This window comes from Nocardia sp. NPDC050175, from assembly GCF_044459885.1.
GTDB lineage: Bacteria > Actinomycetota > Actinomycetes > Mycobacteriales > Mycobacteriaceae > Nocardia.
This window is the reverse complement of sequence record NZ_JBITJI010000021.1, coordinates 1-56333: the sequence shown is the minus strand read 5'-3', so window position 1 is coordinate 56333 and position 56333 is coordinate 1. Positions and strand designations below refer to the sequence as shown.

57 protein-coding genes (1 of these 57 running past the window's edge) are annotated in these 56333 nt (G+C 65.9%); 27 read left to right on the top strand and 30 right to left on the bottom strand.

Features of this window, described 5'->3' with window-relative positions; all coding sequences use genetic code 11:
- On the bottom strand, positions 1-12 hold the 5' portion of the coding sequence (locus tag ACIBK2_RS43375; RefSeq protein WP_396976685.1) for an alpha/beta fold hydrolase. The gene continues 792 nt to the left of window position 1, outside the view; 12 of the gene's 804 nt are visible here — the first part of the coding sequence; its start codon is at positions 10-12; its stop codon lies off the left edge, out of view.
- Positions 13-125: 113 nt separating this feature from the next.
- Complete coding sequence (locus ACIBK2_RS43370) at positions 126-482, bottom strand: winged helix-turn-helix transcriptional regulator (protein WP_396976683.1); 357 nt, start codon at positions 480-482, stop codon at positions 126-128.
- A gap of 142 nt (positions 483-624) precedes the next feature.
- Here ACIBK2_RS43370 and ACIBK2_RS43365 point away from each other — a divergent pair, with 142 nt between their 5' ends.
- Complete coding sequence (locus ACIBK2_RS43365) at positions 625-1032, top strand: RidA family protein (RefSeq protein ID WP_396976681.1); 408 nt, start codon at positions 625-627, stop codon at positions 1030-1032.
- A 62-nt stretch (positions 1033-1094) separates the two neighbouring features.
- Here ACIBK2_RS43365 and ACIBK2_RS43360 read toward each other — a convergent pair whose 3' ends face one another.
- The 4 genes from ACIBK2_RS43360 to ACIBK2_RS43345 form a co-directional block, all read right to left on the bottom strand.
- Positions 1095-1892 (bottom strand): fumarylacetoacetate hydrolase family protein, encoded by a 798-nt coding sequence (locus ACIBK2_RS43360; RefSeq protein ID WP_396976679.1) that lies wholly within the window; start codon positions 1890-1892, stop codon positions 1095-1097.
- Positions 1893-1901: 9 nt separating this feature from the next.
- Entirely contained in the window at positions 1902-4841 is a 2940-nt protein-coding gene (locus ACIBK2_RS43355; RefSeq protein ID WP_396976677.1) for an FAD-binding and (Fe-S)-binding domain-containing protein, read from the bottom strand.
- Positions 4842-4918: 77 nt separating this feature from the next.
- Entirely contained in the window at positions 4919-6289 is a 1371-nt protein-coding gene (locus ACIBK2_RS43350) for an MFS transporter (RefSeq protein ID WP_396976675.1), read from the bottom strand.
- Between the two features lie 251 nt (positions 6290-6540).
- On the bottom strand, positions 6541-7707 hold the full coding sequence (locus ACIBK2_RS43345) for a pyridoxal-phosphate-dependent aminotransferase family protein (RefSeq protein ID WP_396976673.1): 1167 nt from the start codon (positions 7705-7707) through the stop codon (positions 6541-6543).
- 67 nt (positions 7708-7774) lie between these two features.
- Between ACIBK2_RS43345 and ACIBK2_RS43340 the strand changes: the two genes are divergently transcribed.
- Positions 7775-8536: an IclR family transcriptional regulator gene (locus tag ACIBK2_RS43340; protein WP_396976671.1), complete on the top strand. Its 762-nt coding sequence runs from the start codon at positions 7775-7777 to the stop codon at positions 8534-8536.
- Positions 8537-8787: 251 nt separating this feature from the next.
- Here the strand turns inward: ACIBK2_RS43340 and ACIBK2_RS43335 are convergent, their stop codons facing one another.
- From ACIBK2_RS43335 to ACIBK2_RS43320, 4 genes are read right to left on the bottom strand one after another with little or no spacing between them, the layout of a single operon-like run.
- Positions 8788-9960 (bottom strand): glycerate kinase, encoded by a 1173-nt coding sequence (locus tag ACIBK2_RS43335; protein ID WP_396976835.1) that lies wholly within the window; start codon positions 9958-9960, stop codon positions 8788-8790.
- A 7-nt stretch (positions 9961-9967) separates the two neighbouring features.
- Entirely contained in the window at positions 9968-11743 is a 1776-nt protein-coding gene (gene gcl / locus ACIBK2_RS43330; protein ID WP_396976669.1) for a glyoxylate carboligase, read from the bottom strand.
- 2 nt (positions 11744-11745) lie between these two features.
- The gene (locus tag ACIBK2_RS43325) at positions 11746-12636 is read right to left on the bottom strand and encodes a 2-hydroxy-3-oxopropionate reductase (protein ID WP_396976667.1); all 891 of its coding nucleotides are present in this window, start codon (positions 12634-12636) and stop codon (positions 11746-11748) included.
- A gap of 33 nt (positions 12637-12669) precedes the next feature.
- Positions 12670-13491, bottom strand: a complete 822-nt coding sequence (locus ACIBK2_RS43320; protein WP_396976665.1) for a hydroxypyruvate isomerase family protein — start codon at positions 13489-13491, stop codon at positions 12670-12672.
- A gap of 167 nt (positions 13492-13658) precedes the next feature.
- Here ACIBK2_RS43320 and ACIBK2_RS43315 point away from each other — a divergent pair, with 167 nt between their 5' ends.
- Positions 13659-14423, top strand: coding sequence for an IclR family transcriptional regulator (locus ACIBK2_RS43315; RefSeq protein WP_396976662.1), 765 nt, complete (start codon positions 13659-13661; stop codon positions 14421-14423).
- Positions 14424-14489: 66 nt separating this feature from the next.
- Here the strand turns inward: ACIBK2_RS43315 and ACIBK2_RS43310 are convergent, their stop codons facing one another.
- On the bottom strand, positions 14490-15068 hold the full coding sequence (locus tag ACIBK2_RS43310) for a dihydrofolate reductase family protein (protein ID WP_396976660.1): 579 nt from the start codon (positions 15066-15068) through the stop codon (positions 14490-14492).
- 118 nt (positions 15069-15186) lie between these two features.
- Here ACIBK2_RS43310 and ACIBK2_RS43305 point away from each other — a divergent pair, with 118 nt between their 5' ends.
- The gene (locus tag ACIBK2_RS43305; RefSeq protein ID WP_396976658.1) at positions 15187-16182 is read left to right on the top strand and encodes a sigma-70 family RNA polymerase sigma factor; all 996 of its coding nucleotides are present in this window, start codon (positions 15187-15189) and stop codon (positions 16180-16182) included.
- 250 nt (positions 16183-16432) lie between these two features.
- Positions 16433-16927 (top strand): hypothetical protein, encoded by a 495-nt coding sequence (locus ACIBK2_RS43300; protein WP_396976656.1) that lies wholly within the window; start codon positions 16433-16435, stop codon positions 16925-16927.
- A 107-nt stretch (positions 16928-17034) separates the two neighbouring features.
- On the opposite strand, the gene ACIBK2_RS43295 is transcribed toward ACIBK2_RS43300, so the two are convergent.
- The 3 genes from ACIBK2_RS43295 to ACIBK2_RS43285 form a co-directional block, all read right to left on the bottom strand.
- Positions 17035-17568 carry a DUF3145 domain-containing protein gene (locus ACIBK2_RS43295; RefSeq protein WP_396976654.1) on the bottom strand — a complete coding sequence of 178 codons (534 nt, stop codon included), beginning with the start codon at positions 17566-17568 and terminating at the stop codon, positions 17035-17037.
- A 95-nt stretch (positions 17569-17663) separates the two neighbouring features.
- The gene (locus tag ACIBK2_RS43290; protein ID WP_396976652.1) at positions 17664-18497 is read right to left on the bottom strand and encodes a serine hydrolase domain-containing protein; all 834 of its coding nucleotides are present in this window, start codon (positions 18495-18497) and stop codon (positions 17664-17666) included.
- 60 nt (positions 18498-18557) lie between these two features.
- The gene (locus ACIBK2_RS43285) at positions 18558-19184 is read right to left on the bottom strand and encodes a winged helix-turn-helix transcriptional regulator (RefSeq protein ID WP_396976650.1); all 627 of its coding nucleotides are present in this window, start codon (positions 19182-19184) and stop codon (positions 18558-18560) included.
- A 185-nt stretch (positions 19185-19369) separates the two neighbouring features.
- Between ACIBK2_RS43285 and ACIBK2_RS43280 the strand changes: the two genes are divergently transcribed.
- The 4 genes from ACIBK2_RS43280 (at position 19370) to ACIBK2_RS43265 (ending at position 23108) form a co-directional block, all read left to right on the top strand.
- Positions 19370-20794, top strand: a complete 1425-nt coding sequence (locus tag ACIBK2_RS43280) for an MFS transporter (protein WP_396976648.1) — start codon at positions 19370-19372, stop codon at positions 20792-20794.
- Between the two features lie 70 nt (positions 20795-20864).
- On the top strand, positions 20865-22055 hold the full coding sequence (locus ACIBK2_RS43275; RefSeq protein WP_396976646.1) for a serine hydrolase domain-containing protein: 1191 nt from the start codon (positions 20865-20867) through the stop codon (positions 22053-22055).
- Positions 22056-22160: 105 nt separating this feature from the next.
- Positions 22161-22661 carry a GNAT family N-acetyltransferase gene (locus tag ACIBK2_RS43270; protein WP_396976644.1) on the top strand — a complete coding sequence of 167 codons (501 nt, stop codon included), beginning with the start codon at positions 22161-22163 and terminating at the stop codon, positions 22659-22661.
- Positions 22662-22748: 87 nt separating this feature from the next.
- The gene (locus ACIBK2_RS43265; protein WP_396976642.1) at positions 22749-23108 is read left to right on the top strand and encodes an iron chaperone; all 360 of its coding nucleotides are present in this window, start codon (positions 22749-22751) and stop codon (positions 23106-23108) included.
- A gap of 47 nt (positions 23109-23155) precedes the next feature.
- Here the strand turns inward: ACIBK2_RS43265 and ACIBK2_RS43260 are convergent, their stop codons facing one another.
- The 3 genes from ACIBK2_RS43260 to ACIBK2_RS43250 form a co-directional block, all read right to left on the bottom strand.
- Positions 23156-24286, bottom strand: coding sequence for an NDMA-dependent alcohol dehydrogenase (locus ACIBK2_RS43260; protein WP_396976640.1), 1131 nt, complete (start codon positions 24284-24286; stop codon positions 23156-23158).
- Between the two features lie 145 nt (positions 24287-24431).
- A complete protein-coding gene (locus tag ACIBK2_RS43255; protein ID WP_396976638.1) occupies positions 24432-24962 on the bottom strand; it encodes a DinB family protein in 531 nt (176 codons plus the stop codon).
- A gap of 71 nt (positions 24963-25033) precedes the next feature.
- Positions 25034-26098: a phosphotransferase family protein gene (locus tag ACIBK2_RS43250; RefSeq protein ID WP_396976636.1), complete on the bottom strand. Its 1065-nt coding sequence runs from the start codon at positions 26096-26098 to the stop codon at positions 25034-25036.
- 80 nt (positions 26099-26178) lie between these two features.
- Between ACIBK2_RS43250 and pabB the strand changes: the two genes are divergently transcribed.
- Entirely contained in the window at positions 26179-28452 is a 2274-nt protein-coding gene (pabB, locus tag ACIBK2_RS43245; RefSeq protein ID WP_396976634.1) for an aminodeoxychorismate synthase component I, read from the top strand.
- A 113-nt stretch (positions 28453-28565) separates the two neighbouring features.
- On the top strand, positions 28566-30359 hold the full coding sequence (locus ACIBK2_RS43240; RefSeq protein ID WP_396976632.1) for a TerD family protein: 1794 nt from the start codon (positions 28566-28568) through the stop codon (positions 30357-30359).
- Between the two features lies 1 nt (position 30360).
- Here the strand turns inward: ACIBK2_RS43240 and ACIBK2_RS43235 are convergent, their stop codons facing one another.
- From ACIBK2_RS43235 to ACIBK2_RS43220, 4 genes are all read right to left on the bottom strand, one after another.
- Positions 30361-31089 carry a TetR/AcrR family transcriptional regulator gene (locus ACIBK2_RS43235; RefSeq protein WP_396976630.1) on the bottom strand — a complete coding sequence of 243 codons (729 nt, stop codon included), beginning with the start codon at positions 31087-31089 and terminating at the stop codon, positions 30361-30363.
- 8 nt (positions 31090-31097) lie between these two features.
- On the bottom strand, positions 31098-32327 hold the full coding sequence (locus tag ACIBK2_RS43230) for a cytochrome P450 (RefSeq protein WP_396976833.1): 1230 nt from the start codon (positions 32325-32327) through the stop codon (positions 31098-31100).
- Positions 32328-32714: 387 nt separating this feature from the next.
- A complete protein-coding gene (locus tag ACIBK2_RS43225) occupies positions 32715-34127 on the bottom strand; it encodes a DUF1254 domain-containing protein (RefSeq protein ID WP_396976628.1) in 1413 nt (470 codons plus the stop codon).
- Positions 34128-34209: 82 nt separating this feature from the next.
- Positions 34210-34503, bottom strand: a complete 294-nt coding sequence (locus ACIBK2_RS43220) for a hypothetical protein (protein WP_357382603.1) — start codon at positions 34501-34503, stop codon at positions 34210-34212.
- 432 nt (positions 34504-34935) lie between these two features.
- Between ACIBK2_RS43220 and ACIBK2_RS43215 the strand changes: the two genes are divergently transcribed.
- A complete protein-coding gene (locus tag ACIBK2_RS43215) occupies positions 34936-35214 on the top strand; it encodes a hypothetical protein (protein WP_040733125.1) in 279 nt (92 codons plus the stop codon).
- 110 nt (positions 35215-35324) lie between these two features.
- Here the strand turns inward: ACIBK2_RS43215 and ACIBK2_RS43210 are convergent, their stop codons facing one another.
- Positions 35325-36629 (bottom strand): carotenoid oxygenase family protein, encoded by a 1305-nt coding sequence (locus tag ACIBK2_RS43210; RefSeq protein ID WP_396976625.1) that lies wholly within the window; start codon positions 36627-36629, stop codon positions 35325-35327.
- Between the two features lie 26 nt (positions 36630-36655).
- Positions 36656-37252 carry a hypothetical protein gene (locus tag ACIBK2_RS43205; protein ID WP_396976623.1) on the bottom strand — a complete coding sequence of 199 codons (597 nt, stop codon included), beginning with the start codon at positions 37250-37252 and terminating at the stop codon, positions 36656-36658.
- 57 nt (positions 37253-37309) lie between these two features.
- Here ACIBK2_RS43205 and ACIBK2_RS43200 point away from each other — a divergent pair, with 57 nt between their 5' ends.
- Positions 37310-37828 (top strand): PadR family transcriptional regulator, encoded by a 519-nt coding sequence (locus ACIBK2_RS43200; RefSeq protein WP_396976621.1) that lies wholly within the window; start codon positions 37310-37312, stop codon positions 37826-37828.
- Between the two features lie 2 nt (positions 37829-37830).
- On the opposite strand, the gene ACIBK2_RS43195 is transcribed toward ACIBK2_RS43200, so the two are convergent.
- Complete coding sequence (locus ACIBK2_RS43195) at positions 37831-39081, bottom strand: VWA domain-containing protein (RefSeq protein ID WP_396976619.1); 1251 nt, start codon at positions 39079-39081, stop codon at positions 37831-37833.
- 139 nt (positions 39082-39220) lie between these two features.
- Here ACIBK2_RS43195 and ACIBK2_RS43190 point away from each other — a divergent pair, with 139 nt between their 5' ends.
- Positions 39221-40597: an MFS transporter gene (locus tag ACIBK2_RS43190; RefSeq protein WP_396976617.1), complete on the top strand. Its 1377-nt coding sequence runs from the start codon at positions 39221-39223 to the stop codon at positions 40595-40597.
- A complete protein-coding gene (locus tag ACIBK2_RS43185; protein WP_396976615.1) occupies positions 40587-41006 on the top strand; it encodes a MarR family winged helix-turn-helix transcriptional regulator in 420 nt (139 codons plus the stop codon). The genes ACIBK2_RS43190 and ACIBK2_RS43185 overlap by 11 nt, the downstream gene beginning before the upstream one ends.
- Before the next feature lie 12 nt (positions 41007-41018).
- Here the strand turns inward: ACIBK2_RS43185 and ACIBK2_RS43180 are convergent, their stop codons facing one another.
- Entirely contained in the window at positions 41019-41702 is a 684-nt protein-coding gene (locus ACIBK2_RS43180; protein ID WP_396976613.1) for a hypothetical protein, read from the bottom strand.
- Positions 41703-41867: 165 nt separating this feature from the next.
- Positions 41868-42041 (bottom strand): CsbD family protein, encoded by a 174-nt coding sequence (locus ACIBK2_RS43175; RefSeq protein WP_396976611.1) that lies wholly within the window; start codon positions 42039-42041, stop codon positions 41868-41870.
- 224 nt (positions 42042-42265) lie between these two features.
- Here ACIBK2_RS43175 and ACIBK2_RS43170 point away from each other — a divergent pair, with 224 nt between their 5' ends.
- The 6 genes from ACIBK2_RS43170 to ACIBK2_RS43145 all read left to right on the top strand — a co-directional run bounded on the left by ACIBK2_RS43170 (position 42266) and on the right by ACIBK2_RS43145 (position 47777).
- Positions 42266-42589 (top strand): hypothetical protein, encoded by a 324-nt coding sequence (locus tag ACIBK2_RS43170; RefSeq protein WP_396976609.1) that lies wholly within the window; start codon positions 42266-42268, stop codon positions 42587-42589.
- 99 nt (positions 42590-42688) lie between these two features.
- Positions 42689-43276, top strand: a complete 588-nt coding sequence (locus tag ACIBK2_RS43165) for a chemotaxis protein CheB (RefSeq protein WP_396976607.1) — start codon at positions 42689-42691, stop codon at positions 43274-43276.
- Complete coding sequence (locus tag ACIBK2_RS43160) at positions 43273-45183, top strand: CheR family methyltransferase (RefSeq protein WP_396976605.1); 1911 nt, start codon at positions 43273-43275, stop codon at positions 45181-45183. Before ACIBK2_RS43165 ends, ACIBK2_RS43160 begins: the two co-directional genes overlap by 4 nt.
- Positions 45184-45218: 35 nt before the next feature.
- Positions 45219-46106, top strand: coding sequence for a GAF domain-containing protein (locus ACIBK2_RS43155; protein ID WP_396976603.1), 888 nt, complete (start codon positions 45219-45221; stop codon positions 46104-46106).
- Between the two features lie 15 nt (positions 46107-46121).
- A complete protein-coding gene (locus ACIBK2_RS43150; protein ID WP_396976601.1) occupies positions 46122-46877 on the top strand; it encodes a GAF and ANTAR domain-containing protein in 756 nt (251 codons plus the stop codon).
- A gap of 150 nt (positions 46878-47027) precedes the next feature.
- The gene (locus tag ACIBK2_RS43145) at positions 47028-47777 is read left to right on the top strand and encodes a phosphoribosyltransferase (protein WP_396976599.1); all 750 of its coding nucleotides are present in this window, start codon (positions 47028-47030) and stop codon (positions 47775-47777) included.
- A 3-nt stretch (positions 47778-47780) separates the two neighbouring features.
- Here ACIBK2_RS43145 and ACIBK2_RS43140 read toward each other — a convergent pair whose 3' ends face one another.
- Positions 47781-48455 (bottom strand): ANTAR domain-containing protein, encoded by a 675-nt coding sequence (locus ACIBK2_RS43140; RefSeq protein WP_396976830.1) that lies wholly within the window; start codon positions 48453-48455, stop codon positions 47781-47783.
- Positions 48456-48657: 202 nt separating this feature from the next.
- Between ACIBK2_RS43140 and ACIBK2_RS43135 the strand changes: the two genes are divergently transcribed.
- On the top strand, positions 48658-49140 hold the full coding sequence (locus ACIBK2_RS43135) for an anti-sigma factor (RefSeq protein ID WP_396976597.1): 483 nt from the start codon (positions 48658-48660) through the stop codon (positions 49138-49140).
- Positions 49130-49966 (top strand): RNA polymerase sigma factor SigF, encoded by an 837-nt coding sequence (locus ACIBK2_RS43130; RefSeq protein ID WP_396976595.1) that lies wholly within the window; start codon positions 49130-49132, stop codon positions 49964-49966. The genes ACIBK2_RS43135 and ACIBK2_RS43130 overlap by 11 nt, the downstream gene beginning before the upstream one ends.
- A 4-nt stretch (positions 49967-49970) precedes the next feature.
- Here the strand turns inward: ACIBK2_RS43130 and ACIBK2_RS43125 are convergent, their stop codons facing one another.
- Together ACIBK2_RS43125 and ACIBK2_RS43120 are read right to left on the bottom strand one after the other, a co-directional pair.
- The gene (locus tag ACIBK2_RS43125; protein ID WP_396976828.1) at positions 49971-50477 is read right to left on the bottom strand and encodes a flavin reductase family protein; all 507 of its coding nucleotides are present in this window, start codon (positions 50475-50477) and stop codon (positions 49971-49973) included.
- Positions 50478-50594: 117 nt separating this feature from the next.
- Positions 50595-50957 carry a MerR family transcriptional regulator gene (locus ACIBK2_RS43120; protein WP_396976593.1) on the bottom strand — a complete coding sequence of 121 codons (363 nt, stop codon included), beginning with the start codon at positions 50955-50957 and terminating at the stop codon, positions 50595-50597.
- Between the two features lie 51 nt (positions 50958-51008).
- Between ACIBK2_RS43120 and ACIBK2_RS43115 the strand changes: the two genes are divergently transcribed.
- Complete coding sequence (locus tag ACIBK2_RS43115) at positions 51009-51656, top strand: NAD(P)H-dependent oxidoreductase (protein ID WP_396976591.1); 648 nt, start codon at positions 51009-51011, stop codon at positions 51654-51656.
- A gap of 30 nt (positions 51657-51686) precedes the next feature.
- On the opposite strand, the gene ACIBK2_RS43110 is transcribed toward ACIBK2_RS43115, so the two are convergent.
- Entirely contained in the window at positions 51687-52046 is a 360-nt protein-coding gene (locus ACIBK2_RS43110; RefSeq protein ID WP_396976589.1) for a YdeI family protein, read from the bottom strand.
- A gap of 124 nt (positions 52047-52170) precedes the next feature.
- On the opposite strand from ACIBK2_RS43110, the gene ACIBK2_RS43105 reads away from it, so the two are divergent.
- The 3 genes from ACIBK2_RS43105 to ACIBK2_RS43095 form a co-directional block, all read left to right on the top strand.
- On the top strand, positions 52171-52659 hold the full coding sequence (locus tag ACIBK2_RS43105) for a hypothetical protein (RefSeq protein WP_396976587.1): 489 nt from the start codon (positions 52171-52173) through the stop codon (positions 52657-52659).
- Between the two features lie 60 nt (positions 52660-52719).
- Positions 52720-55689: a tetratricopeptide repeat protein gene (locus ACIBK2_RS43100; protein WP_396976585.1), complete on the top strand. Its 2970-nt coding sequence runs from the start codon at positions 52720-52722 to the stop codon at positions 55687-55689.
- A 254-nt stretch (positions 55690-55943) separates the two neighbouring features.
- Positions 55944-56333 (top strand): hypothetical protein (locus ACIBK2_RS43095; RefSeq protein ID WP_396976583.1); only part of this gene is annotated, 390 nt, incomplete at its 3' end.

Genomic DNA, 56333 nt, shown 5'->3' with positions numbered 1-56333 from the left:
GTTTTTCGTCATGGGAACGACTATCAGCGGGTGCGCTGACAGCACCCTGACGCAGGGCTGACACGGCGTCTTCGACTGTTCAGCTCGCTGGCTGTGTTCGGACCGAGGACACCAGTCGCGTTACCTCAGGCGTCGAAGCGGTGCCGTGCGGTCTCGATGTGACCGAGGTACCGCTGGGTCCAGCCACACATCCGATCGACCGTCTCGCGGAGGGCTTGCCCCGGCTCGAGAAGCGTGTACTCGACCCGCGGCGGCACGGTCGGGTGCACGTTCCGCTCGACCAGACCATTGCGCTCCAGCATGCGCAGATTCTGCGTGAGCATCTTGTGACTGATGCCCTCGACCTCATCCCGCAACTCCCCGAACCGCAAGGTCCGCTCACCCAGCGTCTCGATAATCAACAGCGCCCACTTGTTGGCAACATCCGAGAAAATCTCCCGCGCCAGCGAATCCGCGCGCGACAAGTCCGCCTCGTTGCCCAACCCACTGACCTGCTTAGTCACCATCAGGTTCCCCAGTCACTAAAAAGTGCGTTCTTCCACGTCAGCGGCCACTCTCCTACAGTTCTCCAGTAACCACAAGAGACCACGAGAGCAGCGACTCTCCCCACTTGGAGGCAACAACATGACCGTCACCCTGCTAAACCCCACCGGCCTACCGAAAGTCGGTGCCTACCACCAGGTCTCGATCGCAACCGGCTCAAAACTGATCTTCCTCGCCGGCCAAGTCTCCTGGGACGCCAACGGATCCACCATCGGCAAAGACGACCTCGCCACCCAGGTCGAACACTGCTACCTCAACATCGCCACCGCCCTCGAAGAAGTCGGCGCCACCTTCGCCAACGTCGCGAAACTAACTGTCTACGTGGTCGATTGGACCCCCGACAAAATGCCCCTGTTCATGGAAGGAGTAACCCGCGCAGCCACAAAACTCGGCATCACTCCGGTGGCCCCGGGCACCCTGATCGGCGTTGCCGCCCTGGACATCCCCGACCACCTGGTCGAGGTCGAAGCCACCGCCATCCTCGACTGACCACGCGTCACCCCGAGCGCGTCCAGCTGACATCGAACCAGTTCGTGCACAAGGACATTCGCTCAGCGAAGATAATGACCATCCACTGCACCAGAGGCTCGGGCGAACCGGGTCGCTCCACCGTCGATAACGGTGTTGCGGAGGGTGCCGATGCCGGAGATTTCGACCTCGACGACGTCGCCGGGCTTCATCGGGCCGACTCCGGCGGGGCTGCCGGTCAGTAGGACGTCGCCGGGTTCGAGGGTGATCCAGCGGGTGACGAATGCTAGTAGTTCTCCTACTCCGAAGACCATTTCCGAGGTGGGGGCTGATTGGACGACTTGGCCGGCTAGGCGGGTGGTGATCTGGAGGGCTGAGGGGTCGGAGATGTCGGTTTCGATCCAGGGGCCCAGGGGGCAGAAGGTGTCGGCGCTCTTTGCGCGGGCCCACTGGCCGTCGGCTCGCCAGTCGTCGGCGGTGACGTCGTTGGCGCAGGTGTAGCCGAGGATGAAGTCGGCGGCGCGGGTGGCGGGGACGTTGCGGGCGGTGCGGCCGATGACGACGGCGAGTTCGCCCTCGTATTCCAGGCGTTGCACCTCGGCGGGATGACGTATCGATGCGTCGAGGCCCGTAATTGCGTTGGGGGACTTGAGGAATAGCGACGGTTGTTGGGGCCAGGGTCTGCCCTTCTCGATGATCTGGCCCGCGTAGTTGCTGCCTGCGCAGACGATGGTGCTGGGGTCGCACGGTGCGAGCAATGTCAGTTCCGACAACCGCCCGACCACCGCGCCGAGCTCTACTTCGAGCAGGTCGTGCACCACATCTCCGACCAGGGCGCCGACCCCGGTCCGTCCGTCGAGTGAGTAGCGGACGATACGCATGGGTGTCTCCTATTCGGGTCCGGCCAGTGCTTCGCGCACCAGCTCGACGGGATGCCACGCGGTGCGACCCGCGCCGTGGAAGATCTGCTGTCGGCAGGACACACCGGTCGCGGCGACGATCGTGTCTGCCGACTCGGCCGCGAGGGCTGGGAAAAGCCGGTCCCCGCCGACGGTCATGGACGTTTCGTAGTGCTCGGACTCGAAGCCGAACGAGCCTGCCATCCCGCAGCACCCCGAATCGATCTCCATGACCTCCACACCGGGAATCCGGCGCAACAGTGCCATGGTGGCCGCCGTGCCGACCTCGGCTTTCTGGTGGCAATGACCGTGGAAGACGATCCGTCGACCGGCGAGCGGAGAATCCGCGCGAAGAGTCAGCCGACCCGCATCGATCGCCTCGACGAGCAGCTCCTCCACCTGCCTGACCCGCTCCGCGACCGCACGCACCGACGTCGAATCAGGCAGCAGCGCAACATGTTCGTCGCGCAACATGAACAGACACGACGGCTCGCAGCCGACAATCGGCGAGCCGGGTTCGGTGTCCTCGGCCAGCGAACGGACGAGCCCGGTGGCCTTCTTCTTCGCGTCGTCGAGCAGCCCCTTGGACATGCTCGACCGCCCGCAACAGCCGCCACTCGCCAGCTCGACCCGCCAGCCCGAACGCTCCAGCAATTCGATCGCCGCCGCACCGATATGCGGCTCGGTGAACGTGGTGAACGAGTCGGCAAGCCAATTGACAGTCCCCAGCCGCGTCTGGTCGACCGTCACGGCCCGACGACGGAACCAACGAAGCAGATTGACCCGCTGGAAAACCGGCAGCGGACGAGCGGCCGTGATACCGAGCGTGCGGTCCATCATCCGACGCGCGAATCTGTTGCGCCCCGGCAAATTCGACAATGGAGCGGTGGCCGACCCGATCCGATTGAGCAACCTGATCGATCCGAAAGCCCTTGAACGCACTGGTGTTCCGTGAATCTCATGATGATGCGCGAGCGTCTCCGCCTTGAGCGACGCCATGTCCACACTCATCGGGCATTCACTCTTGCACGCCTTGCACATCAGGCACAGATCGAGGATCTCGTGTAGCCGCTCACCGCCGAGCGCGGCATGCGGATCCGGCTCGGACAGCGCCTTCACCAGCGCGTTGGCCCGCCCGCGGGTGGAGTGCTCCTCGTTCTTGGTCGCGATATAGGACGGGCACATCACCCCCGAGGTGGACTTGCGGCACAGCCCGATATTCATGCACCGATCCGCCGCACCACGCATACCGCCGACCACCTCGAACTGCAGCGCCGTAGTCAACAGCGGCGCGGGCGGCAGCGCGTCGCGGTCCCGCAGGTTGTCCGTCATCGGCGGCGCGTCGACGATCTTGCCCGGGTTCATGACGTTCCCAGGATCGAAGAGCCGCTTGACCTTTCGCATCGCCTCATACAGTTCGTCACCGAAGATCTCCCGGTTGAACTCACTGCGCGCGAGCCCGTCACCGTGCTCGCTGGAGTTCACCCCGCCGTACTCGGCGACGAGATCCTTCACCGCCTCGGCGACCGTGCGCATCGTGATCACCTGCGCCGGATCGGTCAGGTCGACGAACGGCCGGATGTGCAAGCAGCCGACCGAGCAGTGACCGTAGAAGCCCGCCTCCATGTGGTGCTCGTCGAGAATCTCCTTGAACCGCTTGGTGTATTCGGCCAGGTGCGCCGGATCGACTGCGGTGTCCTCGACGAAGGCGAGCGGGCGGCGGGTGCCCTCGCCCGCGGCCATCAACAGGCCGAGGCTGGACTTGCGGACCTTCAGCAATGCGGTCTGATCGGCGGCGGTGATGGCCCGCAGCGTGTGGTAACCGTGCCCGTTCTGCTGCCATAGTCGGTCGAGCCGGTCCAGATCGGCGATCAGCGGCCCCTCATCGTCACCGCTGAACGAGACGAAAAGCAGTGCGCCAGGGTCACCGACGAGAATGTTCCCGAGTTCGGCGTACTCGATCTTCTGCCGGGACAACTCCAGGATCGTGCGGTCCATCAGCTCGACCTGATGCGGCTCGCAGCTCAACGCGTCCGTGGTGGCCGCGATGGCGCTCACGGTGTCGGTGAAATGCCCTACGGCATAAACTGTTCGGGCAGGCTTGGGCACCAGATCCACCAGCGCGTGGGTGGCGACCACCAGCGTGCCCTCCGCACCCACAACAAACTTGGCCAGATCGAACGGCTTGTCCTCCCCGAAATCCACCAGCCGGTCGAGCCGGTAACCGCAGGCGCGTCGCCAGAAGGTCGGCATCCCGGCCTTGATGGCCGCCTCCTCGGCGATGACCAGTTCCGGAAGCTCTTGGTAGATACGGCCTTCCAGCGTTTGCGCCGTAGCGCGCCGCTTACGTTCGACCTCGTCGACCGGTTCCAACCGCGCGCGTGAACCGTCGGAGAGCACCACATCCAGTGCTCGCACGTGATCGATCGTCATGCCGTAGGTCCTGGAACCGCTTCCCGCGGAATTGTTTCCGATCATTCCGCCGATGGTGGCCCGGTTGCTCGTCGAGGTGTCCGGGCCGAACATCAAGCCGTGCACGCCTGCGGCCTGATTGAGCTGGTCCTGCACCACCCCGACCTCGACCAGCGCGGTGCGTGCGATCGGATCGATCTCCAGGATCCGGTTCATGTACCGGGACAGGTCGAGTACCAGGCCCGGACCTACGGTCTGCCCGGCCAAACTCGTTCCAGCACCACGGGCCACGATCGGCACCCCGAGCTCACTTGCGGCCCGCACCGCCGCCGCGACGTCGTCGGCGTGCCGTGGAAATGCCACGCCCAGTGGAGTTATCGAGTACATGCTCGCGTCGCGGGAGAAGATGTGGCGGCTGTAGTCGTCGAAGGCGACCTCGCCGTCCATCGTCGTGCGGAGCGCGTCCTCGAGCCGTGTGGCGACGGCCGATCGATCGGCCGTAGCGGTAGGTAGGTTCATGAGAGTCCTTCTGATCCTTGGCAATTCACAACAGGGACCATGCGGCGGCCGACCCGGGGACCGGCCGCCGCCGCGGTTCAGACGAGCGGTGCTTCCGTCGCCGGTTGCGCCTTCTTCGAGATGATCACCGGTTGTGGCTCCGGCAGAACGGGTTTCGGCTCCGCCTGGGCCGCTTGCGTCGCCTCGCGCATCTTCTTACGCAACGTCAGGACGAGTAGCCCGGCGACCGCGAAGACCCCACCGAAGAACGCCTGCGTGAGCGCGTATCCACCACCGCTGAGATCGCTGAGCCAGCCACCGATATAGGGCCCGAAGAAGCTGCCGAGATTGCCGACACCATTGATCAGCCCCAATCCCGCCCCGGCGGCGGCGACCGGAACAAGCTTGGTGACCGTCGCCCAGAACGGCCCGTACCAGGCGATCGACGCCGCCGTACCCAAGATCATCGCGCCGAGCACCAACCATTTCTGATCCGGCGATATCAGACTCGCGCCGCCGAGAATGATTGCCGCGGAACCGAGAACCAATGCCATGTGCGCGATGTGCCCGCCGCGTTTGTCCGCCGATCTGCCGATGAGAATGATGGCGAAGCCCGCGGCGATCTGCGGCAGTATCGCGACGAAACCGACCTTCAAATCGGTGTGGAACGCCTTCTTCAATACGCTCGGCAGCCACAAGGTGAGGCCGAGCAAGCCCATCTGCGTCAAGGTGTAGATGAGGGCGAAGTGCCACACGATCTTGCTGGTGAAGGCCGCTTTGAAGGTGCCGCGATGCTGCAGCGGCTCCCCCTCGGCGACTCGGGAACGCTCGATGTAGTCGCGTTCGGCCGTCGACAGCCAACCGGCCTTGGCGGGCGTATCGCGCACTACCGCAAGCCAAGCCGCGAGCCCGACGACCAGCGGTGCCCCGCCCTGGATGATGAACATCCAGCGCCAGTCCGTATAGGTCAGCAGGATGCCGGAGAACGGCGCGGCCACGATCGCCGCGATCGGCGTGTACAGCTTGAAAATTGCGTAGGCCCTACCTCTTTCGGCGAAGGGGAACCACGACCGGATGGTGGCCATCAGCGCCGGTTGCACGCCGCCCTCGGCCACGCCGAGCAGGAAGCGGGCGATCAGTAGTTGGCCGACGGAATTGGTGAAGCCCTGCGCCATCGCGGCGATGCTCCACAGCACCATCAGGATGGCGATCCACTGTCTGGCACTCCACCTTTCGGCCATATACCCGCCGGGAATCTGCAACAGCAGATAGCCCCAGAAGAAGATGCCGCTCGCCAGGCCCTGCTCGGCCTTGCTGAGCCCCATGTCGGCCTCGAGGTGCGGCAGCGCGAAACTGATGTTGGTTCGGTCGACATAACAGATGACGTAGATGAAGACGACGATCGGCAGAATATAAGTCCACCGCTTCATCTCGGAAAGACGCCGGACAGGCGCAGTTCGCTCGGACAACGACCTACCTCCTCGTAGGTGGCCGACGCGAAAAGCGTCGGCGTATAGCGGATCCCGGCTCGTGGCGGAGCAGCGGGAGAGTCACTCGTGGCGGAGCATCGAGGGTCGAGATCAGGAGGTCGGTATCGCGGTGAAGCGCCGATCTTGCTTACGACTTGCCCAGCGGGGAGCGATTGAATTCAGTTGGGATGGGCTGTTTCCGGTGTGTTCGCGGCCTTCCCTCGTTGGAAAGCGCAGCGCCGGAGCAGAGTTCAGTCGGCTCGTAATACCGCAAGCGCGGCTTGCAGACCGGCCGGATCGACTGCGACGCCGGCCAATTCGAGACCCATCTGGACACCGGAGAGGGTTCCGGCGAGCGTCAGGTCGTTGAGGTCACCGAGGTGCCCGATCCGGAACACCCGCCCGGAGAGCTTGCCGAGACCGGTGCCCAGTGACATATCGAAGCGGTCCAAGATGATTCGGCGCACCTTGTCCGCGTCGTATTCCGCGCCGAGTAGCACGGCGGTCAGCGAACTGGAGTACTCGCGCTCGTTGACACACAGCACCTCCAGGCCCCAACCCTGGACGGCCGCCCTGGTCGCCGCGGCGTGCCGGTTGTGCCGGGCGAACACGTTGCGCAAGCCCTCTTCTTCGAGCATCAACAGCGCTTCCCGCAGGCCGTAGAGCAGGTTGGTGGCCGGGGTGTACGGGTAGAAGCCGTGCTCGTTGGCGTCGAGGATGGGGGTCCAGTCCCAGTAGGACTTCGGCAGTCGCGCCGTCGGTGCCGCCGCGAGCGCTTTGTCGCTGATCGCGTTGAAGCCGAGGCCCGGTGGCAGCATCAAGCCCTTCTGCGAGCAGCTCACCGTCACGTCGACACCCCAGTCGTCGTGCCGATAGTCGATCGATCCCAGCGAGGAGATGGTGTCGACCAGCAGCAGTGCGGGGTGATCCGCCTCGTCGATGGCGGCCCGGATCTCCGGTATCCGGCTGGCGACGCCGGTCGAGGTCTCGTTGTGCACGACCATCACCGCGGCAATGCCGTGTGCGGTGTCGTCGGCCAGCCGCTCGGCGACGGCCGCGGCATCGACGCCGCGCCGCCAGTCGCCGGGCACGAAGTCGACTACTAAGCCGAGGCGTTCCGCCATGTCCCGCCACAGGCTGGCGAAATGTCCGGTTTCGAAGGCGAGCACGCGGTCGCCGGGAGAGAGTGTGTTGACCAGCGCCGCCTCCCACGCGCCGGTGCCCGAGGAGGGATAGATGACGACGGGGCCGCCGGTGCCGAAGACGGGTTTCACTCGTTCCCGGAGGTCGAGGGCGAGTTCGGCGAAGTCGGGTCCGCGGTGGTCGATGGTCGGTTGCGCGATGGCGCGCAGCACCCGGTCCGGGACGTTCGTCGGTCCGGGGATCTGCAGAAAATGCCGTCCACTATGAGCGGTCATCACATCGGTTCCATTCCGTGCCGTGATATGGCACACTGTGCCGTGAAAAGGTGCAGCAAGGGTAGGGATGCGTGATGAAGGAGTCAATACCTTGCGAAATGTCCTGAATACGCTACGAGTGCTGGAAGAGGTCGCGGCTCGGCAGCCGATCGGCGTCGGCGAGTTGGCGCGGGTACTGGAGATGCCGAAGAGCTCAGTCCAGCGAGCATTGGTCACGCTGGACGAGGCCGGATGGATCCGTCCCGCATCGGGTGAGGTGACCCGCTGGGTATTGACCACCAAGGCACTCGCAGTCGGCAGCCGCGCAGGCGGGGACCTCGGCCTACGCGGCGTCGCCCTGCCGATCATGGAGAACCTACGGCGACAAACCGAGGAGACCATCCACCTGACCGTCCCCGAAGACACCAGAATGGTGCTGATCGAGCGCCTGGAAACCGACAAACCCGTACGCACAAATATGGCCCTCGGCCACTCACTCCCCATGCACGCATCCGCCAACGGCAAAGCAGTTCTCGCCCACAGCAATCCAGAATTCGTCCGCCAGCTGCTCATCGACGAACTACCGCGCTACACCGACACAACCGTCACCGACCCGGCGGAACTACGCGCCGAACTGGAGGTGATCCGGGCACGCGGGTACGCCGTCAACCGCGGCGAGTGGCGCTCCGACGTAGGCGCAGTCGCTGCAGTTGTACTGGGAGACAACGGAAACCCAGTAGCCAGCCTCAGCGTAAACGTCCCCTTCAGTCGCCTCACAGAGGAAACCGAGCCCATATTCGGAGCAGCAGTAAGCACAGCCGCAAGCAGCCTCACCGCCCGCCTCGGCTAGCCCGGCACCTCCCCCGCCCCATCACCACCACCCGCCCGCCTTCCAACACACGCACGCGTGCCAGACCGGCAAGTCGGCGTACCGCGCACGAAACTGCGTGCCGCGCACGAAATGTTCAGCAAACTTGTGCGCGGTCAGCGAAGTCGTGCGCAGCCCGGAAGCCGGCCGGGCCGCGCACGAGCTGACGCTCCGCGCACGAATCTGCGTGCTGCGCATGAGATCGTCAGCGAAGTCGTGCGCGGGGCGCGAACTCATGCGCGGGGGTGGGTTGCTTCAGTAGGATGCCGGTGCTCGGGGCGCCTTCGCGTCAGGTGTTGCTCGGCGATGTGTGCGCCGAGGCGTTTCAGTAGTTGCTCTCCCTCGGTGAAGCAGCGGTGGAGGTCGGGCTCGATTGCGACTAGTGAGTACGCTGCTGTTATGCCTGCGGCGTGTAATCGGTTAGTGGGCAGGGTGTTTCGGCCGCAGACTGCGACCACTGGGATGCCGGCTGCGTGGGCTGCGGCGGCGACGCCTGCGGGGGCTTTCCCGTGCAAGGTTTGGTCGTCGAGGGTGCCCTCGCCGGTTATGACCAAGTCGGTTCCGGGGAGGTGGTCGGTGAAATCAGCTAGGTCCAAGACCAATTCGATGCCTGGGGCCAAAATGGCGTCGAGTAATGCTACTGCGGCGAAGCCCACTCCGCCTGCGGCGCCCGCTCCGGGGATGTCTCGGCGATCGGAGCCGGTGGTCGCGGCGACCGTATCGGCCCAGTGGGTGAGGGCGGCGTCGAGGGCGGTCACCTGGCGATCGTCCGCGCCCTTCTGTGGGCCGTAGACCGCTGCCGCGCCGCGTGGGCCGGTGAGCGGGTTGTCCACGTCGCAGGCGACGGTGAACTCGATTCCGGCTGTTCGTTCGCGTAGCGCGGTCAGGTCTATCGTCGCCACTTTCGCCAAAGCCGCACCGCCGTCGCCGATTTCGGCGCCCTCGGCATCGAACAACCGGGCACCGAGGGCGCGCAGCATGCCCGCGCCACCGTCGGTGCCAGCGCTGCCGCCGACGCCGAGCACCACCCGGCGGCACCCCGCGTCGACGGCCGCGGCGATCACCTCACCGGTCCCCCGGCTGGTTGCCGACATCGGGGCGAACTTCCCGTCGGGTAGCCGGAGTAGCCCGGATACGTCCGCCAGTTCTACGACGGCGAGATCGTCGCGTCGGGCATAGGTAGTGACGACCGGTGCTCCGGTCGGTCCGGTGGCGATCAGCTGGATCGCCGCGAAACCGGCCGCCACGGCGGCTGCGACGGTTCCGTCGCCACCGTCGGCGACGGGCACGACCGTTATCGATGCGTCCGGCAGCACCTGTCGGATACCGGCCGCGACTGCGGCGCCGACCTGTGCGGCGGTCAGCGAACCCTTGAACTTGTCGGGCGCGATGAGGACCCGGGGCATCACGTCCTCAGTCCAGCAGTGCGGCGGCGGTGGGCGCGTCCGCAGCGGTCTCGGCCAGTTCCTCGAATTCGACGATGTTGTCGATCTCCAAACCCATGGACACGTTGGTGACGCGCTCGAGGATGCACTCGACGACCACCGGCACCCGGTGCTCGGCGATCATCTTCTTCGCCTCCTCCAGGGCGGGGCCGATACCGTCGGGCTCGAAGACTCGAATTGCCTTGCAGCCCAAGCCTTCGACCACCTTGACGTGGTCGACGCCGTAGCCTGCGACCTCGGGGCTGTTGATGTTGTCGAAGTCGAGTTGGACGTAATAGTCCATGCTGAAAGCACGTTGGGCTTGCCGGATCAGGCCCAGATACGAGTTGTTGACCAGCACATGGATATACGGGATGCCGAACTGTGCACCGACGGCCAATTCTTCGATGAGGAACTGGAAGTCGTAATCACCGGACAGCGCGACCACCGTGGAGTCCGGATCGGCCGTTGCGACGCCGAGTGCGGCGGGCAAGGTCCAGCCGAGCGGTCCGGCCTGGCCCGCATTGATCCAGTGGCGCGGACGGTAGACGTGCAGCATCTGTGCTGCCTGGATCTGGGACAGCCCGATCGTGCTGACGTAGCGGGTGTCCGGGCCGAACGCCCTGTTCAGCTCCTCGTAGACCCGCTGAGGTTTGATCGGCACGTTGCCGAAGTGAGTCTTGCGCTGGCCCAGTTGCTTTCGGGCACGCACCTGCCCCGCCCAATCCGATCGATCGCGCAGCTCACCCCTCGCCGCGAGCTCACGGGCGACCTCGACGAACACCTTCAACGCGGCACCCGCGTCGGAGGTGATACCGAAATCAGGGGCGAAGACACGGCCGATCTGAGTCGGCTCGATATCGACGTGCACGAAAGTGCGGTCCTTGGTGTAGATTTCGACACCGCCGGTGTGGCGGTTGGCCCAACGGTTACCGATACCCAGGACGAAATCGGACTCCAACATGGTGGCGTTGCCGTATGGGTGCGAGGTTTGCAGGCCAACCATGCCCGCATACAGCGGGTGATCGTCGGGGATCGTGCCCCAGCCCATCAAGGTCGGCACCACGGGAACGCCCGTCAGTTCAGCGAACTCGACGAGCAGCCCTGCGGCGTCAGCGTTGACGATGCCGCCGCCTGCCACGATGAGCGGGCGCTCGGCCGCGTTCAGCATGGCAATGGCCTTCTCGGCCTGGGCGCGAGTCGCGGCCGGGCGATGCACCTGCAGCGGCTCGTAAGTGTCGATATCGAACTCGATTTCGGCCAGCTGCACATCGATCGGCAGATCGATCAACACCGGACCCGGCCTACCCTCGCGCATCAACCGGAACGCCTTCTGGAATGTGCCCGGCACCTGCGCGGGCTCCAGCACAGTCACCGCCCACTTCGCCACCGGCCCAGCGATCGAGGAGATATCGACAGCCTGAAAATCCTCCTTGTGCAACTTGGCCACCGGCGCTTGACCGGTGATGCACAGGATCGGAATGGAATCCGCACTCGCCGAATACAACCCGGTGATCATGTCGGTGCCCGCCGGACCCGACGTGCCGATGCAGACACCAATGTTGCCTGCGGTGGCCCGGGTGTAACCCTCAGCCATATGCGAGGCCGCCTCGACGTGGCGGGCCAGCACATGCTTGATCCCGCCATGCGCGCGCATCGCGCTGTAGAACGGGTTGATCGCCGCACCCGGCAAACCGAACGCCTGTGTCGCGCCTTCTTTTTCGAGAATCAGGACCGCGGCATCCGCGGTACGCATCCGTGCCATCGTCAGTTCTCCTTGTCCGCACGCCCACTCAGGCGCTCCACCCCGCGCAGCAGGGCACTGTGGTCGAGTCCGCCGTCACCGATCGCCTTGGCGGAGGCCATCAACTGCTCGACCAGCGAACCGATCGGCACCACTACTCCCGCTTCGCGGGCCGCTGCCGTCACGATGCCCATGTCCTTGTGGTGCAGGTCGATTCGGAATCCGGGCGTGAAGGATCGGGACAGCATGTTGCCCTGTTTCTGATCGAGCACCTTCGAACCGGCCAGTCCACCGCCGAGCACGCGCAGGGCGGCTTCGGTGTCGACGCCGTACGCCTCGAGGAAGATCACGGCCTCGGCGAGGGCCTGGATGTTGGCGGCGACGATCAGCTGGTTGGCCGCCTTGACGGTCTGGCCTGAGCCACTGGGGCCAACGTGCACAACGGTTTTACCGACCACGTCGAAGATCGGCTTCGCCTCCTCGAAGTCCGCGACGGCACCACCGACCATGATGGACAACGCGGCATCGATCGCCCCCTTCTCACCGCCGGAGACCGGGGCGTCCAGCAGCCGGAAGCCGTGCACGGCAGCCTGTTTCGCAAGCTCGACGGTGACATCGGGTCGGATACTGGAGAAGTCGATGATCAGCGCGCCGCGCTCGGCGCTGTCGAACACGCCCTTCTCGCCGGCCAACACGTCCTTGACGTCGGGCGAATCGGGCACCATCACGCAGATCACGTCGGCGCCTCGCACCGCGTCGGCGATCGAGCCTGCGGCGTGGCCACCCGCCGCGACGAGCGGCGCCGCCTTGTTCGGGGAGCGGTTGTAGGCGGTCACGGTGTGGCCTGCGGTGGCCAGGTGGACGGCCATCGGGCTGCCCATGATGCCCAGTCCGAGGAAAGCGATATTGGTCATCTGTAGTCCCTGAAGTCGTTGCTCGACAATGGTTTACGCGGTGGCACGGCGCTCACGTGGCAGCCACTCGAAGCTGTCGGCGGAGCCTGCGGACGGCTTGTATTCGAGTCCGACCCAGCCGCCGTAGCCGCGGGTCTCGAGTTCTTCGAGTTGCCGCTGCAATGGAAGTTCACCAGTGCCAGGCTGATTCCGGCCCGGGCTGTCGGCGATCTGCACGTGGGCGATCCGGGCAGTGTGCGCTGCGATGGCCTTGTCGACATCGTCACCGTTGACCGCCAGGTGGTATAGGTCCGCCAGCAGTCCGAGATTCGCTGCGCCCGTGGATGTTTGCACCCGATCGATCGCCGCGAGTGCGTCGGCGGCGGTCCGCAGCGGGTAGCGATCCGCGCCACTCACCGGCTCGACCAGCACGGTGCCGCCGATGCGGGCGGCGGCCACCGCGGCGAGAGCGAGGTTTTCGGTCGCCAGTTCATCCTGCTCCGCGACGGAGGCCTCGTCGGTCCGATTGCCGTAGAGCGCGTTGAACGCTCGGCAGCCGAGTCGCTCGCCGATCCCGATGGTGACGTCGATGTTGTCGCGGAACTCCGCGGACCTGGCGGGCCAGGACAACAGCCCACGGTCGCCGTTCGGCATGTCACCCGCGGCAAAGTTCAAGCCCACCAACGACACTCCGGCGTCCTCGATCGCGGCGACGAAAGCGTCGACCTCCTTGTCACCGGGAACCGCGCGGTCGAACGGCCACCAGAACTCAACCGCGTCGAATCCAGCCTGCCGCACCGCTTCCGGCCGTTCGAGCAGCGGCAGTTCGGTGAACAGGATCGAGCAGTTGACCTCGTATCGAAGCGAGTGACTCATGGATCCCTCCAGATCAAATTCCACAATGCGGAAATATTATTCTGATATACGGAATAGCTTAGGAGCAGGTCTTGACGTGGTCAAGGAACGTCGAGGGTGCTGGCCATCGCCCGACGGCCGAGATGCCGCCGGTAGGCTTCCACCATCCGGAAACATGGAGGTAGCCAGTGACCGCAACGAGCGAAGCCAAGGGACGCACCGGCGGCGTCCAGTCGATCGAGCGCGCCTTCGGCCTGCTCGAGACCATGGCCGACGAGGGCGGCATGATGGGCCTCTCGCAGCTCGCCACCGCCTCCGGCCTGCCGCTCCCCACCATCCACCGGCTGGTGCGCACCCTCGTCGACCTCGGCTACCTGCGCCAGGAGCCATCCCGCCAATACGTCCTCGGCCCGAAGCTGATCAAGCTCGGCGAATCCTCCGCGCACATGCTCAGCCTGCGCGCCCGCCCGCACCTGGCCCGCCTCGTCGACGAACTCGGCGAATCCGCCAACATGGCGATGCTCGACGGCGACCAGATCGTCTATGTCGCCCAGGTCCCGTCCCGCCACTCGATGCGCATGTTCACCGAAGTCGGCCGCCGCGTCCTCCCGCACTGCACCGCCGTAGGCAAAGCCCTACTCGCAGGCATGCCCCCCGAACGCACCCGAGACCTACTGCAGCGCAACGGAATGCCCCGCTACACCGAACACACCATCACCGACCCCGAAGAATTCACCCGCCAACTGGCCACCGCGGCAACCAACGGCTACGCCATAGACGACGGCGAACAAGAACTAGGCGTCCGCTGCGTAGCCGTAGCCGTCCCCCAAGCCCCCGCCCACCTGGCCATCTCCATCTCCGGCCCCGCAACCCGAATGACCGAACACCTAGTAGCCCAAGCCATCCCCCTCCTAACCGAAGTAAGCCAAGCCCTCTCCACCGACCTCCACTGACCCCACCTCTCCCCGAGCCATTCCGCCGCGGTGGGGCCACCGATCGGGCGTTCGATCGACTTCGGACTATCCGGTTCTGACGGTCTTGTAGGTGAGGAGGGCTAAGCTGTCGCCGATGGTTCGGGCGTTGGTGCGGCGCAAAGGTTTACGGTTGTCGATTTCGTCGAAGAGACGGTTGCCGGTGCCGACGATGGTCGGGTAGACGATCAGGCGGAGTTCGTCGATCAGGTCGTGGTTCATCAGCGTGCGTACGAGCTGTTGGCTGGCGTAGACGACGATTTCGCCGGACAGGTTTTGTTTCAGCTTCGAGATCTCCTCTGCTACTTCTCCTTTCAGGATTGTCGCGTTGGTCCAGTTGGGTGCTGCCAGGGTGGTCGAGACGATGTACTTCGGGAGGCTGTTCAATCGGTCCGCCCATTCGCCGGTGCGGGTCGTCCATCTGGTGGCGAACCATTCGTCACTGCGTCGGCCGAGCAGTAGAGCTTCGGCGCTCAGCGCTTCGGCGAGCAGAGTCTCGGCCCACTCTCGGCGGTCGTTGTCGCTGATCTGATCGGCCCAGCCGCCGTACTCGAGGCCGTCTTCGCCGGTCGGATCCTGGACGACTCCGTCGAGTGAGATGTTCTCGGTCACGATGATCTTTCCCATTTCGGTGCTCCTTTGTCGGTGTTGACTGAGGTAGACACCGTGGCAACGGGAAAGTGGGCGCCGCCCAGTTCGGTCCTCGGCCGGTGTCTATACGAGGTAGTCGACAGAGAGGATGGTGATGATCGGCGACCTGATATCGCGGGCCCGGGCCGGGGACGGCGGTGCGTTCCGCGAGCTGACCGAGCCATACCGGCGAGAGCTGCAGGTGCATTGCTATCGGATGCTCGGATCGTTCCAGGATGCCGAGGATGCGCTCCAGGACACGCTGCTGACCGCTTGGCAAGGACTGCCGGGATTCGAGGGACGTTCCTCGATCCGCACCTGGCTGTACCGGATCGCCACCAACCGGTGCCTCAACGCACGTCGTTCGACCAGCCGACGCCAGGCAAAGGAGTGGGATGTGCCCAACGTCGAACCGCCGGAGCCGACCCGGCTCGGCGAAATCGTCTGGCTCCAGCCATTTCCCGATGCCTTGCTCGAACAGACGAGCACCATGCCGCTCGGACCGGAGGCCAAATACGAACTGACCGAATCGATCTCGCTGGCCTTCGTGACCGCCCTGCAGACGCTGCCACCACGCCAGCTCGCCGTCCTCGTCCTCCGTGACGCCCTCGGATTCCACGCGAACGAAGTGGCCGAAATGCTGGACGCGTCACTCGATTCGGTCAACAGCGCCCTCAAACGGGCGCGCGCCACCCTGCAGCGCAAACGATCGTCGGGCGAGCCACCCGGCTCCGGCTCACCCACTGAGAACGCGATCGTGGCAAAGTTCGTCCGCGCGTGGGAATCGGCCGACCTCGACGCGGTAGTGGCCCTGCTGACCGACGACGTCTTCATGTCGATGCCACCGATCCCCTTCGAGTACGAGGGCCGAGCAGCCGTGACCCGCTTCTGCGCCAACCTGTTCCGCGCAGGCCGAAGATTCGACCTCGTGCCGACCCGCGCCAACGGTCAACCAGCATTCGGCGCCTACCTGCGCACCCCAACCGGCATCCGCCACGGAACCGGCCTCTACGTCCTCACTCTCACCGACAACCAGATCTCCGCCATGACCCGCTTCGACAACACCGTCCTCCCCTGGTTCGGCCTCCCACGATCACTCCCGAGCCGGTGAATAGGCGGCGAAAGAGATTGACAGCGACGGTTCGGGTGCCGATGACGCGGCGGGGTTGACACCACTTATAGGGGGAATTCGGATCTCACTATTGCTCCGAAGATATTGGTGCAGAAGAATTTTGATGACACCATGACTCGATGGTGGTGGGTTGCGGCGGAATCCGGCGCGGCCAAAATACGGAGGGGATCTCGATGAGGTTCGACGCACTAGCACCGCGAGCTGTGGCACCACGATTCGGTTCGGAATCGTGGTGGCGGCGCTGGGGTTGGCCGCCGGGTGCGGAGCCGAGACACACTCCGATTCCGCACCCCCCGCACCGGCGACGAGCGCATCGGTCGCGCCCGCCCATGCCGAATCGAAGACCGAGACGACGGCGGACCCCGCCGACTACCAGAGCGGTTACGGCACCACCTTCAAGTCCCCGAGCGGACAGTTTCGGTGCAGCATCGTCGACGGTCACGCGGGCTGCAACGGACAATTCCCGCCGAATGTCCCGCTGGTCCGCGATTGCGCGGGCCGGCTGAGCGAGCCCAACACGATCTCCGTGTCGCGTGGCAATGAGGGCGGTTTCGTCCAGTCCTGTTCGCCAACGGCCGCTGCCGATTCGAAGATCTTGCCCTACAACGTCGTCCTGCGTATTGCCCAGACACAGTGCGTGATTCATGAACAAACCGGCGTCAGCTGCGAGACCGGCGATGGGCACGGATTCACCGTGTCCGATAACGCTTACACGCTGAAGTAGGGACCGCGGCGTGCCGCTGAACGCGCTCGAATAGCGCGAGGTCGCCCGGGAGCAGGCCGGAAAGGATTGCAGTGCAGCAAACCTCGGCTAACCGGAGTGTCGTGGGACTAACCCACGTCCCGTCGAAGCCAGGTGACCTCGGCGCCGGATTCGGTTCCGTAGCGGTAGATCTCCAAATCTTCGTCCCAGGGGGTGCCGAGGGCGCGGTCTATTTCGGCGGCCAGGTCGTAGGTGTTGTATTTGCCGAGTTCGCCTGCGGCTTGGAGCATTGCGCGTATGCGCATTTCGCCGAGGGTGACGTCGCCGTTGGCACTGGTCGATCCGTGCCAAAGCCCCAGTCCGGGGACGAAACAATAGCGTTCGCCGTCGACTCCTTCGCTGGGGTCTTCGGTGACCTCGAAACGCAGGACGGGCCAAGAGCGCAGGGATTGGGCGATGCGGGCGGCGGTGCCTACCGGGCCGAGCCATTCGCTGGTTGCCCGGAGTTGGCCGTCGGCGGGTTGGGCGGTCCAGCGCAGCTTCGCGGGCGAGCCGAGCGCGGAGGTGAGCGCCCATTCGACGTGCGGGCACACCGCAGCGGGCGACGAGTGGATGTACACCACACCCGCCGTCACGTCCGCGAACTGACTCGATGCGCGCACTACTAACACCTCCAGCGTCGACGGGGGACGTCTTCCCCAACGAGCCCGTCTGCTGGTGTTGCCTGAGTGTACTGGAGTGCCCGATGTTACGTGTGTTACTTCACCGCCGTGTTGCGTGGGAGTGTCGCCTCCGCAATAACGGCATCACTGAGGGGCGGCCAGGCTGCTCTCGCCCAGTCGCCGAAATTCTGGTCGGTCAATACGAGACACGCCAACGACGACGCGGGGTCCACCCACAGAAAAGTCCCGGACTGCCCGAAATGACCATAGGTTCCCCCCGAATTGGTGCTCCCTGTCCAATGCGGAGTCTTCCCGTCACGAATCTCGAACCCCAGACCCCAGTCATTGGGGCGCTGCGAACCGTAACCGGGTAGCACGCCATTGAGCCCAGGGAATTGGACCGAGGTCGCCGCGGCGTGCGTCTGCGCGGAGATCAGCTGCGGGTTCAGCAATTCCGCCGCGAAACGCGCCAGATCGGCGGCGGTCGACCGCCCCGCGTGCCCGGCGGGCCCGGCCAGCACCGAATCTTTCATGCCGAGTGGCTCGAATACGGCGTCGTGCAGGTATTCGTCGAACGCGATCCCGGTCTGCTCGGTGACGAATCGCGCGAGCACCTCGAATCCGACGCTCGAGTAGATACGGCGAGTGCCGGGCGCGGCCTGGATATCGGTGGTGTCGAAGGCGAGCCCCGAGGTGTGCGCGAGCAGATGCCGCACGGTCGAACCGGTCGGCCCCGCAGGCTGATCGAGTTCGATCGCCCCCTCCTCCACCGCGACGAGCACCGCATACGCCACCAGTGGCTTGGTCACCGACGCGAGCGCGAACACCCGGTCTATTTCGCCCTCGCGCACCGTCTCTCCGTCGCGGGTGACGATCGCGCCCGCCGCATGCCGGACCGGCCAATCCCTGATCTGCTCGAGTGAACCCACTCAGCGAGCGTACGAGAAGAACACCGTCGCCAGCCACCGAGCACCGAACGGAGCCGCCCGTCAGGCGGCGAAGACGGTGCGGACGACGGACTCGTCGCCGTCGACCTCGACCAGTCCGAGGGCGCGGGCGTCGCTGAGGGTGATCGCGCCTGCGGCGAGGCCGAGAATGTAGGCGGGATCGGCGCGCACGGTGGCGTCGAGTTCGCGGCCGTCCTGCGGGCCGACCTCGAAGCCGGAGCGCGTTGCACGGAGTTGGAAGGGCGGGTCGCCGATCTCGAGACCGACCGTCGCCGAAGTGCGGACCTTGACCCGGGTATCGAGCAGCGCGGGTACGGCGAGGGCGAGCCACTCGGGACGGAAGGAGTCGCCCTCGGGGCCGCGCAACATCAGGGGGACGGACCAGCGGAGCAGACTCTCGATCGGCTGGCGTAACTCGGCACCCCATGGGGTGAGGGCGTATTCGACCACGCTGCCCGTGCCGGCTAGTCGCCGCTCGACCACGCCCGCGGCCTCGAGGTCGCGGAGTCGGTCGGCGAGCAGGTTGGTCGCGATGCCGGGGAGTCCGTCGATCAGGTCCCGATAGCGGGCGGGGGCGATGAGGAGTTGGCGGACGATGAGCAGGTTCCACCGATCGCCGACGACCTCTAGGGAGCGGGCTAGCCCGCAGTACTGGCCGTAGCTACGCATCGCAATTCCTCACTTGAAATTCTCCAGTGCATATGTAATATTCAAGCAAATCTTAGTCGAGAGCACGTTTCGAACAGGTTCGCCGCCGAGTTCGCGGCGTTCGACGATGACAATCTCGTGTCGCCGGCGGGGCTGGTACCGGTGATCACGTTCGCCGAAGGGGGCACCTAGTGATGACTCGCGCGATGGAAAATCCATCCGTCCTCTCGACCTGGCGCGGCAAGCTGATCCTCGTGCTGCTGTGCTCGGTCGGTTTTCTCGATTTCATGGACTCGGTGATCGTCAATGTGGCACTACCGTCGATCCAGCATCAGCTCGACTTCTCCGAGCAGGGCTTGCAGTGGGTCGCGACCGGCTATCTGCTGACCTATGGCGGGTTCATGCTGCTCGGTGGTCGCGCGGCAGACCTGATCGGGCGCCGGCGAGTCCTCGTCGTCGGTGTGGTCGTATTCGCCCTGGCATCCCTGGTCGGTGGGTTCGCCAGCACCGCGCCGTTGCTCGTCGGTGCCCGTCTGGTGCAGGGCGCGGGCGCGGCGTTGATGATGCCTGCGGCGTTGTCGCTGGTGACGACCACCTTCGAGGAAGGTCCGGATCGGCATCGAGCGTTGGGTGCCTGGGGTGCGATGATCGGGCTGGCCTCGACCGCGGGCGTCCTGCTCGGCGGGGTGCTGACCGAGTACTTCGGTTGGCGGGCGGTGTTGCTGATCAACCCGATCATCTGTGTGGTGCTGTTCGCGTCGATCTATCGGCTGCTGCCCGATGATCGACACCGCGCACCGAGCCGGGACTTCGATACCGCCGGTACCGTCCTCGGCACGGGTGGCGTGCTGCTGCTGGTCTATGCGGTGGTCGAGGCACCCCACGCGGGCTGGGACTCGCTGAGCACGATCGGCCGCCTTGCCGGTGCGGCGCTGCTGCTGGTTTTGTTCGTGGTGAACGAGTACCGGCATCCGAATCCGTTGATGCCGTTGTCGATTTTCCGGGTCCGCGGTCTCGCCGCCGCCGATGCCACCCAGTTGATCGCGATCGCCGGATTCCTGTCGATGTTCTTCTTCCTCACCCTCTACATGCAGAACGTGCTCGGATATTCCGCGCTGAAGACCGGCCTGGTCTATCTGCCACTGACCTTCGGCGTCGGGATCGGTGCCGGTGGCTCGACCAAACTGATTCCGCTGATCGGTACCCGGCCGTTGATCGTGGGTGGCTGCGTACTCGCCGCTATCGGTGTGTTCCTGCTCTCGCGGCTGCCGGTCGATGGTGAGTTCCTGACCGACCTGCTGCCCGGCATGATGGTGGTGGCGGTGGGCCTTGGCACGGTGTTGGTGTCGGTCACCAATGCGGCCAACGCTGGCGTATCACCAGACCAAGCAGGGCTCGCGGCGTCGTTGCTGAACAGCTCCCAGCAACTGGGTGGCGCGCTCGGCCTCGCGGTACTGACCACCCTCGCGACGTCACACACGACCCATCTGCTGCAGGCCGGGACGGCTCCGCCCGAAGCGCTGGCCGCCGGATTCGGTCGCGCATTGCTGGCCAGCAGTATCGCCGTCCTGATCGCGGCGGTGATCGGCTTGCGTACCTACAACACCCGCACCAACGACGCACCCATGTGACCATGCCCGTGACTGAGCGCGGGCTTCCTCGCCACCATCAACGACGGGACGCCCGCGCTACGCTGCGACGGTGAACAGGCTAACGATCCACGGCGAGGTCGAGTCCGGGTTCGAGCCCGTCGCCGACGCCTTCCGGCGTAACTTCGCCCAGCACGGCGAAATCGGTGCCGCGGTCGCGGTGTACGCGGGCGATCGGCCGGTGGTGGATCTGTGGGCGGGTCATCGCGATCGGCACCGGACGCTGCCGTGGGAACGGGACACGATCGTTCCGGTGTTCTCCTCGACGAAGGGCATGGCCGCGTTCACCCTCGCGGCGGCGGTGTCGAAGGGGCTGCTCGACTACGAGCAGCCGGTGGCGAAGTACTGGCCGGAGTTCGGCGCGCATGGCAAGGACAAGGTCACCGTGCGTCAGCTGATCGATCATCAGGCCGGGCTTTCGGGCCTGGATTCGGTGGTGCGGCTGAGTCAGATCGCGGACCTGGACGGGCTCGCGTCGATCCTCGCCGCGCAGAAGCCCGCGTGGCAGCCGGGCACCCGGCACGGTTATCACGCGATCACCCTCGGCCTGTATCAAGGCGAACTGCTGCGCCGGGTCGACCCGCAGCACCGCACGCTCGGCCGAATCTTCGCCGAGGACTTCGCGAAACCGCTCGGCCTGGATTTCTTCATCGGCCTGCCCGCCGATCAAGGATTGGAGCGCATCGCCACCATGACCGCCACCCGCGGCATGGACGCCCTGCGCTACGAACGTGACGTCCCGCTGCGCATCGGCGCCGAGTTCGTCGCCAAGCGCGGGTTCGCCTACGCCGCGCTGAGCAATCCGCGCACGGGCAGTCCCGCGCGGGCGACGCGACGCGAATTCCTCGAGGTGGAACTGCCCGGCTCCAACGGCGTCGGCAATGCCCGATCGCTGGCCCGCGTCTACGGCGCAGCGGCAGGCCGCACCGGCGCGCTCCCGATCGGCGACACCGTGCTCGGCCGGCTGGCGGCCGCGGACACCGCCGACGACGTTCCCGCCGGAGACCTGGTGCTGCACATCAAGACTCGCTACCACCTAGGCTTCCGCAAGTCCGGCGGCGAGTTCCGCTTCGGCTCCGACAAGCGCGCCTACGGCACCACCGGCCTCGGCGGTTCCTTCGGATTCGCCGACCCCGCAACAGGTCTCGGCTTCGGCTACTCGATGAACCGGCTCGGCCTCGCCGTCCTCGACGACATCCGCAGCCGCAACCTCCGCGAGGCCGTACTCCGCTGCACGCGCTGACCGCCGCGCACGCGTTTGCCTGCCGCGCACGAAATCGTCGGCAATTTCGTGCGCTCGGAAACAATGGGTGCGCGGCGGAAGCGTTGTCGCCGCTAGCCTGACGCGGTGCCTGCTTCTGACTCGTGGACTGTCGCGCCAGAAGACGTCGACTCCCCCGCTGCCGCGATGCTGTGGCGCGCCTATTACACCGAAGTCAGCGACCGGTGGTACCAGCTGCATGAAGGGCGGGCGACCGATCCGGCGGAACTCGAGCGCGGGATCGCAGCGACGAGCGGGGCCGAATTCACGCCGCCGCGCGGGGTATTGCTGGTTGCCCGGTATGCGGGCGAGCCTGTCGGTACGGCCGGGGTGCAATTGCTCGATGACACGACAGCGGAGCTGGGCCGAGTATTCGTCCTCGCGGCCGTGCGCGGACAGGGTGGCGCGGCACTTCTCGTCGCGGGCGCCGAGCATCAGGCGCGCATGCTCGGCGCGGACAAGATCGTGCTCGATACCCGGCTCGATCTTGTCGAGGCCAGGGCGCTGTATGCCCGGCTCGGGTACGAGGAGTCGACGCCGCACAACGACGAGATGTATGCGGAGTGCTGGTACAGCAAGAAGCTTTAGTCGAGGGTCCGGTCCTGCTTACACTGACGATGGCTCCACCATTTTCAGCGCTTCGATCGATACCAGAACACGGAATCGAGGGACCTCGTGGCAGAGCAGCCCGCAACCATCGACACCTACATCGCCGCGTTTCCCGAAGACGTGCGCGGCATCCTCGAGGAAATCCGGCACACCATCCAGCGCGCCCTGCCGGACGCGACGGAGGCGATCAGCTACGACATTCCGACCTTCGCGGTGAACGGCCACAACACCGTCCACTTCGCCGGTTGGAAGAAGCACATCAGCCTCTACCCGATCCCGGACGGCGACAAGGCCTTCAACCGCGCCGTCGAACCGTACCGGGCAGGCAAGGGAACGCTGAAGTTCCCGCTGACCAAACCCATCCCCTACGACCTGATCGCCCAGGTCGCGACAACGTTGGCCACCCGCCTGGTGGCCAAGCCATAAAGACAGCGCTCGTGACCCAGCTCGGCCGGGTCACGAACACGCTCGTTTTACCAGTCGGCTTCGGTGTATTTGATGATGCCGCGGATGTTCTTGCCGTCCAGCATGTCCTGGTAGCCCTGGTTGATCTCCTCCAGGGCGTAGGTGCGGGTGACCATGTCGTCGAGGTTGAGCTGGCCTGCCTTGTACAGCCGGAGCAGGTTCGGCGCGTCCTGGCGCGCGTTGCCGCCGCCGAAGATGGTGCCCTTCACGGTCTTCTGCAGCATGGACAGCAGGAAGCTGTTCATCTTGACGTCGCCCGCGTCCATCCGGCCCATCGAGGTGACGACGAGCGTGCCTGCCTTGGCGGTGAGGATCAGGCCCTCTTCGACGTAGTCGCCGTGCATTTCGCCCATGGTGAGAATGACCTTCTCGGCCATCCGTCCCTCGGTGGCTTCCAGCAGCGGCATGATCGCGGCGGCCATGCTCTCGTAGGTGTGCGTGGCGCCGAACTTCTGCGCCTGCTCGCGCTTCCACGGATTCGGGTCGATGGCAACGACTTTCGACGCACCGGAGAGCACCGCGCCCTGCAGCGCGCTCATGCCGACGCCGCCGATGCCCGCGATCACCACGGTCTCACCGGGCTCGACCTGCGCGACGTGGGTGGCCGAGCCGAAGCCGGTGGGCACGCCACAGCCGACCAGGCAGGCCACCTCGAACGGGATGCTCGGGTCGATCTTCACGACCGAGGTGTGGTGCACCGTCATGTACGGCGCGAACGTGCCGAGCAGGCACATCGGGATGACGTTCTCGCCGCGCGCCTGGATCCGGTAGGTGCCGTCGCTGATCGCCTGACCCATCAGCAGTCCCGCACCCAGATCGCACAGCGCCATATTGCCGCTCACGCAGGACGGACAGCGCCCGCACGCGGGAATGAACGACAGGATGACATGATCACCCACCGCCAGATCGGTGGGACAGTTCGGCCCGAGCTTGGTGATCACGCCCGCGCCCTCGTGCCCGCCCATCACCGGGAAGGCGGGCATCGGCGTCGCGCCGGTGACGATGTGATGATCCGAATGGCACATGCCCGCTGTCTCCAGCCGGATCTGCACCTCACCGGAGACCGGATCGCCGACCTCGATCTCTTCTACCGACCATGGTTGGTCGATCCCCCACAGGATCGCGCCCTTCGTCTTCATTCCTGTCGACCCTCTCGCATGCACGTGCTTATATGTGACTGCACCCACACTAAGGCAAAAGTGGAACGCGTTCTAGTACCGAGTTGAAAATTCAGCGGTACCGGCGATCGGGGGTCCGGAACACGTTCTAGTCCTGGTGCGAATATCAGCCGCGCACGTCGTGCACGTGGTGGACCAGGTCGTGGATGAAGTAGCGCGCGAACGAGTCGACCGTGAAGTCGGCCCCGTCGCTGCGTTCGCCGCGCCGGCCTCGTTCATCGAGCGGAACCGACTCGAAGGCGTGCGCGATCGCCTCGGCCGCGGCGGCGAGTTCGATGGCGACCCGCGCCGGGTCCTGCTGGTCGTACCGATCGGTCACGGCGGTCTCGTCCTGGTCCCAGTTCGCGAAGCGCGAGTCCGGGCCGTCCGCCGTACCGCGCAGCATCTCCGCGAGGCGGGTGTCGAAGAGTCGGCACACATCGCGGACGTGCGCGCCGTACTCCAGCGACGACCAGGTCGAGTCGTCCGGGCGGACCCGGGCATCGGGACGGGCGAGCACCTCGGCGAAACGCGACGCGGTCTCGCGCGTCAGCGGCGGCACATCCTCGTACCGGACCGCGGCGGGGTCGAAACCGCATTCGGCACAGGCACGTTCGAGCACCCAGGTCCAGTTCTTCACATCAGGAACGATCGGCATGCGGCAAACTTAACCTGGCCGGATATCATCAACCACAGATATTCAGCCAACTGTCGGCAACATCCCGACATTCACTCCATCAACTGCTGCGCCCGCTCGAACAACTCCAGCGTGATGGCGTGCAGGAAGTCGCCGACCTGCTTGGGCGCCTTGCCCGCGAACGCACGGGCGTGCGTGCCCTCCAGCACGATGCCGAGCTTGAAACAGGCGAGCACGGTGTACCACGGGACGACGCTGAGGTCGCGATCGGAGAACTTGCCGTAGTGGGCCACCATCTCGTCCGGAGTGGGCAGCCCGCCCGCGGCACCGAGCTTGCCGACCAGCGCGGCGCCGGTGCTGCCCGGCTCCGGCCTGGTCGCGATCTGCCAGCCGAGATCGAGCAGCGGATCGCCGATGGTCGACATCTCCCAGTCGACCATGGCCGCGACCTCCGGGCCGTCGAAGGAGAACATCATGTTCGCGAGGTGGCAGTCGCCGTGCAGGATGCCCGGCGTCCACTGCGCGGGCCGATTGCGATCCAGCCACTCGCCGGTCCGCTCGACGCCGGGGATCTGCGGGCCGGGGTAGCCCTCGTTGGCCGAGTACGACTCGAGTTCGCCGAGCCAGCGCGGCACCTGACGCTCCAGAAAGCCGTCGGGCTTGCCGTAGTCGGACAGGCCGAGGGCCTGATAGTCGAGCGCGCCGAGCCGGGCGATGGCCTCGACCGCGGACAGGCCCATCTCCTTACGGATCGCCGGATCGCCCGCGTGTAGCCCCGGCAGTTCGTTGGCCGGATTGAAGCCGTCGATCGGCTCCATCAGATAGAACACCGCGCCGATCACCGAGTCGTCGGGGCAGGCGGCGATCACCCGCGGCGCACGCACATCGGTGCCGTTGATCGCGCCGAGCAGCCGGGCCTCACGCCGGATCACGTCGTTGCTCTTGGTACGCAGGTGCTTCGGGCCGCGGCGCAGCACGTAGTCCGTGCCGCCGCGACCGAACCGGAGCATGACGTTCTGCGTCCCGCCGCCGAGCGCGGTCACCTCCTCGAATTCGCCTGCGGGCAGGCCCTGCTCATCCATCCACTTGCCGACGAGGGCGAAGTCGACGAGTGCACGATCCACGCCAACCGGTTGCGCAACAGACATGTCCAACATTGTGCACCACCCGTCGAACCGAACTGAGGGCACTAGACGACAGTTGAGCCCCACCGGCGCGGCGTAGGGTTTCGAGCACCATGCGCACGTTGTTGATCGACAATTACGACTCGTTCACCTATAACCTGTATCAGCTGATCAGCGAGGTGAACGGCATCGAGCCGACTGTCGTGCGCAATGACGAGGTCGGTGAGCTGGAATTGGCCCGCTTCGACAACATCGTCATCTCGCCCGGACCGGGCAGGCCGGACGTCGCTCGCGATGTCGGCATCTCGGCCGCGGTGATCCGCGAGACGGATCTGCCGTTGCTCGGCGTATGCCTCGGCCATCAGGGCATCGTGGTCGCCGCGGGCGGGACCGTCGCGATCGCCCCGGCCGCGCGGCACGGCTACCTCGACCGGATCGAGCACGACGATCAGGACCTGTTCGCCGGCCTGCCCCAGGGTTTCACCGCCGTCCGATACCACTCGCTGTGTGCCGAACAGCCGCTGCCGGACAGCCTGGAGGTCACCGCGACGGCCGCCGACGGGGTGATCATGGGGGTGCGGCATCGCACCCGGCCGCAGTGGGGCGTGCAGTTCCATCCCGAGTCGATCGCCAGCGAATACGGTGCCGCGCTGCTGCGCAACTTCGCGAAACTGACTGCGGCACACCGGGCGCGGGCGACCGGCCGGACTACGGCGTCGGGGCGACCGGACCAGGTGACCATGCGGCTGCGGCCCGTCACCATCATCTCATCGGACAGCGCGCAATCTCGTTTGGAGACAACACAATCCACGCTGTCCCCCGAGCAATTCCCGGCCCTTGTCGAGCAATTCGGCGCGCTGGGCAGTGGTTTGCTCAGCGGCAGTGGTTTGCTCAGCGGCGCAGCCGGTTCGGCGCGACCGGAGATCCTCGATCGCTACGGCGGCCCGCCGCGACACTGGCAACTGCAGCACGCCGTGCTCGACCGGCCGATCGATACCGAGAGCGCGTTCGTCCGGCTGTATGGCAACTCCCCCACCGCTTTCTGGCTCGACAGCGAACACGTCGAGCCGGGCCTCGACCGGTTCTCGTTCCTGGGTGACGCGAGCGGACCGCTGGCCGAGGTGGTGCGCTACCGGGTCGGCACGGGCGAGGTGACCGTCGAATCGTCGGACGGGAATCGGCGCGTGGTCGCCGGTGGCGTGCTCGACTATCTGGCCGCCGAGCTGCGGCTGCGCCACCTCGAACTGCCCGATCTGCCTTTCGATTTCGCGGGCGGGTACGTCGGGTACCTGGGTTACGAGGTGAAGGCCGACACCGGCGGACAGGCGGCCCATCGAGCGCCGACACCGGACGCGCAATGGATCTTCGCCGACCGGATCGTGGTGGTCGACCACGTCGGCGGCCGCACTCATCTACTGTCGCTGACCGATTCGACAGCCGATTCGCTGCGCGCGGGCGCCGACTGGCTGCGCGACACCGGCGAAACCCTGGAAACCCTTCCGACATGGGCGAATCCACCGACCCTTGAAATGCCGTCGGACGGCGACGTGGTCGAGCCGCTGCTGACCCGCGGCCGGGAACGCTACCTCGCCGATATCGCGATCTGCCAGGAACGGCTGCACGCGGGCGAGTCCTACGAAATCTGCCTCACCGACAGCGTCACCGTGCCCGCCGTCGAGGACGGCGGCCTCGACTTCTATCGCACGCTGCGCCGCTGCAATCCGGCGCCGTACGCGGCGTTCCTGCGCTTCGACGACCTCGAAATCGCCTGTTCCTCACCGGAACGCTTCCTGAAGATCGACCGCAGCCACACGGTGGAGAGCAAGCCGATCAAGGGCACCGCCGCGCGCGGCGGCTCGCCCGCCGAGGACGAACGGCTGGCGCGCGAGCTGGCCGACAGCCCGAAGACCAGGGCCGAGAACCTGATGATCGTCGACCTGCTGCGCAACGACCTGGGCCGGGTGTGCGAGATCGGCAGCGTGCACGTGCCGAAGCTGATGGCCATCGAGTCGTATATGACCATGCACCAACTGGTTTCCACGGTGCGCGGCACGCTGCGTCCCGGCGTCGGCGTGATCGACTGCCTGCGTGCGTGTTTCCCCGGCGGCTCGATGACCGGCGCGCCGAAGCTGCGCACCATGGAGATCATCGACGAGTTGGAGACCGAGGCGCGCGGCATCTATTCGGGCACCATCGGCTTCCTCGGGCTCGGCGGCACCGCCGACCTCAACATCGTCATCCGCACCGCGGTGCGCTACGACGGCCGCTGGCGGATCGGCGCGGGCGGCGCCATCGTGCTCGACTCCGACGCGGAGGACGAATACCACGAGATGGTGCTCAAGGCCGCCGCCACGTTGCGCGCGGCGGCGGACCGCGTCGCTCGCTGAATCAGCGCCCGCTGAATCACTGCAAGAAATCCCCCGCTGACGGCGCGCGGCCCGCCGAGTAGCGGGGTCGGCTGAGTCGGCGTGTCGGAGGGTCGTGGCATAGTTCGAACACGATGAAACTCAGCAAAGGCGCCAATGCAGCGGTACCGACATCCCTTCTTGCCGTGGTTGTTTCGTGGCGGTCGGAACACGCGGTAGACGCGCATGCCCTCTTGCTCGGCGAGTCGGGCACGGTCCGCACGGATCGCGATCTGGTGTTCTACAACGCCCCGCGCCATGTTTCCCAGGCGGTGACCCTGGATCAGGAGCCCGCGCCGCGGACCGCCCGGCTGAGCGTTTCGCTGCCGCGCACCGAGTCGGACGTGGCGCGGATCCTGATCACCGGATCGATCGACGACGGCACGTTCGGCGACCTCACCGGCCTGTCCCTCACCATTCACGACGCGCACGGCCCGATGGCCGGGTTCGAGATCGAGGACGCCGACCCGGTCACCGCGCTGATGTTCGGCGAGTTCTACCGCAGGGACGGACAGTGGCGGTTCCGCGCCATCGCCCAGGGCTGGTCCACCGGATTGCCTGGGCTGGTCACCGAATTCGGCGTCAGCGTCGACGAGCGGCCGCGAACGTCGCACCCGGCGAACCCGTTCGGCGGACGCGCATCGCAGCCGCCGACGCTGGAGCGCATTCCCGTCGACGGCGACTCGTTCGAGCAGGAGGCCCCGACGAATCCTCGAATGCGGCACACAGATCTGCTAGACCAGCCCGCGACTCGCTCGCACCATCAACGCCCGGTCGATCTCGCACGACGCCTGGCCGACCCGGTACCCGCGCCCGCCCCACCGCCGAATCCCGAACTGGCCGACTGGCATTCGGACCCGGAGAACCCGGACCGGCTGCGGTGGTGGGACGGCACCGAGTGGACCAGCGCCACCCACCATCGACATCAGCCCCGCGACCGGCACTGCGACCGCTGCGGAAACCTCCGCCGCCGCAAGATGTTCGGCGGTCTCGCACCGTGCCAGTCGTGCGAAACGGAGATCGAGGAGTTCCTGACGCACTGGCACACCCAGGCGTGGCGGGTGCTCACCGCGCACGGGCCACGCGGGCCCGAGTGGGCGTCGCTGTGGGCGTCGTTGCGGTATCAGCGAATAGAGGAGAGCGCGGGCCGCGAGGCGTTGCGCGACGCGGGCCTCAGCTACGTGGAGCGGTTGGTCACCTTCACGTTCGCCGACGGCGAGGTCGAGCACGACGAGCTGGCCGCGTTCGAGAACGCCGTCACCGAACTGGCACTGGCCGGTCCCTTGATCGAGGACCTACGTCGCCGAATGCATCGCGGCCGCACCCTGTCCCGGCTGCGCGCGGGCGATCTGCCGGTGATGCGGACGCCGGGCCTGCACCTCGATCCCGAGGAGAAGGTGCATCTGGATCTGCCCGCCGTGCACGTCCGCCAGCTGGCCCGTGGCCCGCGGCTCACCGAGGGCCGGATGATCGTCAGCAACAAGAAACTGCGCTTCGTCGGCGACGGCACGGGCACCGAATTGCTGTGGTCCCGCGTCGTTTCCGTGCATACCGAGCAGAACGCGGTGGTGCTCGCGGCGACCTCGTCGCGCGGCGGCGCCACCTTCACCGTCAGCGACCCGGACTACGTCGCCGCCGCGCTCGAGGGCGCGCTACGGGTGGCCAAGCGCCTGATCCTCACGCCAGGCCAGCTCGATACCCGCAGTATCCCGCAGGAGGTGAAAGCCGAGGTCTGGCAGCGCGACGGCGGCAAATGCGTCGAGTGCGGCGACAGCCACTACCTCGAGTTCGACCACATCATCCCGCTCAGCCGCGGCGGCGCCACCAGCGCGACCAACCTGCAGATCCTGTGCCGCGCCTGCAACCGCGCGAAGGGCGCGCGCATCTGAGCTATTCGGTGAGTAGGCCGACGGCCTGGCCTAGGTCGAGGAGCATGGCGTCGAAGAGGATCTCGGGGTTGGACAGCGGGATGGGATAGTTGCCGAAGACCTCGAGGGTGACGTGCCCGTAGAGGCGCGCCCACATCTGGATCATCAGGTACATCACGCCCAGGTCGAGCTTCTCCGCCGGGAACTTCTGCCCGGACTCCGACAGCGCCGCGAGTAGTTCGGTCTGGAAGTGCACCAAATCTTCGCGCAGCTCCGGCGGGATGACGTCGGTCGGCGGGGTGACGATGTCGTAGTTGGCCAGCAGCCTGCCCGCCGCCGCGAGGAAGATCCGCCCGAACGGTTCATCGAAGCGGCGCAGCGCGCGGGCTTCGCCGCCGCCGGGCGAGGCGAACACCAGGGTGAATTCCCTGGTGTGTGCCAGCGCCCAGCGGCGGAATCCCTTGCAGATGGCGAAGAACTGCACCACGCCGTCGTCGGGCAGTGTGGCGATCTCGGCGGCCAACTCGTCGCCGAGATCGGCACAGAATTCCAGGCGTAGCCGTTCCAGCAGGTCATCCAGGGACCCGTAATAGCGGTACAGCGCGGGTGCGGTGATGCCGAGCTCGCGCGCGATCGCACGCAGGCTCACGGCTGCTTGTCCATGGTCGACAAGCAACGTCCTGGCCACCCGCCGGATCTCAGCGTCGGTCACGATCGGCGAGCGGCCCCGGGGTTTGCTGGGGTTACTCATCCTGTGATTCAAGCGTATTCGACATCCCACCGCTTGATGCCGTTCAACCAGCCGGAACGCAATCGCACAGGTTCTGAGACCTGACGCAGATTCGGCATCGCATCGGCAATGGCGTTGAACATCAGATCGATCTGCAGCCGGGCCAGGTTCGCGCCGACGCAATAGTGCGTGCCGGTGCCGCCGAAACCGACGTGTGGGTTGGGGTTGCGCAGCACATCGAAGCTGAACGGATCCTGGAACGCTTCCTCGTCATAGTTGGCCGAGCCGTAGAACAGCCCGATCCGCTGGCCCTTCTTGATCTGCTGGCCGCCGAGCTCGAGATCCTGGGTCGCGGTGCGCTGGAAGGCGTTCACCGGCGTGGCCCAGCGGACGATCTCGTCGGGCGCGGTGCGCGGCCGCTGCGCCTTGTACAGCTCCCACTGGTCCGGGTTGTCCACGAACGCCTTCATGCCGTGCGTGATCGAGTTGCGGGTGGTCTCGTTGCCGGCCACCGAAAGCAGGATGACGAAGAAGGCGAACTCGTCGGAGGCCAGGCCCTCGCCGTCGATATCGGCATTGACCAGCTGGGTGACGATGTCGTCGGCCGGACACTTGCGGCGGTCCTCGGCCATGTTCCACGCGTAGCCCATCACTTCGGCGGTCGCCACCTGGTGATCGCCCTCGAATTCGGGATCGTCGTAGGAGATCATCTGATTGGACCAGTCGAAGATCTTGCGGCGATCCTCCTGCGGGATGCCGATGAGCTCGGCGATGGCCTGCAGCGGCAGCTCGCAGGCGACCTGCTCGACGAAGTCACCGCGGCCGGTCTTCTTGGCGTCGTGCACGATCTTGGCGGCCCGCTCGGTGAGCGCGGCGCGCAGGCTCTCGATCGCGCGCGGCGTGAAGCCCTTCGAGATGATGCGGCGCACCTTGGTGTGCTTGGGCGGATCGAGGTTGATCAGCAGCATGTCGCTGAGCATGCCGATCTGCTCCGGTGTCACTTCCTCGTTGAACCGGATGATCGAGCCGTTCTCGTGCGAGGAGTACAGCTCGGGGTGCTTCGAGATCTCTTTGATGTGGTCGAGCTTGGACACGACCCAGTAGCCGCCGTCATCGAAGCCGCTGGCCCGGCCGGACTGCGCGCACCACCACACGGGGGCGGTGCGGCGCAGCTCGGCGAACTCCTGCACGGGCAGTCGGCTGGCGAGCATGTCGGGGTCGGTGAAATCGAATCCTGCGGGAATCGCGGGCGTGGTCACGGTCACGGGCTATCTCCTACCGGTCTGGACTGCAGACCTCACAACGTTGTGTGGAACACGTTCCAGAAACGATGGAACCACAGAACCGGGGCTTGTGAACAGTGTTTAGTAAAACCCGTTTACTTGATTCTGGGGTCGGCGTAGACCCGCCCAGCCCTCGTCCGATTGCGCGTTCCAGTCGCTTACGGCCGTCCTGGCACCCCAGTTGCTTTGCGATTGCTCGGCCGTCTCATCCGCGGCCCCGCCACGGAACTCCGCTCGTTCGCGGAGATCTCCTCGTAGTAGATCTGCGCCTACCCCGGGCAGTTCCGCAGGCCAGCAGGTGTTGGCCAGCCGCGCGTGCAGGTCGTCGAGTTGAGCCTGCGGGATCTCGAATCGTAGGCGACCTCAGGGCACCGGCGTCAGCGGCGGCGGCTGCCAACGACCTTGGATCGCTTCATCTTTCGGTGCATACAACCGCAGGGTGAGCGAGAACTGTCCCGACTCCGGGATGGGCAGCCAGTTGCCCGGTGGGACGTCCGGACCCGGGTCGGCCTGCTGAACCGCGAGGTCGATGGAGCCATCGGGGTTGGGCACCACCGGGATCTGGTGGCCGATCGCGTAGATCCCCGCCGGGTTGGACATCAGGTAGCTGTCGGCGTCGTAGGCGGTCAGCGACCAGAAGGCGTCGACCGGCGGCGTCTGGTCGGCCGGGAAGTGCAGCCGGAACCGGCCGGTGCTGCCGTTGGCGCCCGCCGTGGCGAACAGCGTCGGATAGATCGCGTCCTGAGGCAGGTTGGCGCCCAACCCTTTCCACGCGACTGCGGCACGCTGCAGGTAGTTGGTTCCGTAGGTGCCGATATCGGGGTCGAAGGTCCAGCCGTTCTCGTTCACCGACTTCGGATCGAGGTAGACCGGAATCTGTTGCCGCGCTGTGTCGACCGCCGAGGACAACTCGGCGTCGGACAGGCCGACGACGCTGCCGCCCGGCGTGATGCCGATCGTGGCAAGACGTTTCATGGCGGGCGCGTCGTCGGGAGCGGGCGAGTTGATCGCCAGCACCTCGCACAGCCGATCGAAGAAGGTCCGCGCGTCCATCTGGGCGACCTGCTTGGCGGGCGGGGTCGAATCCGCTTGCGGCGCAGGTGGAACGGTTTGGGCCGGTCGTCTCGCGGTCCAGTCGCTGAGCGACACCAGCTGCAACTGTTGTTGCAGCGCATGCACTGCGGGCAGGTCGTCCGCGCCGTTGACCTGAATCCGACCGAGCAGCCACACCGTCGGCGTCGGCACGGGCAACGCCGTGACATCGTCCGGCAGCGTGCCGGACCAGCCGGGACCGACGATGGCATAGGTGAACGGCGCACCCGACTTCGCCTGTGGCCGAACGCTACTCGGGTCGTGCACGGTGTTCGTCCACGCATCGAGCAACTGCATCAGCCAGTACCGGCCGCCGTCCATCGCGGGCACCTGCAACACCATCGGCTCGGCCCGCAGGTCCAGCCAGGCGGCCGAATACAGCGTGTCCAGGTTGAGCCGCACCACATCCCGGCGCGCGGGTGTCGGCAGCGCCGCGGCATGCTGGAACCGATTGGCGGGGGTGCTCGCCTCGGCGGCCGCCTTGGTGACGTCCATCAGAACCAGCGGGAAACCGAAGATGTAGGCGTCCTTGGCGATCGCTTCACCAGCGCTCGGTGCCGTGGTGACGGGACCGGACGACGCGTCGTCGGATCCACACGCCGACACCCCGACCGCGGACGCCGCCACCGTTGCCGCCAAGCCGAACATGGTCCGGCGCGACATTCCGCCGTCGGTCTCGCCCATAGGTTTTTCCCCTGCTTCCGATCCGATCGGACATTGCGAGAGATCCGCGCAGGAGTATAGCCAAGGATTTGCCGTGCGACGCCTAAGTGCCCAGCACGGCATTCATGATGGTGCCAGCACTTGTCGCGACAACACCACCGATCATGGCGCCCGCGATCATCTTCGGCGATTGCAGCGCGCCACCCTGCCACTTCTCCCAGGCGAACTTGCCGCCCGCGAAGATGATGGCGAGGATCCCGGAGAGCAGCGCGAACCAGGTGAGGTAGCGAACCATCTGTAACAGCTTGTCCGACAAAGGCGGCGCCTGCGGGGTCGGGTTACTCACCTGCGCCAGGGTCGTGAAGGTATCCCCGATCGACGTCAAAATGATGCTCACCGTCTACTCCCTACGCTCCACTACAACTTTGCCGCCGCCGAGCTGCCACGCGAAAGCTGTTAAACCACCGATGAATTCGATCTTGGATGAGGATACGGGCACGGCGACGGTCCCGTGGCCACCGCGGGCAGAACCGCACGGCACCCACCACGATTGCCGGCCTTGCGAGCGCACGCTCGGTGGTATCACCAGCGGACTCGCCCCCAAGCGGTAGTAAGCGACAACCCGCCGACGGCACCGGCGGTGCGCGGCGACCGGGTCTTCGAGCACCCCGCCCCACCCATCATCCCGACCGATAGCAACCCCGGCAAGGCCCCGGCGACGCCGAACTTCACTGCGCTGCACCGACCCGACTGCATTGCAGCGAACAAACCGATACCATCGCAGTCAGCGAATCTTGCCCTGTCCCGAATCCAGAATGAGCTGACCACGATGATCCTGCTCGCCGTGCACGACACACTGCTTGCTCAGATCGGCAACCCCAGCCCCGAGGCTCCGCCGGTTTCCGACAAGTTCCTCCAACTGGTCCGCTACTTCACCTGGTTCGTCCTGCTGGCGGGTATCACCGCCATCATCTACGCGGGCGGCAAGTTCGCGTGGGAGAAGTGGACCGGCGGCGGACTCGACTCCCCGAAGATGGTGGCGGGCGCCATGATCGGCGGTGTCGTCGCGACAAGCGCGGGCACCATCATGAACGCCGTCATAGGCTGACCGACCGCACCACGAGAACCCCACTCCGCCACAGTCTCCAGCTCGGCTGACGCTTCGCCGGACACCGGAAAGCCGCGGCGGTACTCAGCCCGCCGCGGCCTCGTCCCGAACTACTTATCCGCGAGCCAACTTCCGTGGAACCCGAACGGGACGCGCTGCGGCAGGTGGATGGTGGCGACCGGGGCTGCGGCCACGTCGTCGGCATTCAGGATGGTCAGATCGCTGCGGTCGGTTTCGGCGTGGTAGACGTAAGTCATGAGATAGCCGTGGCCGCCGGGATTCTGGTCGGCGGGCGCGAAGGCGGCCTCGCCGGGAATTCGACCGGGACCGAATTCGTGCGAGGTCTGGTTGCCCGTGTGCAGGTCATAGCGGACGAGGGCACCGGAATCGCCGGACACCGAGGCATGCCCGAAACGTGCGTTCAGACCGACCAGGCGATCGTCCACCCGCGGGAATTCCGCGTTGCGATCGTCGAGCTGTTCCTCGGCGACGGTGCCCGCGGTGAGATCGATGGTCCAGCGCCACAGGGTCGACTTGTCGAAACCATCCGAACTTCCGCGCCACAACTCCGCGTAGCGCATCACGTACAGCACGATCTTGCCCGGCTCGTCATACGCGTTGAGCGAGTGGAAGACGTAGCAGGGGTCGATCGAGAACCAGCGGACCTCGCCGAACGGGTCGTCGCGGCGCAGCACGCCGAGCCGCGCCTGGTAGCTGTCGCTCCAGCGGAACGGCATGCCCTCGCCTGCCGCCGCGGCCGCCATGTCGAAAACGACCGGCAGATCCATGAATACGACATGCTCGGCGGTGAGATTGAAGTCGTGCTGCATCGTCGCGGCGGGCACGTCGATGGGTCGGCTGAGCAGCAGATTGCCGTCGGCGTCCGCGCGGTGGTAGGTCAGGAACGGCTCGCCGACCACCTCGTAACCGAAGAAGTGCAGTTCGCCGGTGACCGGGCAGGTCTTGGGGTGCGCGGTCATCGCGGTGTGCAGCTTGCCGTCGAAATCGTAGGGGCCGACGGTATCCAGCTCGCAGGTCAATTCGTAGGGATAGGACGTCTCGACCAACGCCAAGGTGCGTCCCGCGTGCCGAATGACGTGGGTGTTGGCGACACCGGCCGCCAAGTTCCGCTCGCCCGTTTCGCTATAGCTGCGGGCACCGTCGGTGAAGGTCGAGGTGCGTACCCAGCGGTTGCGGTAGGAGACGGCGCGGCCGTTCTCGATTCGCACCCCGTGCACCATGCCGTCGCCGGCGAACCAGTGCCGGGACGCGGCCTCGTGCGGGTTGGGGCCGTTGCGCAGGTACCAGCCGGTCAGCTCGGGCGGAATCTGCCCGGTGACGGGGAGATCGTGGGCGGTCAGTTCTTCGGTGACGGGTGCGTAGTTGCCGGTGAGGTGCGGGACAGCAGTAGTCATGGGAGACAACCGTTCTGGTCGAAAGGTCAGGCTTCGGCGGCGGTGCGCGCCTTGGACTGGATGTAGGCGACGTAGCGGATGGTGAAGACCACTGGGATCACGAAGGCCAAGACCTGCGCGATGGTCCGCGGGGTCGAGTCGGCATGCGCCAGTGCCGTCAGCACGATGCAGCCGATGACGAAGCTCGCCGCCCAGACCGAGGTGAGTACGTAGGAGGTGCGGATGAACACCGGGTTGTCCCAGAGTTCTTGCGGGGTGGTCTGTTTCGCGATACCGAGGGTGAACGGCTTGCGCAGCGCCAGCGAGACGAGGGCGATCAGCGCGAGCACGCCCGAGGAGAGCGCGGGGCTGTAGGGATGCAGGGCGGTGTTCGGATCGGCGAAGGCGAGCGCCGTCAGTGCCGCGAAGAAGACCAGTGAGCCGATCTCGATCATCAAGGCGTCCAGGGTGCGGCCCGCACGCAGCTGGCGGGCCACCTCGACCACCGACATGATCAGCGCGATCAGCGCCGCCCACTGCCAATGGGCGGAGGGGATTATCGCGTAGACGATCCAGGGGGCGAAAGTGCGCAAGTACGACATGTCCGAAAGCTCCTCGTTGCCGCGACATTCCAGTTGTGACATGTCAAAACTAGAGACTCCTAGTTCGACCTGTCAAGAGTGGAATGTAGAGTGAGGGGCATGAGTCTCCGGTACGCCATGCTCGGACTGCTGGCCGACCGCCCCGCCAGCGGTTACGACCTGCTCCAACGGTTCAAGATCTCGCTGGCCAATGTCTGGTCCGCGACACAGAGCCAGATCTATACCGAGCTGGCCAAACTCGCCGACGCCGAACTGATCGCCGTGTCCGACGAAGGCCCGCGCGGCCGCAAGGAATACACGATCACCGACGCCGGACTGGCCGAACTGCGACACTGGCTCACCGACACCAGGCCGAAACGGGTGATCCGCAACGAGACGCTGCTGCGTGTCTTTTTCCTCGGCGCGGTTTCCCAGGCCGAGGCGGTCGACTACCTGGACGGCATCGCGACCAGGTCCGGCAAAAACCGGGTGGAACTAGCAGCGCTCAACGAATCGGTCGACTGGGATGACAACGACTTCTCCAGGTACGGCCGCATCGCGATGGAGTGGGGGCAACGCTTCTTCGCGATGAACGAGGAGTGGGCCAAGTGGGCGGTGGAGCAGGTTCCCGAGGATTGAGCTCAGCGCAGGACGCCCGCCGCCTTGGCCGCGCGCAACCAATCCGGGAACTCGCCGAGCAACCGCGCGTACAGCTCGCCGTCGTCGACCTTATCGATGTCATCGAGCGCGAAAAAGCCTGCGTTGTCGACGATTCGGCCGGTCATCTCGTCGAGTGAGCGCAGAAGACCGTAGTTGGCGCGGCCGAGCCCGATGAACTGCCAGAAGGCGGGCAGCTGTGCCGCCTCGCGCATGAGCGCAGCGATCTCGCGCTTGTTCGCGAAGCCACCATCGGTGAAGAACAGGATCAAGGTCGGCCCGTCGCCGGGGTGCAGCGAGGCCATGATGTCGCGCATGATCGGCAATTCGTCGTTGCGGCCGCCGATTCGGCTGTAGTCGATGCCCGCGTGCGTGCCGCTCAGATGCAGATAGGTGTGCGCCCATTCGTCGCCGTGCGCGACGGTGATGTCGGGCAGCTTGGCGAACGAGTGGGCATAGAGATACGCCTCGAGCGCGCCACTGTCGTCCAGCTGAGTCGCCACCGGAATCATCCGCTGCACCACCCGATGCACCACCTGACTGCGGTACTGCTTGAGCATGCTGCCGGTCTTGTCGATCACCAGCACCACGCGTGCTCGAATTCCCCAGGCGTCCTTACTGATCAGCACCTTGGCGACGGCTCGCTTGCGCATGTCCAGCTTTTCGCGCTTCTCGAACGAGAGGGCGGCCTCACCGGGCACGGTCCGCACCTGAAGCTCCGCTGCGGGTTCCGGCGGCGCGGCCGTATCGTCCACCTGCACACCATGATCGGTGACGAGCGCAGCGAACCCGCCCGCGTACCCCTGCCCCACCGCCCGGACCTTCCACTCGGCACCGCGCCGATACAACTCGATCGCGATCACCACCGACTCACTACCGAGCCCCTCGATCCGATACTCGTACAACACCTTCCCGGCCGGATCGGCCACCGTCGCCACCGGCGCGGCGAACTCTCCGAACGTGGCGTTCGAATCGTCCAACGTGATCACCGCCCGCAGCTGCGCGATCTCCGCAGGCACCTCGGCGAACGAAACCTCCAGCACCGCACCGACACTCAACACAACACCGGGCGCAGTCGGCTGATTGAAGAACACGAAGTCAGCGTCCGACCGCACCTTGCCCGCCCCGGTCACCAGCAACGCCGACACATCAACCGCCGCCTCGGTCCGCACCGACAGCACCACCTCCGGTTGCGCCAGCGCCCCGTTCTGCCCTTTGACGAGTGCAGCGACCACCGAGACTCCCTAGAACGGACCGACGAACCGTAGTCAGGGTAGGACAGTCGCTACCCGATCGCCGAGCATCCCGACCACTCCGCTGCGACCGCGGTCACAGCTCTTGCGTTCGGAACAGTTGTGAAGTCACAATAGTTGTGTGATTACAACTGTCCAGGAGATGACCGCGCGGCGTAAGACGCTCGTGCTGGCCACCTGTTGTCTGAGCCTGCTGATCGTTTCCATGGACTCGACGATCGTGAATGTCGCGATACCGAGCATTCAGTCCGATCTGCACGCGCCGCTGCCCCGGCTGCAGTGGATCGTCGACGTCTACACGCTCACCCTGGCCAGCCTGCTGATGCTGGCCGGCGCCACGGCGGACCGGTTCGGGCGGCGCAGGGTGTTCCGGATCGGGCTGGTCACCTTCGCGGTCGGTTCGCTGCTGTGCAGCCTCGCGCCGTCCATCGAGATCCTGATCGGCGCCAGGTTCCTGCAGGCCATCGGTGGTTCGATGCTCAATCCGGTAGCGATGTCGATCATCACCACCGTCTTCACCGGGCGGGTGGAACGCGCTCGGGCGATCGGCGTTTGGGGCGCGGTGGTCGGCATCTCGATGGCACTCGGGCCGACCGTCGGCGGCGTGCTGATCGACGCGTTCGGCTGGGCGTCGGTGTTCTGGATCAACCTGCCGATCTGCCTGCTCGCGCTGGTGATGACGGTGCTGTTCGTGCCGGAATCGAAGTCGGCGACGGTGCGCGGCATCGACCCGATCGGGCAGCTGCTCGCGGTGGTGTTCCTGTTCTCCACGGTGTTCGGGCTGATCGAGCGCAGGCCGGTGATCTTCGTGGTCTCGGCGCTCGCGCTCGCCGCGTTCGTCTACTACGAGTCGCGCCGCGTCGATCCCTTCATCGATCTGCGGTTCTTCCGCAGTGTGCCGTTCGCCTCGGCGACGGTGATCGCCATCTTCTCCTTCGCCGCGCTCGGCGCGTTCCTGTTCAGCTGCTCGCTGTATCTGCAGCAGGTCAGGCACTATTCGGCGGTACACACCGGCCTGCTGTACCTGGCGATGGCCATCGCGATGGTGATCGTCTCGCCGCTGTCGGGCCGCCTGGTCGGCCGCGTCGGGACCAAGCCGTCACTGATCGTGGCGGGTGTGATGATGACCGTCGCCGCCATCATGCTCACCACGCTCGATCCGAATACTCCGGTGTGGCAGCTGGTGATCATGTTCGCGATCTTCGGCATCGGCTTCGGCACGGTGAACGCGCCGATCACCACCACGGCGGTCAGCGGGATGCCGCTGGATCGGGCGGGCGCCGCGTCGGCGGTGGCCTCGACCAGCCGTCAGGTGGGCGTGAGCATCGGTGTCGCGCTGTGCGGCGCGCTGGCCGGCGCGGGACTGTGGTGGGTGATCGCGGTGCTGACCGCCGGTGTCGCCATACTCGGCATAGTCGCGAACACCCCGTGGGCCAAGCGGTCGAGTGACCGTGTCGCCCCGCTGCTGGAACAGAAGGTGCCCGTCCATGCCGGATGACAACCCCACACCCGACGAGGTGTGGGCCCTGCTCACCCGAGTCGTGATGTACTCGCGTGACCCGTGGCGCCGCGCCGCGGTCGAGCGAACGGGTTTGCCGTTCAGTCGGATTCGCGTGCTGCGTCGACTGCGGACCGCGCCGCTGACCGTGAAGGAGCTGGCGCACGCCGCCGCCATCGACGCGCCGGCCGCCACGGTCGCGGTCAACGACCTCGAGGAGCAGGGTTACGTCGTCCGGGAGGTCGATCCGACCAACCGGCGCAAGAAGCTGGTGTCCATCACCACGGCCGGTCGCGCCATCCTCGCCAAGGCACTGGCGACGCCGGATCCCGCGCCGGACTCGGTCAACGCCCTGCCCGCCGACGACCTGCGGGCACTACGCGACATCCTGAACAGGATCGAGCATTGAGCCGGGAAACCTTCAGGCGCTGACGAACTCGCGATCGCCGTACTGCACGCTGCCCGCGTCCCAGGTGCCACCGAGGCCGGCGACGAACTGCTGCGCCAACGCCATATCGGCGAGGTCGACCACGAGAATCAGTGTGTTCGCCTCGGTGACCGACCCGCCGACGAGCCGTTCGCGAGCCACCGGGTCGGCAACGAGACCGTCGCGGAACCGTCGCACATCGACTCCCGCGATGGTCACCGTAAACGCGTCCACCCCAGGAGAATTCGCGGCGAGCCGCTGGAAGGTCAGCACCGATTCCTGCTGGAACCGCCCACGCACCTGGTCGGCGATCTGCCGCAGATCGGCACTGTCGACACAGGCCAGATGGAACTCACGGGACCGCTCATAGGTCGCCTGCTGCCGGTCGTCGGACCAGAACACACCGCTGACCAATGTCGACCCGACGGGTAATCCGATGTGCTGCAACGCGATCCCGTCGACGTCCAGCTCGAACCCGTCCAGCCGGGTGCGCAGCCGCTGATCTTCCGGGTCGGTGATGGTCGCGGTGTTGTCGGTCGCGAACAGTTCCGCGGTGGGCTGCAACGGGTTTCCCGTCGCACACGCGACCGGTCCCGCTGCGGCGGGCCCCACTCCCCCAAATAGTCCTGCACTGACGAACACCGACGCAACAACAGCCACCATCCGTGCCGCGATCATCCCGATCCTCCCGAGTCACCGATCTACGCGATAGACCACTGCACCCTATCGCCGGACTCGACACGATCAAGACCTTGGTTCGCTGGACGGACCCTGGGACGCGGACGAGCGGGTGGCGCCCGATGAGGACACGCACCCGCTCGACGGCAGCTATCGGCTTATCGGTCAGCTGCGGAAAGCATCCTTGACCTTCTCGCCTGCGTCCTTGAGGTTGGACTTGACCTGGTCGGCCTTGCCCTCGTTCTTCAGGTCCTTGTCGTCGGTGGCGTTACCGAACTTCTCCTTCGCCTGACCGGCGAGTTCTTCGGCTTTGTTCTTGGCCTTGTCAACTGCACTCACTGTCTAACCCCTTTCGATTGGGTTCGACCGACCTGCCTTTATCGGGCCAGTCTTGTTGCGGATAACCGGCCTGAGCCGATGCAAACACGTGTGCGTAGTCACCGGCACCGTGGGTAACCCTCACTTAGGCCCCCGAGCTGGGGCTCAGGCGTACAGTTCCAGTTGAAATTCCCCGGAGTCCCGCAGCGTGGCTCTCCACATCCGCGACCGAACCCGGAGGAATCATGACCCTCGTATCGCGCGACGAACTCGTCCAGCACGCACCCTCGCGCCCGCCGCCCGAGCCGGGTCTGTACGACACCGCCGAGTTCACCGAATTGGGCGACCGGCTGGTCCGGAAACTGTTCGATACCGGCCTGCGGCTCGACACCATCCGGATGGCGTTCGACCGGGAGGGGCTCACCACCGCGGAGCTGGACGAGCACCGCACCGCCATCGTCGACATCCTCGCCAATCTCGACTCGATGATCCGCACGACCGGCCTCGCGATGCTCAGCCTGACCGCCACCGCGCCGATGGCCGAGCAGCGCAGCAGAAGGCGCCGATGAGACCCTGGTCGCGCCGCGCCGGACCGCAGCCATCGCTGGGCGGGTATCCGCCCCCGCGTTACCCTGATCCCGTGCACCTCACGGCTGGTCGGCGCGACCATGACCTCGGATGACCAGTACGCCGTCGTTGCCATAGCCTCGTCGGCGGGCGGTATCACCGCGCTCTTCAAGGTCCTCGGTGCGCTCCCGGCCACCCTGCCGGTACCCGTGCTTGTGGTGCAGCACCTCGATCCGCGGCACAAGACCGTGCTGGCCGAATTACTCTCGCGCCGCACCGAATTGCGCGTGAAGCTCGCGCAGGCGGGTGAAACCATCACGGCCGGAACCGTTTACATCGCGCCGCCGAACTACCACCTGCTGGTGGAGCCGCAGGGCGTACTCGCGCTGTCCGGCAGTGAACTCGTCCACTTCGTCCGTCCCTCGGCCGACCTGCTTTTCGAATCGGTGGCAGGCGCCTACGGCCCGCGCGCGATCGCCTGCGTGCTGACCGGCTCCGGCAGCGACGGCGCGACCGGCGTGAGCGCGGTCAAGTCCCGTGGCGGCACGGTGGTCGTGCAGGATCCGGAGGAAGCGGAATTCAACGGCATGCCGAGCTCCGCCGTGGCGACCGGCGACGTGGATCTCATTGTGCCCCTTGACGAGATCGCCGGCGTGATCCGCGGTCTCGTGGTGGAGAGTGCGTCATGACCGAATCGAGCGAGGAGATCATGACGGCACCGGGTGAAGAGATCGACACCGTCGACCCGGCGCTCGAGGATCTGCTGCTGTTCATTCGCGATTCGCGCGGATTCGATTTCACCGGCTACAAGCGCTCGTCGCTGACCAGGCGGATTCGCAAGCGGATGCACGAGGTTCAGGTGCTCGACTACCTCGACTACCGCGATCTGCTGGAAAGCAACGCCGAGGAATTCCGGCACCTGTTCAACACCATCCTGATCAACGTCACCAGCTTCTTCCGCGACCTGGAGGCCTGGCAGTACCTGCAGCGCGAGGTGCTGCCGGAACTGATCGCGAATACCAAGCCGGACAGCGAGATCCGGATCTGGAGCGCGGGCTGCTCCAGCGGCGAGGAGACCTACTCGCTGGCGATCGCGTTCGCCGAAGTGCTCGGCCTCGAGGAGTGCGCGAAACGGGTCAAGCTCTACGGCACCGACGTCGATGAGGAAGCCCTGCGCGAGGCCAGGTCCGGCGTCTATCCGGCGAAGTCGCTCAGCCAACTGTCCGGTGAGCTACGGGACCGGTATTTCGAGCCGATCGGCGACAAGTTCGCCTTCCGGTCCGACCTGCGCCGCCGAGTGATCTTCGGCAGGCACGACATCACCCGCGACGCACCCATCTCCCGCCTCGATCTACTGCTGTGCCGAAACACGTTGATGTACTTCAACGCCGAGGCGCAATCGCAGATCCTGGACCGGTTCCGCTTCGCGCTGCGCGAGGGCGGATTCCTGTTCCTCGGCAAGGCGGAGCTACTGCTCTCCGAGGGCGAGCGGTTCGGCGTGGCGAGCATGCGCCAGCGCATCTTCCGGCGCCGGGCCGGCGAGGTACGGCCGCCGCTGCAGCCGAGCCCGGCGCGGCTCGACGTCGACCTCGGCCAGGAGGTGCAGGGCCTGGTCAAAAAGCGTCAACTCGGCGAACTCGCCTTGGAGACGGCCCCGTTCGGGGTGATCGGCCTCGACGCACAGGGCAAGATCACCATCCTCAACAATCAGATGCGCAGCCAATTCGGCCTGACCCAGCACGATGTCGGCCGGGCACTGAGTGAGCTGGAGATCTCCTATCGGCCGGTCGAATTGCGCTCGCTGATCCAGCAGGCGGTGACCGAACGCCGGAGTATCCGGGTCAGCGCGGCCGAACGCAAGCTCGGTCCGGACGACATCCAGTACTTCGAGGTGCATATCCAGCCGCTGTGGGGCAGCGACGGATCCGATATCGGCGTGGTGGTCAATTTCGTCGATACCACTGTGCCGACCCGGCTTTCACTCGAAATCAAGGTGAAACGGGAGGAACTCGAGACCGCATACGAGGAACTCCAATCCACCAACGAAGAACTCGAAACCACCAACGAAGAACTCCAATCCAGCATCGAGGAATTGGAGACCACCAACGAAGAACTGCAATCGACCAACGAAGAACTCGAAACGACCAACGAAGAACTCCAGTCGGGCAACGAAGAACTCGAAACCATGAACGAGGAGATGCGGATCCGCACCGACGAACTGAACGAGACCCGCACCTTTCTCGAGGGTGTGCTGTCCAGTGTCGCGGCGGGCGTGGTGGTGCTCGACGATCAGCTGCGGGTCCGCAGCTGGAACCGGGGCGCGGAGGAGATGTGGGGACTGCGCTCCGAGGAGGTCCAGCAGCAGGTGTTCTTCGCGCTGGACTTCGGGCTGCCCACCCAGCTGCTGCACGAAAGCATCCAGCGCTGCCTCAAAACGGGTCGCCGCGACGACCCGGTGGAGATCCCGGCCGTCAACCGCATCGGGCGTTCGATCATCTGCGCGGTGACCTGTTCGCCGCTGGACGGCACTCGCGACGGTGTGGTGTTGCTGCTGGAGGAAATTCCACCGACAAATGTTGCCATGCAGGGCAATTAACGCTATTGCCTGAACAAGCGCGTAGGCTGGCTGGTGTGCGGTCGTATTCGGACGCTCACCAGGAAATTGCCCGTGAGTGGCAGGAATTCAGCGCCGAGCGAGAACGAGCTGCTCGTGCGGCAACGGTGGCTGCGAAATACGAGGCGCTGGCCTCCCAGCGACCGGAATCCATGCAGCCATTTCGGCAACGGATGGCGGAGCTGCATCGACGGATCGAGGGCCGTCATCTGGCCTGTGCGCGACTGCACCGGATCCATGCCCTGCGCCTGCAGCGCTGGTATATCGGCGATCGGGCCACGCTGCGGCCGGTTTTCATGGCCGCGGTCGCCCAGCACCTCGGCATGGACAGCGCGGCGGTCACCCTGTTCGGTCAGGCGGGCGAGGAACTTCTTGTCTCTGCCTCCGATGTCACCGCGCGGGCCGCGCATGATCTAGAACTGCTGATCGGCGAGGGTCCGGCCCGCGACGTGCTCGGCGGCCGGGAGTTCGTCACCGCGAACGGCACGGACCTGGCCGCTCGCTGGCCGCAATACGGCCCGGCACTGACCGAACTCGGCGTGCAGTCCGTGGTCGCGGTCCCGCTGCTCTCCTCCCGCCTGCTCGGCGCGCTGTGCGTGTTCACCAGCCGCGCCGCCCTGCGCACCGAAATCACCCCGGCCGCAGAAAAAGTGGCCGACGCTCTCGCGAATTCGGTGCTGCTCTCCTCGTACGGCACCGCCGACGACGGCGCACCGCACGGGACCCTGTTCGATGATGCCGATTACCTTGCGGCCGTGCACCAGGCGGTCGGTATGGTTGCCGTGCAATGCAGTTGCGATCTCGATGCCGCGCAGGCATTACTGCGCGCACGCGCTTTCGCCGATGGCATCGCGGTTTCGGAGATCGCTCGCCGCGTACTAGAGGACGGATACCAATTATGTTGACCGTCATGGTGTTTCATGGCTGACGAACTGGCGTTGGGGATGTCGGAGTTGACGGCGCTGCTGTTGACCGGTGACGATGTCGCCGAATCTCTATGTGCCATCGCCGATACCGTCGTACGGATGCTGCCGGACCACCCGATGGCGGCCATCACGCTGACCCGGGCACAGGGAACCATTGTCGGCGGTTCCAGTGCCGCACACGCGATGCTCATCGAGGAATCCCGGTACAGCGAGGGCTACGATCCCTGCCTGCAGGCCATCGGTACGACACAACAGGTTTCGGTGCCCGACGTCGCGGCGGAGCATCGCTGGGGTGGCTACTCGACCAGGATGCTGGCCCACGGAGTCAAATCCATTTATGCCCAACCACTTTCGGTGGACGGCGAAGCAGTCGGCGCGCTGTCGCTCTACTCGACCCGGCCGAACAACTTCACCGACCGGATCCGAGGGGCGGCCGACCTCACGGCCGAACACCTCGGCGTACTGCTCGCCGTCGCGAACGACACCGCACGGCAGGCCAAGCTGACCGAACAACTCCGCGCGACGCTGGCCTCCCGATCCACCATCGACCAGGCGCTCGGCATCCTGATGGCCGAACGGCGCTGCGACCGCGACGCCGCCTTCGAGGTGCTGCGGGGCAGGTCCCAGCAGCGCAACGTCCGCGTCGCCGACCTGGCCGTGGAAATCATCCAGACCGTCACCGGCCGCGCACCCGGCGCACCACATTTCGTCGACCCGATAACACCGTCGCGGTCCCAGCGCCGCTCGTGATCGACTACTCCCCAAGACATTTCGTGCACCCTGCGGTATCCCCAGCACAAACCGACGGCAAAAGCCCTACTGCCAGGTAGAATTGGCCATGTCCTGCTGAGTCCCGAAGCGCGGCCTGCGGATCTTGCCACTCGATGCTCGGGAGACGGTATGGACGATCCCGCTTTATCCCGTGACCACACCGACCACCGCGCATGTCTGCGTTCGCAGTTCCTCGATCGCCAGGATGCGGGCCGACGGCTCGCCGACCGGCTGCAGGCTTTCCGCGGCCCGGATGTCGTCGTCCTCGGCGTCCCGCGCGGCGGCATCCCGGTCGCCCACGAAGTCGCCGTCCGCCTGCGACTCGCGCTGGACACGATCGTCGTCAACAAGCTCCGCGTCCCCTATCGGCCGGAGCTGTCCTTCGGCGCCATCGGCGAGGACGACACCCGGATCATCGATGAGGTGGTCGTCCGCAGCACATTCCTGACGCCCCAGGAACTCACCGATACCGAATCACACGAACGCGACAGCCTGCACCGCCGGTCCGAACGATTCCGGCGACACGGTCCACAGGCGAAGCTGCGCGGGCGCACGGCGCTGGTCGTCGACGACGGCGTCACCACGGGCATGACCGCACGCACCGCCTGCCGGGCCGCCTATCGTCGCGGCGCGGTCCGCGTCGTGCTCGCCGTCCCGGTCGCGCCACACCGCATCGTCCGGACGCTGGCCTACCACGCGGACAAGATCGTGTGCCTGGAAACACCGGCCAACCCCCGCCCGCTCGACGAGTGCTACCTGAGCTTCGACCCGATCACCGACACCGATGTAGACCGGCTGCTCGGCACGCACGCGACGGCACGGGGCGGGCCCCGACGAATTCGCCTGGCGGAGAGCGGAAACGGAAGCGGGCAAGCGTAACCGCTACTCGGTGTGCTCGTGCACGGTCAGCAGCAGATGATCGAACGCGGTCTGCACCTGCGGCGGCGCCGGCGGCAATGTGTCGAGGGCGGCGATGATCCGCATGGCCAGCGTGCGCAGCTTGACGTTGGTTTCCTGTGACCGCCACTGCAGCACCCGGAAGGCCTGCTCGGCGTTGAGCCGGTAGACCCGCATCAGCACGCCCTTGGCCTGCTCGATCACCGCCCGCGCCTCGAAGAGCTCCGGCAGCGTGCCCGCGAGCATCTCCTGGCGCTGTTCATCGATGGTTTCGGTCAGGTCGACGTAGTAGCCGGTGGTGCCGACGACCTTGCCTGCCTCGGTCATGGTGTCGCCGAAGACGATCACATGGCGCACCTGACCGGCGGTATCGACGATGCGGTGCCTGCTGCAGAACGGCTCGGCATTGCGCAACGACTTGGCGATCGTTTCCGCGACTTGCGCGCGGTCGTCCGGATGCTTGTGCGACAGCAGCAATTCCGTCGTCGGTGTCACCGTCCCCGGCTCGTACCCGTGCATCACGGCGACCTCGTCCGACCACTCCCACCGCTGATCGGCGAACCAGAAACCGAAGCTTCCGGTCGCCTGCGGTGTGCCGCCACCAACCACCTGGACGACCGCATGGGTCGCTGCTTCGGTGGCTGTCGCGCCTGTTTCCATCACCGGGTAAGTATGTGCGCTACCTGCGGTTTTTGTGCCGTGCCGACGGTCGGTCGCTCGTGTCGGAACCATAATGAAACACCGCACATTCAGAGTCTTTCTGCCCTGCTCTCGGGGACTTTATGCCCTATCCACGCGGTAAGACGAGTCACATCGCGGCGACCGGATGTCGACTATCGGGTTGGGGCCACGCTTCGCGGGTATGGCAGGAGTGAATCGTTGGGAGGCGGTGAACATGATGATGGTGGATTCCGGTACATCGACACCACACCAGACGGCGGTGGTCGCGCACCGAGTGGCCCTCGAACTGGCAGCTGAGCCGCACGAACTGGGAATGCTACGTGCGCTCACCGATACCACGTGCATGATGGCCGACGTCACGCTCGATGCGATCCCGGATATTCGGCTGGTGCTCAGCGAGGCGGCGACCGCGTTGATGCTCGACGCGCTGCCCGGCTCGACCCTGCGGTGTGCGTTCACCTACAACCGACGTCGAATCAGCGTGCGGATCAGCGCGACGACGACGCGGGACATCGAAGTCAGTCGCGATCCGCTGAGCTGGCAGTTGGTGCAGGTGCTCACCGATTCGGCCGAGATGATCCAGGACTCTTTTGATCTCGACGCGGGTGGGTATCCGACGGCCATCGAATTCAGTTGGGAACGAGGGACATCCGATGCAACGTGAGTTCACCACCGACCAGGCCGACCTGCCGCGACGCACGAGTTCGCGCGGCGACAGCTACGACAACATCGAGCCATGGTTCGAGAAGATGGCGACGCTCGCGGCGCACGACCCGCATCGAAATGACTTGCGCCAAGAAGTGATCCGGCTGTGCCTGCCGCTGGCCGAGCACATCGCGCGCAAATTCTCCGGCCGCGGTGAGGCTTTCGACGATCTGCAGCAAATCGCCAGGGTGGGTTTGCTTCTCGCGATCGATCGCTTCGACGTCTCGCGCGGCAGTTCGTTCCTGTCGTTCGCCGTTCCGACGATCATGGGCGAGGTGCGCAGGCACTTCCGGGATCGGACCTGGGCGGTGCGAGTTCCGCGCAGGCTCAAGGAGATTCAGCAGCTGATCGGGCCTGCTACCGAAACACTGTCGAACCGGCTCGGGCGGGTGCCCACCGCCAGGGAGATCGCCGCCGAGCTCGAGGTCGAGCTCAGCGAGGTCACCCAGGCGTTGATCGCGCGCAACGGTTATCAGACCAGCTCGATCGACGGGGTCACGCGCGACGACGGCGAGAACTCGCCGCTGCCGGTCACCGCGGGACTCGGCGCGGAAGAACCGTGCTACGAGCTGCTGGAGCAGTCGATGACGGTGCGGCCGTTGATCGCGGCGTTGCCCGAGCGAGAGCGGCGGGTGCTGATCATGCGGTTCTTCGAATCGCTGACGCAGGCGCAGATCGCCGAGCAGTTGGGTGTTTCCCAGATGCAGGTTTCGCGCATTCTGTCCAAGACGCTGAATACCCTGCGTGAACAGGCCTCGGACGAGCAACCCGCCCAGGTGGCCTGACCGTTTATGCCACGTGGCCCGGCTTCAGGTCGGCGACGGAGTTGTAGCGCAACGGTTCGATCCGCGGTGGCGGAGCGGAGGACTCTTCCGGTGCGATGAGCATCCCGACGTGATCGCCCAGGTCGTGCCGTTCGAGGATACGTCCGGTGAACCAGCCTGCGGCGGCGGCCAAGATGGGCAGCTCGGCCGGGCCCGGCGCCCAGTTGCAGTGCTCGAACTTGTTGATGTCGTCGCCGGTCTCCGCGCCGAAAAGCGCTGCCAGCGAGGACTGTTCCCGGCCGAGCAGATGCACGGCGAGGTGTTCGGCGGCCATCGCGACGCCGAAGGTGAAGTTGTTCTTGGAGATGCCGACCAGAAAACGCGGCGGTTCGATACTCACCTGCGAGGTGAAGCCGACCAGGCAGCCGGCCTGGCGGCCGTCGGCTCGGGCGGTCACGACGAACACCGGGTAGTCGGCGGCCGCGATCACCGCGTCGAAACCGGGTCTAGCTGCTGTGGCGTTGTCCGACATGGTCCTCGCGCTCGGCTCGGCCGCGATCCCCGGCCGCGCGTTCGGCTCGGCTCGGGACCACGGCAAGTGGGCAGTCCGTAACCCACAGTACGAGACGTTGCCGGTGTGCAGCGGCGGTCAGCGACCGATAGTGATGTCCTGACGGAGTTTGATGAGGTTGGCCTTCTCGGCGAGAAGGCGTTCGATGCCCGCGTCCAGTTGCCGGGTGCGCTCGTCGAGTTGCGCGAGCACGTCGTCGCGGTCCTGGTCGGTGGCACTTTGCGGGGCGGTGCAGGCGATGTGGATCAGGGCGGCGGCCTCGGAAAGGGACAGGCCGGAGGCGAGCAGGCAGCGAATGTCGTGCACGGTCTTGACGTCTTCTTCGCGGTAATGCCGGTAGCCGTTGGGGTCGCGCCGCGGGGTCAGCACGCGCGCGTTCTCGTAGTGGCGCAGCATCCGCGGGCTCGCGCCCGTGCGCTCGCTCAATTCCTTGATCTGCACCGCGAGCTCCTCCTTGACATTGACGTTAGTGTCATACTTTACCTTGGCCGTATGACCAACGAACGGAGTCGGCCGAACGTACTGCTCGTGGTGTCCCACCCGGATCACGAGTCCGCCACCTGGGCTATCGCCCGCGCGGTCGAGCAGGGCGTCCAAGCGGACGGAAGTACCACTGCCACAACGCATGACCTGACGGCCTCGGGATTCAACCCCGCCTTCACCGCAGCGGATCTCGCGGTCCACCGACTGCTCGGCGACGTGCCCGCTGACGTACGGCGCGAGCAAGAGTTGATCGAATCGGCCGACGTCGTCGCCGTGCTGTTCCCGGTCTACTGGTGGTCGATGCCCGCCCTGGCCAAGGGGTGGATCGACCGGGTGTTCAGCCGAGGCTGGGCCTACGAGAACACCTCCCCCAACGGACCGAGTGCGATCGACGAACTGCACTACATCGCGCTGGCAGGCGTCAACCAGCACAGTTTCGAGCGCCGCGGCTACAAGGACTCGATCACCCGCCAACTCCACGAGGGCATCGCCGGCTACTCCGAGATCGCCCACTCCTCCATCGAGATCCTCTACGGCACCGAAACCAGTGACCCGCAAGCACATCAGGAACTAGCCGCCCAGGGCTACAAACTCGGCGCCGACCTGGCCCAGCGTGCGCAAGCGGCGTTCGACCGGTCAACTCGCCCGGGCGAGTGACACGACCTGTGTAGGCGCGGTCGTCCCCGCCTACGCCGCCCACCGCCCGTTCGCCTCGGCCGCCCGGATCGCCAGCAATCCGGGCGGCCGCATCCGTCCTGCCGCGATCAGCGCCTCTGCCTTTCCGACATTGATCCGCGACCAAGGACTCTTCGTCCGCCGCGGCGAATACCGCTGCAGGTAGTACTGCTCATCCAGCCCCTTGCGATGACTATCGATCCACCCGTAGCAGAGCGCCACGTCGAGGGCCTCGCCGATCGTCAGCCCGTCCGCCCCCTTCTTGGCGATCACCAACCACACGCCGGTCGATTCGTCATGCCGGTCGGCCAGCCACGACTCCCAGTGCGCCACATCCGGAAAACGGACAGAACCTGCATCAATGCTCTCCATGACTCTCATCATCCGCACTGAAGTGCTCACCAAATGAGCACTTTGATTCGGTGCCGGGACAGAGTCGGCCGAGATCACGCGCCTGCGAACCAATCCAACAACCAACTCGGGTCCGAATAGCGGGATGGTCCACACCGGAACCACCCCCAGAAACGAGGCCAACCCCGTGCCCTACCGCCCCGCCCACCTCACCGCAGCCGGCATCACCACCGTCGCCGCCCTGCTCACCCTCGCCCCCACCGCCCAAGCCGAAACAACCTCCCCGACCTACCACTGCGAAACCTTCGCCCCCGGCAAGCCCGCCCCCGGCAAGCCCGCCCCCGGCGACAAGAAGCCCACCCCGATAACCGGCAGCAAGTGCACCGCCACCAACGCCCCCGAAAAGGGCCCCATCAAAGACTTCTTCTTCATCCTCGACAAAGCGGTCTTCTACGTCTGCGGCATAGCCCCCAACGGCACCTTCGCCTCCCCCGACGCAATATCCGGCACCGCCGACCTCCCCACCAAACTCACCGCCACCCGCTGCTGGGCCTTCAAAACCGACGGCAAATTCTCCCCCGAACAATTCGAACAAGAACTCGCCAAGCAAAAGGAGAAGAAGGCACCGAAGTAACGGTGGCGCGGGCGGGCTCGTACCCACAGCGCACGGACCGGGCCGTTATCGTGTGTTGCTGTGCGTGGCGAGACGAAGGAGACCGGGCGGGACGGGGGTAGTGGCGAAGGTTCGTCGCCGCGGGCGCTGTTCGTGGCCAGGTTGGGGGAACTGTGGGAGGCCGCAGGGAATCCCACGCTGCAGCGAGTCGCGGCCGCCACCGAGGAACGGCTGAAAGGTGCGCGCACACCGGCACAGAGCCAGCGTTCATCGATGCAGCGCATCAGCGATTGGCGGTCCGGGCGCAATGTGCCCTCGCGCTTCGAATCGTTGGATCCGGTACTGGTGACGTTGATTTCGCTGGCACAGCAGGCATCTGGTCCCGTTCCGTCGGTCTTGTCGAATCGGTCGGCTTGGCGGCGTTTGTGGAAGGCGGCTATCGCTCAGCCCGTGCGCCCGACGGTGCTGACCTCGTTGCGACGCGATATCCCCACCTTCGTCGGACGTGACTTCGAGGTGCAGCGGATCCTGGATGCTGCCGGGCCGGGTCGGGTGGTGTCGATCCACACCATCGACGGTATGCCCGGTGTCGGGAAAACCGCGCTGGTCACGCGGGCGGCGCATTTGCTGTCGGACGGGTTTCCCGACGGCAGGTTCTTCGTCGAGTTGAATTCGCACACTCCGGGGCAGGTGCCTGCGGATCCGGCCGGGGTGCTGGCCACGCTGCTCACCGGGCTCGGCATCGCACCGAAGCACATTCCGGATTCGCTCGAGGCACGGCGGGATCTGTGGCGCGACCGTGTCGCCGCCAAACGGGTACTGCTGATCCTCGATGACGCCCGCGACCACGACCAGATCGAACCGTTGCTGCCAACCGGGCCGGACTGCCTGACTTTGATCACCAGCCGCCGCAGACTCGTCGCGCTGGACGATGCCCTCCCACTGCCACTGGACACTCTCGATCCCGACAGTGCGATCGACCTGTTCTATCGGTTGGCCCAACGCAACCCGCACGGCGATGCAGTCGCGGCTGTCGCCGAGATCGTCCGATTGTGCGGGTACCTACCGCTGGCGATCGTGCTGCTGGCCGGTCGGCTCGCCCACCATCCGGCCTGGACCCTCACCGGCCTCGCCGAGGAATTCCGCACCGCCCAGGATCGGCTCGGCGAACTCGACGCCGGACAACGCGCGGTGCGAGCCGCGTTCACCGCGTCCTACAAAAGCCTGCCACCCGAGCAGCAACGACTGTTCCGCACGCTGGGACTGCACCCCGGCCCCGATTTCGAGGCCTATGCCATCGCCGCGTTGAACGGCATCCCGCTTGCCGAGGCCCGATCCGAACTCGACGCTCTCTATACCTATCACCTCATCGAGGAAACGACACCCGGCCGCTATCGCCTGCACGACCTGGTGCGCGAATACGCGCGCGTCCTTGTCGCCGCGTCGTCGAGCGATGACACCGAAGCGGTGCGGCGACTGCTGGACCACTACCTGCACACCGCCGCAGCGGCCGACCAATGGCTGACGCGAAGACCCAACGGCACCTCCGTCGTAACAGGTTCCGTGGTGCCGGAATTCGACAACGAGACGCACGCGCTGACGTGGCTGCGGAGAGAGCGAGCGAACCTGCTCGCCTGCCTCGATTACGCCGCCGAACACGATCCCGCGCGGATGGTCGCGTTGACCGAGGTCCTCGCGGAATTGCTCGAACGCGAAGGGCCTTGGCCATCAGCCCGGCAGCTGCACCAACGCGCCGCCGCGGCCGCGGACCAGCTGGGCGACCGCCGCGGCCGAGCCAACGCCCTGACCAACCTCGGCATCGTGGAGCGGCAGACCGGGAACTACGAGCAGGCAGACGAAGTACTTCAGCAGGCCCTGCCCCTGCACCACGAAACCGGCTACACCGTCCGCGAAGCCGACACCCTCGCCAACCTGGGCAAGGTGCGGTGGCAGACAGGGAACTACCCCCAAGCCGCCGACCTACTCCACCAGGCGCTGACCCTGTACCGGGAAACCGGCTACCTCCTCGGCGAAGCCAACACCCTCGCCAACTTGGGCAGCGGGCGTCGCGACAACGGCGACTACGCGCAGGCCGCCGACCTACTCCAGCAAGCCCTGACCCTGTACCGGGAAACCGGCCATCTCCTCGGCGAAGCCAACACCCTCGCCAGTCTGGGCGGCGTGCGCCGCGACAACGGCGACTACGCGCAGGCCGCCGACCTGATCCAGCAAGCCCTGACCCTGTTCCAAGAGGCCGGCTCCGCTCTCGGCGAAGCCGACGCCCTCGGCTTCCTCGGCAGCGTGCGCCGCCAGACCGGACACTATGCGCAGGCCGCCGACCTGTTTCTGCACGCTGCGGCCGTGCACCAGGAAATCGGCCACCGCAAAGGCGAAGCCATCTGCATCGGCAACCTCGGCCTGGTGCGCCGAGATACCGGAGATTACGGACAGGCCGCCGACCTGATCCAGCAGGCCTTGGCCATGTTCCGGGACATGGGCCACCGCCTCGGCGAAGCCATGAACCTCAACAACCTCGCCACCGTGCGCAGGGAAACCAAGGACCACCAGCAAGCCGCCGATCTCTCGCGCCAAGCCTTAGCTCTGTTTCGAGAGACCGGCTACCGCATCGGCGAAGCCGAAGCACTCGCCAACCTTGGTGCCGTGTGCCAGGAAACCGGGAACCATGAGCAGGCCGCCGACCTCTCCCACCAAGCCTTGGCGCTGTTCCGGAAGATCGGCTATCGCATCGGCGAAGCTGAGGCATTGAACAACACCGCGAAGGTCCTGTTGGCAACCGGCGAACCCGGCGAGGCGCTGACGATGTTCACCAACGCGCTGACCATAGCCCGCGACATCGACAGCCGAATCCAGCAAGCCCGTGCCTCGGAAGGCCTCGCCCGCTGCCACGCCGCCCTCGGCGACACCACCGGCGCCACCACCCACCTGCGCCACGCCATCGACCTCTACCGCCACCTGGGTGCATCCGAAACCGATGCCGCGACAACCTATCTCGCCACGCTCGAACCCCCACCGCCCGAGCGCCCGAGCTAGACTCCCGCGCACCGGCCCGGATAACTGGATGCCGCTGATCCCCTCCACCTGCGGCACCTGGACCATCACTCCCGGATGGCGCCGCAATCATCACTGGAAACACTGAAGTACCGCCAAGCCAGATCCGTCGTTCCACGCGGAATCAGCAGGTCAAAGCCCATAGATCGAAATTCCGGTCCGGAGAACACCGGAGCACCTGGCCTTCCGAAGCAACCTGTCGAACATGCGGGCCTAGGCCATTATCGTGTGTTGCTGTGGGTGGCGAGCGAACGGAGACCGGGCGGGACGGAGGTGGTGGCGACGTCTCATCGCCACGAGCGCTGTTCGTGGCCCGGTTGGCGGAACTATGGGAGGCCGCGGGCAATCCGACGCTGCAGCGGGTCACGGCCGCCACCGAAGAACGGACGAAAGCAGCGCGCACGCCGGCGCAGAGCCAGCGCTCGTCGATGCAGCGCATCAGCGATTGGCGCAGCGGGCGCAACGTGCCCTCCCGGTTCGAATCACTGGATCCGGTACTGGTGACACTGATCGCGTTGGCCCGACAGGCATCTGGTCCCGTTCCCTCGGTCCTGTCGAACCGGTCGGGTTGGCGACGTCTATGGAAGGCCGCAATCACTCAGCCCGTGCGCCCCACAGTGCTGACC

Bases quoted from the DNA above. Each gene is read 5' to 3' on its own strand.
- ACIBK2_RS43365 (WP_396976681.1), top strand. From the start codon at position 625: ATGACCGTCACCCTGCTAAACCCCACCGGCCTACCGAAAGTCGGTGCC.
- ACIBK2_RS43360 (WP_396976679.1), bottom strand. From the start codon at position 1,892: ATGCGTATCGTCCGCTACTCACTCGACGGACGGACCGGGGTCGGCGCC.
- ACIBK2_RS43355 (WP_396976677.1), bottom strand. From the start codon at position 4,841: ATGAACCTACCTACCGCTACGGCCGATCGATCGGCCGTCGCCACACGG.
- ACIBK2_RS43345 (WP_396976673.1), bottom strand. From the start codon at position 7,707: ATGACCGCTCATAGTGGACGGCATTTTCTGCAGATCCCCGGACCGACG.
- ACIBK2_RS43340 (WP_396976671.1), top strand. From the start codon at position 7,775: ATGCGTGATGAAGGAGTCAATACCTTGCGAAATGTCCTGAATACGCTA.
- ACIBK2_RS43335 (WP_396976835.1), bottom strand. From the start codon at position 9,960: ATGCCCCGGGTCCTCATCGCGCCCGACAAGTTCAAGGGTTCGCTGACC.
- gcl (WP_396976669.1), bottom strand. From the start codon at position 11,743: ATGGCACGGATGCGTACCGCGGATGCCGCGGTCCTGATTCTCGAAAAA.
- ACIBK2_RS43325 (WP_396976667.1), bottom strand. From the start codon at position 12,636: ATGACCAATATCGCTTTCCTCGGACTGGGCATCATGGGCAGCCCGATG.
- ACIBK2_RS43320 (WP_396976665.1), bottom strand. From the start codon at position 13,491: ATGAGTCACTCGCTTCGATACGAGGTCAACTGCTCGATCCTGTTCACC.
- ACIBK2_RS43310 (WP_396976660.1), bottom strand. From the start codon at position 15,068: ATGGGAAAGATCATCGTGACCGAGAACATCTCACTCGACGGAGTCGTC.
- ACIBK2_RS43305 (WP_396976658.1), top strand. From the start codon at position 15,187: ATGATCGGCGACCTGATATCGCGGGCCCGGGCCGGGGACGGCGGTGCG.
- ACIBK2_RS43285 (WP_396976650.1), bottom strand. From the start codon at position 19,184: ATGCGTAGCTACGGCCAGTACTGCGGGCTAGCCCGCTCCCTAGAGGTC.
- ACIBK2_RS43280 (WP_396976648.1), top strand. From the start codon at position 19,370: ATGGAAAATCCATCCGTCCTCTCGACCTGGCGCGGCAAGCTGATCCTC.
- ACIBK2_RS43260 (WP_396976640.1), bottom strand. From the start codon at position 24,286: ATGAAGACGAAGGGCGCGATCCTGTGGGGGATCGACCAACCATGGTCG.
- ACIBK2_RS43255 (WP_396976638.1), bottom strand. From the start codon at position 24,962: ATGCCGATCGTTCCTGATGTGAAGAACTGGACCTGGGTGCTCGAACGT.
- ACIBK2_RS43250 (WP_396976636.1), bottom strand. From the start codon at position 26,098: ATGTTGGACATGTCTGTTGCGCAACCGGTTGGCGTGGATCGTGCACTC.
- pabB (WP_396976634.1), top strand. From the start codon at position 26,179: ATGCGCACGTTGTTGATCGACAATTACGACTCGTTCACCTATAACCTG.
- ACIBK2_RS43240 (WP_396976632.1), top strand. From the start codon at position 28,566: ATGAAACTCAGCAAAGGCGCCAATGCAGCGGTACCGACATCCCTTCTT.
- ACIBK2_RS43235 (WP_396976630.1), bottom strand. From the start codon at position 31,089: ATGAGTAACCCCAGCAAACCCCGGGGCCGCTCGCCGATCGTGACCGAC.
- ACIBK2_RS43225 (WP_396976628.1), bottom strand. From the start codon at position 34,127: ATGGGCGAGACCGACGGCGGAATGTCGCGCCGGACCATGTTCGGCTTG.
- ACIBK2_RS43215 (WP_040733125.1), top strand. From the start codon at position 34,936: ATGATCCTGCTCGCCGTGCACGACACACTGCTTGCTCAGATCGGCAAC.
- ACIBK2_RS43210 (WP_396976625.1), bottom strand. From the start codon at position 36,629: ATGACTACTGCTGTCCCGCACCTCACCGGCAACTACGCACCCGTCACC.
- ACIBK2_RS43205 (WP_396976623.1), bottom strand. From the start codon at position 37,252: ATGTCACAACTGGAATGTCGCGGCAACGAGGAGCTTTCGGACATGTCG.
- ACIBK2_RS43200 (WP_396976621.1), top strand. From the start codon at position 37,310: ATGAGTCTCCGGTACGCCATGCTCGGACTGCTGGCCGACCGCCCCGCC.
- ACIBK2_RS43185 (WP_396976615.1), top strand. From the start codon at position 40,587: ATGCCGGATGACAACCCCACACCCGACGAGGTGTGGGCCCTGCTCACC.
- ACIBK2_RS43180 (WP_396976613.1), bottom strand. From the start codon at position 41,702: ATGATCGCGGCACGGATGGTGGCTGTTGTTGCGTCGGTGTTCGTCAGT.
- ACIBK2_RS43170 (WP_396976609.1), top strand. From the start codon at position 42,266: ATGACCCTCGTATCGCGCGACGAACTCGTCCAGCACGCACCCTCGCGC.
- ACIBK2_RS43165 (WP_396976607.1), top strand. From the start codon at position 42,689: ATGACCTCGGATGACCAGTACGCCGTCGTTGCCATAGCCTCGTCGGCG.
- ACIBK2_RS43160 (WP_396976605.1), top strand. From the start codon at position 43,273: ATGACCGAATCGAGCGAGGAGATCATGACGGCACCGGGTGAAGAGATC.
- ACIBK2_RS43150 (WP_396976601.1), top strand. From the start codon at position 46,122: ATGGCTGACGAACTGGCGTTGGGGATGTCGGAGTTGACGGCGCTGCTG.
- ACIBK2_RS43145 (WP_396976599.1), top strand. From the start codon at position 47,028: ATGGACGATCCCGCTTTATCCCGTGACCACACCGACCACCGCGCATGT.
- ACIBK2_RS43140 (WP_396976830.1), bottom strand. From the start codon at position 48,455: ATGGAAACAGGCGCGACAGCCACCGAAGCAGCGACCCATGCGGTCGTC.
- ACIBK2_RS43135 (WP_396976597.1), top strand. From the start codon at position 48,658: ATGGCAGGAGTGAATCGTTGGGAGGCGGTGAACATGATGATGGTGGAT.
- ACIBK2_RS43130 (WP_396976595.1), top strand. From the start codon at position 49,130: ATGCAACGTGAGTTCACCACCGACCAGGCCGACCTGCCGCGACGCACG.
- ACIBK2_RS43125 (WP_396976828.1), bottom strand. From the start codon at position 50,477: ATGTCGGACAACGCCACAGCAGCTAGACCCGGTTTCGACGCGGTGATC.
- ACIBK2_RS43115 (WP_396976591.1), top strand. From the start codon at position 51,009: ATGACCAACGAACGGAGTCGGCCGAACGTACTGCTCGTGGTGTCCCAC.
- ACIBK2_RS43110 (WP_396976589.1), bottom strand. From the start codon at position 52,046: ATGGAGAGCATTGATGCAGGTTCTGTCCGTTTTCCGGATGTGGCGCAC.
- ACIBK2_RS43105 (WP_396976587.1), top strand. From the start codon at position 52,171: ATGGTCCACACCGGAACCACCCCCAGAAACGAGGCCAACCCCGTGCCC.